51 protein-coding genes (2 of these 51 only partly in view) are annotated in these 55,335 nt (G+C 68.8%); 26 read left to right on the forward strand and 25 right to left on the reverse strand.

Features of this window, described 5'->3' with window-relative positions; translation table 11 throughout:
• The 6 genes in view from ACUTAG_RS04500 to ACUTAG_RS04525 are tightly spaced (at most 43 nt apart) and all read right to left on the reverse strand, a layout consistent with a single transcriptional unit that may run on beyond the window.
• Positions 1-830, reverse strand: the 5' portion of a protein-coding gene (locus ACUTAG_RS04500) for a TonB-dependent receptor (protein WP_148318532.1). It extends 1,336 nt beyond the left edge of the window; 830 of the gene's 2,166 nt are visible here — the first part of the coding sequence; its start codon is at positions 828-830; its stop codon lies beyond the left edge, outside the window.
• A 43-nt stretch (positions 831-873) separates the two neighbouring features.
• Positions 874-1,524 (reverse strand): hypothetical protein, encoded by a 651-nt coding sequence (locus ACUTAG_RS04505; RefSeq protein WP_148318530.1) that lies wholly within the window; start codon positions 1,522-1,524, stop codon positions 874-876.
• On the reverse strand, positions 1,521-2,123 hold the full coding sequence (locus ACUTAG_RS04510) for a hypothetical protein (RefSeq protein WP_148318528.1): 603 nt from the start codon (positions 2,121-2,123) through the stop codon (positions 1,521-1,523). Before ACUTAG_RS04510 ends, ACUTAG_RS04505 begins: the two co-directional genes overlap by 4 nt.
• Before the next feature lie 5 nt (positions 2,124-2,128).
• Positions 2,129-2,863, reverse strand: coding sequence for an ABC transporter ATP-binding protein (locus ACUTAG_RS04515; protein WP_148318526.1), 735 nt, complete (start codon positions 2,861-2,863; stop codon positions 2,129-2,131).
• On the reverse strand, positions 2,856-3,926 hold the full coding sequence (locus ACUTAG_RS04520; RefSeq protein WP_262352266.1) for a FecCD family ABC transporter permease: 1,071 nt from the start codon (positions 3,924-3,926) through the stop codon (positions 2,856-2,858). Before ACUTAG_RS04520 ends, ACUTAG_RS04515 begins: the two co-directional genes overlap by 8 nt.
• Positions 3,910-5,058: an ABC transporter substrate-binding protein gene (locus ACUTAG_RS04525; protein WP_262352265.1), complete on the reverse strand. Its 1,149-nt coding sequence runs from the start codon at positions 5,056-5,058 to the stop codon at positions 3,910-3,912. The genes ACUTAG_RS04520 and ACUTAG_RS04525 overlap by 17 nt, the downstream gene beginning before the upstream one ends.
• A 39-nt stretch (positions 5,059-5,097) precedes the next feature.
• On the opposite strand from ACUTAG_RS04525, the gene ACUTAG_RS04530 reads away from it, so the two are divergent.
• A complete protein-coding gene (locus ACUTAG_RS04530; RefSeq protein WP_054505798.1) occupies positions 5,098-5,796 on the forward strand; it encodes a Crp/Fnr family transcriptional regulator in 699 nt (232 codons plus the stop codon).
• Positions 5,797-5,872: 76 nt separating this feature from the next.
• Here the strand turns inward: ACUTAG_RS04530 and ACUTAG_RS04535 are convergent, their stop codons facing one another.
• The gene (locus ACUTAG_RS04535; protein ID WP_148318524.1) at positions 5,873-6,646 is read right to left on the reverse strand and encodes an alpha/beta fold hydrolase; all 774 of its coding nucleotides are present in this window, start codon (positions 6,644-6,646) and stop codon (positions 5,873-5,875) included.
• Positions 6,647-6,795: 149 nt separating this feature from the next.
• On the opposite strand from ACUTAG_RS04535, the gene ACUTAG_RS04540 reads away from it, so the two are divergent.
• Positions 6,796-8,241, forward strand: coding sequence for an HD domain-containing phosphohydrolase (locus ACUTAG_RS04540; protein WP_148318662.1), 1,446 nt, complete (start codon positions 6,796-6,798; stop codon positions 8,239-8,241).
• A 39-nt stretch (positions 8,242-8,280) separates the two neighbouring features.
• Here ACUTAG_RS04540 and ACUTAG_RS04545 read toward each other — a convergent pair whose 3' ends face one another.
• Positions 8,281-9,468 carry a serine hydrolase domain-containing protein gene (locus ACUTAG_RS04545; RefSeq protein ID WP_262352264.1) on the reverse strand — a complete coding sequence of 396 codons (1,188 nt, stop codon included), beginning with the start codon at positions 9,466-9,468 and terminating at the stop codon, positions 8,281-8,283.
• A gap of 205 nt (positions 9,469-9,673) precedes the next feature.
• Between ACUTAG_RS04545 and ACUTAG_RS04550 the strand changes: the two genes are divergently transcribed.
• The 3 genes from ACUTAG_RS04550 to ACUTAG_RS04560 all read left to right on the forward strand — a co-directional run bounded on the left by ACUTAG_RS04550 (position 9,674) and on the right by ACUTAG_RS04560 (position 13,088).
• Complete coding sequence (locus ACUTAG_RS04550; protein WP_148318520.1) at positions 9,674-10,720, forward strand: alpha/beta hydrolase; 1,047 nt, start codon at positions 9,674-9,676, stop codon at positions 10,718-10,720.
• Between the two features lie 365 nt (positions 10,721-11,085).
• Entirely contained in the window at positions 11,086-11,955 is an 870-nt protein-coding gene (locus tag ACUTAG_RS04555) for an RNA ligase family protein (RefSeq protein WP_148318518.1), read from the forward strand.
• A complete protein-coding gene (locus tag ACUTAG_RS04560) occupies positions 11,952-13,088 on the forward strand; it encodes an AAA family ATPase (protein WP_148318517.1) in 1,137 nt (378 codons plus the stop codon). The genes ACUTAG_RS04555 and ACUTAG_RS04560 overlap by 4 nt, the downstream gene beginning before the upstream one ends.
• 68 nt (positions 13,089-13,156) lie before the next feature.
• Here the strand turns inward: ACUTAG_RS04560 and ACUTAG_RS04565 are convergent, their stop codons facing one another.
• Complete coding sequence (locus ACUTAG_RS04565) at positions 13,157-13,909, reverse strand: GntR family transcriptional regulator (RefSeq protein WP_223308637.1); 753 nt, start codon at positions 13,907-13,909, stop codon at positions 13,157-13,159.
• Between the two features lie 93 nt (positions 13,910-14,002).
• Between ACUTAG_RS04565 and ACUTAG_RS04570 the strand changes: the two genes are divergently transcribed.
• The 3 genes from ACUTAG_RS04570 to ACUTAG_RS04580 are packed head-to-tail and all read left to right on the forward strand — an operon-like array spanning position 14,003 to position 17,904.
• Complete coding sequence (locus ACUTAG_RS04570; RefSeq protein ID WP_049054347.1) at positions 14,003-15,358, forward strand: class-II fumarase/aspartase family protein; 1,356 nt, start codon at positions 14,003-14,005, stop codon at positions 15,356-15,358.
• Between the two features lie 50 nt (positions 15,359-15,408).
• Positions 15,409-16,389 (forward strand): Bug family tripartite tricarboxylate transporter substrate binding protein, encoded by a 981-nt coding sequence (locus ACUTAG_RS04575; protein ID WP_148318515.1) that lies wholly within the window; start codon positions 15,409-15,411, stop codon positions 16,387-16,389.
• A gap of 12 nt (positions 16,390-16,401) precedes the next feature.
• Positions 16,402-17,904, forward strand: coding sequence for a fumarate hydratase (locus ACUTAG_RS04580; protein ID WP_148318513.1), 1,503 nt, complete (start codon positions 16,402-16,404; stop codon positions 17,902-17,904).
• 12 nt (positions 17,905-17,916) lie between these two features.
• Here ACUTAG_RS04580 and ACUTAG_RS04585 read toward each other — a convergent pair whose 3' ends face one another.
• Genes ACUTAG_RS04585 through ACUTAG_RS04595 form a run of 3 tightly spaced genes read right to left on the reverse strand, consistent with a single transcriptional unit; the run spans position 17,917 to position 20,456 of the window.
• Positions 17,917-18,765 carry an IclR family transcriptional regulator gene (locus ACUTAG_RS04585; protein ID WP_053498358.1) on the reverse strand — a complete coding sequence of 283 codons (849 nt, stop codon included), beginning with the start codon at positions 18,763-18,765 and terminating at the stop codon, positions 17,917-17,919.
• 28 nt (positions 18,766-18,793) lie between these two features.
• Positions 18,794-19,648 carry a fumarylacetoacetate hydrolase family protein gene (locus ACUTAG_RS04590; RefSeq protein WP_024069772.1) on the reverse strand — a complete coding sequence of 285 codons (855 nt, stop codon included), beginning with the start codon at positions 19,646-19,648 and terminating at the stop codon, positions 18,794-18,796.
• 37 nt (positions 19,649-19,685) lie between these two features.
• Positions 19,686-20,456 carry an SDR family oxidoreductase gene (locus tag ACUTAG_RS04595; RefSeq protein ID WP_024069773.1) on the reverse strand — a complete coding sequence of 257 codons (771 nt, stop codon included), beginning with the start codon at positions 20,454-20,456 and terminating at the stop codon, positions 19,686-19,688.
• A 249-nt stretch (positions 20,457-20,705) separates the two neighbouring features.
• Here ACUTAG_RS04595 and ACUTAG_RS04600 point away from each other — a divergent pair, with 249 nt between their 5' ends.
• From ACUTAG_RS04600 to ACUTAG_RS04630, 7 genes are read left to right on the forward strand one after another with little or no spacing between them, the layout of a single operon-like run.
• Entirely contained in the window at positions 20,706-21,032 is a 327-nt protein-coding gene (locus ACUTAG_RS04600) for a UxaA family hydrolase (protein ID WP_054439956.1), read from the forward strand.
• Positions 21,033-21,042: 10 nt separating this feature from the next.
• Positions 21,043-22,275: a UxaA family hydrolase gene (locus tag ACUTAG_RS04605; RefSeq protein ID WP_148318511.1), complete on the forward strand. Its 1,233-nt coding sequence runs from the start codon at positions 21,043-21,045 to the stop codon at positions 22,273-22,275.
• Between the two features lie 22 nt (positions 22,276-22,297).
• A complete protein-coding gene (locus tag ACUTAG_RS04610) occupies positions 22,298-22,981 on the forward strand; it encodes an amino acid ABC transporter permease (RefSeq protein WP_006387173.1) in 684 nt (227 codons plus the stop codon).
• Between the two features lie 10 nt (positions 22,982-22,991).
• On the forward strand, positions 22,992-23,651 hold the full coding sequence (locus tag ACUTAG_RS04615; protein ID WP_006387172.1) for an amino acid ABC transporter permease: 660 nt from the start codon (positions 22,992-22,994) through the stop codon (positions 23,649-23,651).
• Positions 23,635-24,366, forward strand: a complete 732-nt coding sequence (locus tag ACUTAG_RS04620; protein ID WP_024069776.1) for an amino acid ABC transporter ATP-binding protein — start codon at positions 23,635-23,637, stop codon at positions 24,364-24,366. The genes ACUTAG_RS04615 and ACUTAG_RS04620 overlap by 17 nt, the downstream gene beginning before the upstream one ends.
• Positions 24,367-24,419: 53 nt before the next feature.
• On the forward strand, positions 24,420-25,238 hold the full coding sequence (locus tag ACUTAG_RS04625) for a transporter substrate-binding domain-containing protein (protein WP_076468351.1): 819 nt from the start codon (positions 24,420-24,422) through the stop codon (positions 25,236-25,238).
• A gap of 13 nt (positions 25,239-25,251) precedes the next feature.
• The gene (locus tag ACUTAG_RS04630; RefSeq protein WP_054505790.1) at positions 25,252-26,355 is read left to right on the forward strand and encodes a mandelate racemase/muconate lactonizing enzyme family protein; all 1,104 of its coding nucleotides are present in this window, start codon (positions 25,252-25,254) and stop codon (positions 26,353-26,355) included.
• Between the two features lie 84 nt (positions 26,356-26,439).
• On the opposite strand, the gene ACUTAG_RS04635 is transcribed toward ACUTAG_RS04630, so the two are convergent.
• Genes ACUTAG_RS04635 through ACUTAG_RS04650 form a run of 4 tightly spaced genes read right to left on the reverse strand, consistent with a single transcriptional unit; the run spans position 26,440 to position 30,726 of the window.
• Positions 26,440-28,038, reverse strand: a complete 1,599-nt coding sequence (locus ACUTAG_RS04635; RefSeq protein WP_148318510.1) for a GMC family oxidoreductase — start codon at positions 28,036-28,038, stop codon at positions 26,440-26,442.
• Between the two features lie 19 nt (positions 28,039-28,057).
• On the reverse strand, positions 28,058-28,867 hold the full coding sequence (locus ACUTAG_RS04640) for a shikimate dehydrogenase family protein (protein ID WP_148318508.1): 810 nt from the start codon (positions 28,865-28,867) through the stop codon (positions 28,058-28,060).
• Between the two features lie 56 nt (positions 28,868-28,923).
• The gene (locus tag ACUTAG_RS04645; protein WP_049073030.1) at positions 28,924-29,910 is read right to left on the reverse strand and encodes a transketolase family protein; all 987 of its coding nucleotides are present in this window, start codon (positions 29,908-29,910) and stop codon (positions 28,924-28,926) included.
• Positions 29,911-30,726: a transketolase gene (locus ACUTAG_RS04650; protein ID WP_102964990.1), complete on the reverse strand. Its 816-nt coding sequence runs from the start codon at positions 30,724-30,726 to the stop codon at positions 29,911-29,913.
• 177 nt (positions 30,727-30,903) lie between these two features.
• On the opposite strand from ACUTAG_RS04650, the gene ACUTAG_RS04655 reads away from it, so the two are divergent.
• Both ACUTAG_RS04655 and ACUTAG_RS04660 read left to right on the forward strand, forming a co-directional pair.
• Positions 30,904-31,608, forward strand: a complete 705-nt coding sequence (locus ACUTAG_RS04655; protein ID WP_006387160.1) for a GntR family transcriptional regulator — start codon at positions 30,904-30,906, stop codon at positions 31,606-31,608.
• A 9-nt stretch (positions 31,609-31,617) separates the two neighbouring features.
• Positions 31,618-32,685 (forward strand): glycerol dehydrogenase, encoded by a 1,068-nt coding sequence (locus ACUTAG_RS04660; protein WP_148318506.1) that lies wholly within the window; start codon positions 31,618-31,620, stop codon positions 32,683-32,685.
• A 138-nt stretch (positions 32,686-32,823) separates the two neighbouring features.
• Here ACUTAG_RS04660 and ACUTAG_RS04665 read toward each other — a convergent pair whose 3' ends face one another.
• From ACUTAG_RS04665 to ACUTAG_RS04675, 3 genes are read right to left on the reverse strand one after another with little or no spacing between them, the layout of a single operon-like run.
• Positions 32,824-33,759 (reverse strand): 3-keto-5-aminohexanoate cleavage protein, encoded by a 936-nt coding sequence (locus ACUTAG_RS04665; protein ID WP_024069782.1) that lies wholly within the window; start codon positions 33,757-33,759, stop codon positions 32,824-32,826.
• Positions 33,752-34,714 carry a 3-hydroxyacyl-CoA dehydrogenase gene (locus tag ACUTAG_RS04670; RefSeq protein WP_148318504.1) on the reverse strand — a complete coding sequence of 321 codons (963 nt, stop codon included), beginning with the start codon at positions 34,712-34,714 and terminating at the stop codon, positions 33,752-33,754. Before ACUTAG_RS04670 ends, ACUTAG_RS04665 begins: the two co-directional genes overlap by 8 nt.
• Positions 34,714-35,496, reverse strand: a complete 783-nt coding sequence (locus ACUTAG_RS04675; protein WP_006387155.1) for an SDR family oxidoreductase — start codon at positions 35,494-35,496, stop codon at positions 34,714-34,716. Before ACUTAG_RS04675 ends, ACUTAG_RS04670 begins: the two co-directional genes overlap by 1 nt.
• Positions 35,497-35,876: 380 nt before the next feature.
• On the opposite strand from ACUTAG_RS04675, the gene ACUTAG_RS04680 reads away from it, so the two are divergent.
• The 6 genes from ACUTAG_RS04680 to ACUTAG_RS04705 all read left to right on the forward strand — a co-directional run bounded on the left by ACUTAG_RS04680 (position 35,877) and on the right by ACUTAG_RS04705 (position 42,324).
• Positions 35,877-37,028, forward strand: a complete 1,152-nt coding sequence (locus tag ACUTAG_RS04680) for an ABC transporter substrate-binding protein (RefSeq protein ID WP_233639203.1) — start codon at positions 35,877-35,879, stop codon at positions 37,026-37,028.
• A 149-nt stretch (positions 37,029-37,177) separates the two neighbouring features.
• The gene (locus tag ACUTAG_RS04685) at positions 37,178-38,044 is read left to right on the forward strand and encodes a branched-chain amino acid ABC transporter permease (protein WP_006387153.1); all 867 of its coding nucleotides are present in this window, start codon (positions 37,178-37,180) and stop codon (positions 38,042-38,044) included.
• Between the two features lie 22 nt (positions 38,045-38,066).
• Positions 38,067-39,848 (forward strand): branched-chain amino acid ABC transporter ATP-binding protein/permease, encoded by a 1,782-nt coding sequence (locus tag ACUTAG_RS04690; RefSeq protein ID WP_148318502.1) that lies wholly within the window; start codon positions 38,067-38,069, stop codon positions 39,846-39,848.
• On the forward strand, positions 39,841-40,545 hold the full coding sequence (locus tag ACUTAG_RS04695; RefSeq protein WP_006387150.1) for an ABC transporter ATP-binding protein: 705 nt from the start codon (positions 39,841-39,843) through the stop codon (positions 40,543-40,545). The genes ACUTAG_RS04690 and ACUTAG_RS04695 overlap by 8 nt, the downstream gene beginning before the upstream one ends.
• A 19-nt stretch (positions 40,546-40,564) precedes the next feature.
• Complete coding sequence (locus tag ACUTAG_RS04700) at positions 40,565-41,560, forward strand: NAD(P)H-quinone oxidoreductase (RefSeq protein WP_148318500.1); 996 nt, start codon at positions 40,565-40,567, stop codon at positions 41,558-41,560.
• Positions 41,557-42,324: an SDR family oxidoreductase gene (locus ACUTAG_RS04705; protein ID WP_026383331.1), complete on the forward strand. Its 768-nt coding sequence runs from the start codon at positions 41,557-41,559 to the stop codon at positions 42,322-42,324. Before ACUTAG_RS04700 ends, ACUTAG_RS04705 begins: the two co-directional genes overlap by 4 nt.
• 61 nt (positions 42,325-42,385) lie before the next feature.
• Here the strand turns inward: ACUTAG_RS04705 and ACUTAG_RS04710 are convergent, their stop codons facing one another.
• Both ACUTAG_RS04710 and ACUTAG_RS04715 read right to left on the reverse strand, forming a co-directional pair.
• Positions 42,386-44,590, reverse strand: coding sequence for a TonB-dependent receptor (locus ACUTAG_RS04710; protein WP_148318498.1), 2,205 nt, complete (start codon positions 44,588-44,590; stop codon positions 42,386-42,388).
• A gap of 284 nt (positions 44,591-44,874) precedes the next feature.
• Positions 44,875-45,849 carry a pirin family protein gene (locus tag ACUTAG_RS04715; protein ID WP_049051246.1) on the reverse strand — a complete coding sequence of 325 codons (975 nt, stop codon included), beginning with the start codon at positions 45,847-45,849 and terminating at the stop codon, positions 44,875-44,877.
• A 118-nt stretch (positions 45,850-45,967) separates the two neighbouring features.
• Here ACUTAG_RS04715 and ACUTAG_RS04720 point away from each other — a divergent pair, with 118 nt between their 5' ends.
• Positions 45,968-46,876, forward strand: coding sequence for a LysR substrate-binding domain-containing protein (locus tag ACUTAG_RS04720; protein WP_148318496.1), 909 nt, complete (start codon positions 45,968-45,970; stop codon positions 46,874-46,876).
• Between the two features lie 10 nt (positions 46,877-46,886).
• Here the strand turns inward: ACUTAG_RS04720 and ACUTAG_RS04725 are convergent, their stop codons facing one another.
• The 3 genes from ACUTAG_RS04725 to ACUTAG_RS04735 form a co-directional block, all read right to left on the reverse strand.
• Positions 46,887-47,864, reverse strand: a complete 978-nt coding sequence (locus tag ACUTAG_RS04725) for a Bug family tripartite tricarboxylate transporter substrate binding protein (protein ID WP_054485913.1) — start codon at positions 47,862-47,864, stop codon at positions 46,887-46,889.
• A 63-nt stretch (positions 47,865-47,927) separates the two neighbouring features.
• Positions 47,928-49,439, reverse strand: coding sequence for an AMP-binding protein (locus ACUTAG_RS04730; protein WP_326938605.1), 1,512 nt, complete (start codon positions 49,437-49,439; stop codon positions 47,928-47,930).
• Positions 49,436-50,323 (reverse strand): SDR family oxidoreductase, encoded by an 888-nt coding sequence (locus tag ACUTAG_RS04735; protein WP_148318660.1) that lies wholly within the window; start codon positions 50,321-50,323, stop codon positions 49,436-49,438. The genes ACUTAG_RS04730 and ACUTAG_RS04735 overlap by 4 nt, the downstream gene beginning before the upstream one ends.
• A 117-nt stretch (positions 50,324-50,440) precedes the next feature.
• Here ACUTAG_RS04735 and ACUTAG_RS04740 point away from each other — a divergent pair, with 117 nt between their 5' ends.
• Together ACUTAG_RS04740 and acnA are read left to right on the forward strand one after the other, a co-directional pair.
• A complete protein-coding gene (locus ACUTAG_RS04740; protein ID WP_148318494.1) occupies positions 50,441-51,370 on the forward strand; it encodes a LysR family transcriptional regulator in 930 nt (309 codons plus the stop codon).
• 306 nt (positions 51,371-51,676) lie between these two features.
• Positions 51,677-54,382, forward strand: a complete 2,706-nt coding sequence (acnA, locus tag ACUTAG_RS04745; protein ID WP_026383339.1) for an aconitate hydratase AcnA — start codon at positions 51,677-51,679, stop codon at positions 54,380-54,382.
• A 165-nt stretch (positions 54,383-54,547) separates the two neighbouring features.
• On the opposite strand, the gene ACUTAG_RS04750 is transcribed toward acnA, so the two are convergent.
• Positions 54,548-55,335, reverse strand: the 3' portion of a protein-coding gene (locus ACUTAG_RS04750; protein ID WP_392388255.1) for an OmpA family protein. Its footprint extends 160 nt past the window's final position; 788 of the gene's 948 nt are visible here — the last part of the coding sequence; its start codon lies beyond the right edge, outside the window; the stop codon is at positions 54,548-54,550.

The raw sequence follows: 55,335 nt of genomic DNA on the forward strand, positions 1-55,335 counted from the left end.
GGCACGGTTCCCGCCCAGCCTTCGTTCACATGCGCGATGCGGCCGCTGATCTCAAAACGTTGGCGCGCGTCCGGCATGTAGCCCAGCACAATGCCCCCGCCCGCGCTGCGAAAATCGCTGTTGGGCACCTTGCCTGCGGCGCTGCGGAAGTTGCCGGCGCGCCGCCCGGTGGCATAGACGCGCAGATCGAAGCCATCGCCGGCCGCCTCCAGCGCCGCGTTGGCCTGCATCCCGTTGCCATTGCTCTGCCAGGTGGCCAACACCTCGCCGCCGCCAAGGGCGAACCCATGCTCCAGGTTGCCGTGGGCGCGCTTGGTGACGAAGTTGATCAGGCCGCCCAGCCCGTCGCTGCCGAAGCGGGCCGAATCCGGCCCTCGCACCACCTCGACCGCCTCCAGTTCGGTTGGACTGATGAGCATGAACTGCAACTTGTTGCGGCCGCGGAAGCGGTCGCCGTCAATGAACACGGGCACCCGCATATCCAGGGTGTCCATGCCCCGCAGGAACAACGTGCCGCCAATGCCGCCGCCAAGATTGATGGTGGCATTGGGAATGCGGCCCAGCAACTCCAGCGTGCTGATGGCGCTGAGCCGGTCGAGGTCCTGGCGGTCGACCACCGACACCGACTGCGTGACCGTGTGGTCCAACATCGCCGGCGGCGGCACGGCGCCGATGGCATGCAGGCGGCCATCGTCGGCGGCCGCGTCATCGGCCGTCACCCGGATGGCGGGAAGTTGCGCGGTGTCGGCGGCCATGGCGGGCGCGCCGAGGCTGGCGGCGGCGAGCAGGACGGCACGGAAGAAAGACGATGGCGGGAAAGAATGAGTCATACGAAAACGCAATGGCGAGGCCGGGAGGCCGGGAAATGCCGCCTCAGGCGGCGGGGGTGGAATCTTTCAGCCACGGCAGGAAGCCGCGCAGGAAGCGGCTGGTGGCCGGCATGAAATAGCTGCCGTGGTGGTACATGGGATCGAGCGAGGTGACGATCAGCCGGCCCGCCGTGCTGCAACGATCCTCGTACAGCACCGATCCGGCGCCGACCTTGTCGACCAGCGAGACCGCGCCCGGCGGCGGCGCATAGGTGCCATGCTGGTGCCAGGTGACATCGGCCAGCGTCAGATACCGGAACAGCGAATGGTCGGGCGCCGCCAGCCGCAGGCCGGGATCGGCCCCCGGCGTCTTCCACCACCAGAAATTCACTTCGCAATCGGTCCAGCGCACGCCATCCAGCCAGCGGTGCGAGCCGGTCTCGCCCATCGCCACCAGCGTCTTGCCGGCGGCCAGGAAGCGGGCCAAGCGCGCCCGCTGCGCCACCAGCAGCTCGGGATTGATGCGGCACGACACGATCAAGGCGTCGCAGCCCTCCAGGGCGGCGTCATCCAATTCCGGCAGGTAGATCACCCGGTCGATGTACGCCGCCAGTTCCGGCGTGTGGAAGGTGCGATGGTGGTAATAGGTGCCGGCGTCCAGCGCGGCGATCACCGGCGCGCGCCGGTTCGAAACGGAATGGGTGTCGTGGATCATGCCGCCTCCCCGCGCAGCCAGTCGACCAGCTGCGGCACGATGCGGCGGGTGCTGTCCGCGCTGCCCGCATACATCCACATGTCGTTGCCGGAATGCGTGAACAGGCGGCCGCCGCCGGGCAAGGACAGCACCCAGTCCACCGGCACCGCGTCCGGCCCCAGCGTGTGCAGCACGCTCGCGCCAGCCGGCGGCGGATTGCCACCGCGAGCGTAGAAGCCGGCCACGCCGCGGCGGAAGGTCAGGTGTTCCGGATCGACGCCATCGAAAACGGGATGCGCCTGGGCGCGGTGCAGCCGCAGTCCCTCGATGCCGCGCGCCGGGCCGGGCACGAACGGCGCCAGCCAGCGCAGGAAGGGATAGGCCACGTGGCCGTTGAACACCATGGTGCCGCCCGCCAGCAGCCAAGCCTCCAGCCGGGCCTGCTGCGACAGCAGGTAGCGCTGGTCGGTATTGGCCGGCACCAGCAGAGCGCGTACCGTCGCCAGTTCCAGGCGGTGCAGGGCGTACAGGGGTTCGGCGATCGCCGGCGGCGCATCGCCGCCGGTCAACGCGGCGGGACCGTCGCCGGTCCAGTGATTCAAATAGACGATGGTGTTCATCGGATTCAATGGAAAAGAGGAATCACGCCCGGCACCTCGCGGCGGTCGGCGGTGACGGTGGTCACCCGTACCGGCAAGCCGTACAGCCGGCTCAGGCGTTCGTCGGTGCACATCTGTCCGGTGGGCCCGGCCTCGCAGGCGTCGGGATGCATCAACAGGGTCTGGTCGGCGATGTGCTGCGCGTGCTGCGGCTGGTGGGTCGAGAACACCACCGTCATGCCCTCGCCGGCCAGCCGCCGCAGCAGCGTCAGGATCACGTCCTGGTTGCGCAGGTCGAGCGCCGCGCTGGGCTCGTCCAGCACGATGATGGGGCTGGCGCTGGCCATGGCCCGCGCGATGCACGCCAGCTGCTGTTCGCCGCCGCTGAGCGCATGGAATGGCCGCGCCGCCAGATGCTCCAGCCGCACGGCGCGCAGGCACGCGCGGGCGATGTCGCGGTCGCCCGGGCCGGGCGAGGCCCACCAGCGCAGATGCCGCACGCGGCCCATGGTCACCATGGCCAGCACGTCGTAGGCGAATAGCGAATCGGTGCGCTGCGGCACATAGGCGGCGTGGCCGCGCAGGCGCACCGCGCCGGCGGCCGGCGGCTGCACCCCCAGCAGCGTCTTGAGCAAGGTGGTCTTGCCCCGGCCGTTCGGCCCCAGCACGGCCAGCACGCCGCCGGCCGGCACGCGCAGCGTCAGGTCGGACAGCAGCAGGCGGCCGCCGGCCTGCACGGCAAGGCGGTTCAGTTCAAGCATGGCCCGCCTCCCTGCCCTGCGTGCGGCGCAACAGCCATGCGAACAGCGGCGCGCCGACCAGCGCGGTGATCACGCCCAGCGGAATCTCGGCGCTGGTGGCGCTGCGGGCCACGGTATCGACCCACACCATGTAGGTGCCGCCGAGCAAGGCGCTGGCGGGCAGCAGCACGCGGTGATCGGGACCGACCAGCATGCGCGCGATGTGCGGCACCACCAGCCCGACCCAGCCCACCGTGCCCGACACCGCCACGCTGGCCGACACCACCAGCGTGGCGCAGCCCAGCAGCATCCAGCGCAGCGGCTCGACCGCCAGCCCCATGGCGCTGGCCTGATCGTCCCCCAGCGACAGCACGTTGATGCGGAACCGCAGCGCGAACAACAACCCCATGCCCGCCGCGATGGGCGCCACCGCCGCCCCCAGCTTGACGTAGGACGCGGTGGCGAAGCTGCCCATCAGCCAGAACACGATCGCCGGCAGGCTGTCGTAGGGATCGGCAAAATAGGTGGCCAGCGAGATCAGCGCGGAAAAGAACGCGCTGGTGACCACGCCCGCCAGCACCAGCATCAGGATGGTGGTGCGCCCCCGCGAGCGGCCCAGCAGGTAGACGATGGCCACCGCCAGCAGGCCGCCCGCGAAAGCGAACCCCAACGTCGCCCACAGCGACGAGAACAGCAGGATCGCGACGCAACCGCCGAACGCGGCGCCCGAGGAAATGCCCAGGATCTGCGGCCCGACCAGGGGGTTGCGGAAGGCGCCCTGCAAGGCCGCGCCGCACAGCGCCAGGCTGGAGCCGGCCAGCAGCGCCAGCAGCACCCGCGGCAGGCGCACCAGCAATACCACCCGGCGCTCGGCGTCGGCGACGGCCGGCAGCCAGGATGCCAGGCCGTCGGGCAGCGCCCATCCGGCCAGCGCGGCGCCCACATGAGAGGCTGGCAAGGCATAACGCCCCACACACAACGCGGCCAGGGCCGACAGCGGCACCGCGGCGATCATCAACCACCAGGGCCCGGCGCGCCGCCGATCGTCGCCCCGGGCGGGATTCCGTTCAGCGCAGGCGGTCATAGCCGGCGGCTCCGTGGTTCAAGCGCATGCGCAGCACCTTGTCGATATCGGCGGCGTCGATGTCAGAGCCGTACAGCCAGGCATAAGCCTGCGCGATGTGCTCGCGCAGCGGCCAGTCGAACCGACCTGGATGCAGCAACTGGCTCAGCCACTGCCAGTACAACGGCGATTCCTGGCTGGGGGGATCCCAGATGTAGCCGCCGGCCGGAATCATGTAGACGCGATGGCTGCGCACGGCCGGAATGTCCGCGAACAGCGGATCGGCATAGATCATGGCGGGCGTCAGGCCCGACTCGAAGTTGTTCAGCAGGATCACGTCGGGCGCCCAGGCCATGATCTGCTCGATGCCGACCGATTGGCCGGTGCCGACCACCGCCGCGGCCACGTTGCGCCCGCCAGTCAATTGGATATCGTCATCGAAACTGCTGCCCGCGCCCGAGGTGCGCAACTGCGGGCGATAACGCGACAGATACAACACCCCGGGACGCTCGTCAGCGCGCAGGCCGCCGGTGACGGCAAGTATCCGTGCGCGCACGTCGTCACGCCAGGCCAGTTGCCGCGCGGCGCGCGCATCCTGCCCGAGCGAATGGCCCATCAGCCGGATCCATTCGCGGGTGCGTACTTCGGTGCCATAGAGCAACGCCGCCACCGGCAACCCGGCATTGCGCAGCGGCGCGATCAGGTCGTCGCCCATGTGGCCCCACTGCCACACCATGTCGGGCTGGATCTGCAGCAGGGTTTCCACGTTCGGCACGAAGCCTGAACGGGTGATGTCCGAACGCACGCCCGCCATGTGCGGGAACAGGCGCGACGGCACCGGGTCCGCCATGCGTGCATAGGAATCCGGGTGCATGCCCGCCAGGTGCCGCGACGAGCCGCCGTCCAGCGACATCAGCAGCGTGCCGCCCGGCATGGGTAGCGAAACCGCCCGCGTCGACGGCGCGGCCTGAGCGACCGGGTTGCCGAGCATGTCGGTGAACTGGAGCGGCGCCTGCGCCAGCACGGCGGACGGCAATGACAGCGCCGCCAGCAGGGCGCTCAAGGCAATGGAATGACTTTTAAGACGGCGCGGTTGCGGCGCGGTCCAGGTCTTGTATTCTTTCACGGTGGCGGCATCTTGAACAGGAATCATTTTCGATTCGGATTCTAGGTAGCCACCCCCGCTCTTCAAATGACTATTGTCAACTCGTCCCGGTCGCTTCTGCTCGCCGCATTGCGGCGCCATCCCTGGTTCGAAGGCATCGCCGACGCTGCGCTCGACGCGCTGGCCGCGCGCGGCCATTGGCTGCGCTTCAAGGCGGGCGACACGCTGTTTTCCGAAGGCCAGGCCGCGACCGCCTGCCTGCTGGTGTGCGAAGGGCTGGTGCAGGGCCTGCGCTATACCGCCGATGGCGACGACAAGGTATTCGGCGAAGTCGGTCCGGGCGGCTGGCTGTCGGTGCTGTCCATGTTCGAGCCGACACCGCGCCATCTTCACCATGCCCGCGCCAGCCGCGACGGCAACGGCTGCCTGCTGCATCATGGCGCGTTCCTGCAACTGTGCCGCGCCGACGGCCGCTTCGCCTGCCGCGTCGCCGCTCACGGCGCCGCGCTGGTGCGGCATCACACCGACCGCATCGACTGGCTCACCTCCAGCTCGGCGCAGGAGCGCGTGGCCGAATACGTGCTGCGCGCCGGCAGGCCGCAGGCCGGCCAGCCACTGGTCCTGCCCCTGAGCCACTCGCAGATCGCCATCAAGCTCGGCATGCGCGCCGAAACGCTCAGCCGCATCTTCGCCAAATGGCGCCGCGAAGGCATCATCGACAGCCGCCGCGGCACGCTCTACGTGCTGCGGCTGGCGCCGCTGGAGCGACTGGCCTCCGGATGCTGAAACGCCGCGCGTCCCGACGGACGCGCGGCGTTCATATGTGCCTGCCCGATGCCACATCACCGGGCTGTCACCGCCCTCACTTCACACTCGCCACCGCATCCAGGATCACCCGCGCCACCGCTTCCGGCTGCGATTGCTGAGGCACGTGGCTGGCCTGCAGTTCCGTGACCTTGGCGCCGATGCGCTTGGCCATCTGGTGTTGCAGCGCCGGCAGGATCATGCGGTCGTGGTTACTGACGACGAACCACGACGGCCTGGTCTTCCACGCGGCGGTCGACACCGCCTCGCCAAAGGCGCTGGCCTTGATCGGGCCCTGCGTGGCCGCCATCACCCGGGCCTGCGCGGCCGGCACGTCCTGGGCGAAATCGCGCGCCAGGCCGACGGGCGACAGGCTCAGCCAGCCGTGGCTGTCGGCGCCGATGCTGTCCGAACCCGGCGCCTTGGGCGTGCCTTCGGTCAGCGTCGCCACCGACTGGCCGGCATCGGGCGCGAAGGCGGCCACGTAGACCAGGCTGGCGACCTTGGGATGGTTGCCGGCCTCGGTGATCACCGTGCCGCCCCACGAGTGGCCGACCAGCACCACCTTGCCGGGCTGGTTGTCGATGGCGCGGTTGGCGGCGGCCACGTCGCCGGCCAGCGACTCCAGCGGGTTCTGCACCGCCTGCACCTGCACGCCCTTGGCCTGCAGCAGGGCGACCACCTTGGCCCAGTCCGAGCCGTCGGCGAAGGCGCCGTGCACGATCACCACGGACGGCCGGGCGGCGGACGGCTCGGCCGCGAACGATTGCGAGACGGGCGCGGCGAACAGGCCGGCGACCAGGAGGGAGGCTGCGATAATATGGCGCTTCATGACGATTCCTTTTTTCGGGATCAAACGCCGACGTGGCGCTTGCTGGATGCCAGTGTCGTTTTCCCGCCGATGGCGCGGTATCGGATGATTGACCGATGCGCCGTCTCCCCGCCCTGCCCGCCGCCCCCTTCATCGCCCCGCCCGTCCCCATGATCGCCGATAGCGCCATAGAACTGACCGACGCCGTGCTGGCCATGGCTTTCATCGGCGACCTCAGCATGGGCCGCGCCACCGACCATTCGCGCCGCACCGCCTGCCTGGCGGGCCTGCTGGCCGCGGCGCAGGGCATGGATGCGGCCGGCCAGGACCACGCCCGCGCGGTGGCGCTGCTGCGCTGGTCCGGCTGCACCGCCAACGCCGGCGGTTTCGCCGAACTGCTGGGCGACGACGTCGCCTCGCGCGAGGCCATGATGGCGCAGACGCTGCCGCCGCTGGACGCGCGCACGCAGTCGCTGATCGTGCCGCTGGCGCTGATCCATTGCGAGATTTCCGGCGACGTGGCCGTCAGCCTGGGCATGCCGCAGGCGGTCGTGACCGGGCTGCGCCACGCCTTCGAGCGCCACGACGGCAAGGGCATGCCGCTGGCGCTGGACGGCGCGGCCGTCTCGCCGCTGGCCTATGTGGTCAACGCCGCCAGCGACCTGGAAATCCTCAGCCGCGCCCATGGCCGCGACAGTGCGCTGGACTTCCTGCGCCAGCAGGCCGGCGCCAAGTATCCGGCCGAGATCGCGGCGTTGGCCATTCGCCATGGTCCGGCCTGGCTCGACCGGATGGACGCCGATCCGCCCGATGGCGCCGCCTGGAATCTCGCTGGCGGCCAGGCCGCCGCGCCCGCCGCGCTGACCCTGCTGGCCGACGTGGCCGAGCTCAAGCTGCCGTGGCTGGCGGGCTATTCACGCCGGGTCGCGGCGCTGGCCGTGGCGACCGCCGCGCGCCTCGACCTGGACGCCGCGACGCAGGCGCGGCTGCAGGCGGCCGCGCTGGTCCACGGCATTGGCCGCGCGGCGCTGCCGAACCGCTTGTGGAACACCGCCGGCAAGCTGACGCCAGACCAATGGGAACAGGTGCGCCTGATGCCCTACTGGACCGCCCGCGCCGCTCGCCAGATCAAGGGCTTGAGCGCGGCGGCCGAACTGGCCTCGTATGCCTACGAGCGGCTCGACGGTAGCGGTTATTTCCGGGGCGCGGCGGGCGCCGCGCTCGACCGCCCGCAACGCGTGCTGGCCACCGCCGTGACACTGCAGGCGCTGCTCGAGGACCGCCCCTGGCGCCGCGCCCTTTCCCTGCGGGACGCGGCCCGCGCGCTGCGCGACGAGGCCGCCGCCGGCCGCTACGACGCCGATGTCGCCGAAGCCGCGATCGCCGCGGCCGGCGGCGAACCGGCAGCCCCGCGCCGCGCGGCCTCGCCGCTATCGCAGCGTGAACTGGAAGTGTTGCGGCAGGTCAGCCTGGGCGCCAGCAACAAGGAGGCCGCGCGCGCCCTGGACATCAGCCCCAGCACCGTGCGCACCCACCTCGAAAGCGTGTTCCGCAAACTCGAGTGCTCCACCCGCGCGGCGGCCACGCTCAAGGCGCTGACCTCGGGGCTGCTGTAGGGCGCCGCCAGGCGCCGCGATGACGGACGCGGGCAGCGCTCAGCGCTGCGCCAGCGCGCGCAATGCGTCGTAGGTTTCGCGCTCGTCCTGGTTCTCGCCGTAATCGCTGAGCTTGACGATCACCACCCGCCTGCCCGGATGGACATACAGGTATTGGCCGTGGATCCCGACCGCCGCGAAGTCGGGACCGCCCGCCGGATCGCGCTGCCACCATTGCGCGGCATAGCCCCAGCCATCCACCGCATGCGGCGCCGGCCGCGCGATGCGCGCCAGCCAGGCGGCGGGCACCACGCCCTGCCCCTGCGCCGCCAACAGCACCTGCTGGCCGATGCGGGCGAAGTCGCGCGCGGTGGCGTTCAGGCAGCAGAATGCCTTCTCGATGCCGCCTGGCCGGTCCAGGTTCCAGGTGGCGGCGGACTCAGCGCCCATCGGATGCCACAGCCGCTCGGCGAGCAGGTCGGCAAGCGGGCGGCCGGTCACCCGCGCCAGCGCCATGCCCAGCAGCTGGGTGTCGATGCTGCGGTAGTCGCCCGCGCTGCCCGGCGTGAAATGCATGCGCCGATGCGCCCGCACAAACCCGGCCAGGTCGCGCGTCAGGTACATGCGCGCGGTGCCGGTGAAGGGCCAGTAGGCGCGGTAGTTCTCCGACACGTCGATGCCCGAGGCCATGTCCAGCAGCTGTCCCACGGTGATGCGGTCGTAGTCGCCGGCGCCGGCCAGCTCGGGCAGCAGCGCGACCAGGCGGTCGTCCTCGCGCAGTTCGCCGCGCGCGATCGCCTGGCCCACCAGCAGCGACACCACCGACTTGGCCATCGACCATGACGACTGCGGGTCCGTCGCGCTCACGCCGGGCCGGTACCACTCGTACACCAGCCGGCCGTCGCGCAGCACCACCAGGGCATTGGTGGCGGTGCTTCGCAGGAACTGGTCGAACGGCATCTCGGCGCCTTTCCACGGCACCGTGGCGGGCGGCGGCCAGGCGCTGGCCGCCAGCGCTGACGGCGTGGCCGAGGCCGGCACCGCCCGCACCGGCAGCAGATCACCGCGGCGCGACGGCGCCGACGCCTCCAGCCGCCACAACGTGTGCGGCGGCGGGATCTCCATTACCGCGGTCGCCGCATAGGCGGCGGCCGTCATCGCGGCCAGCCCCAGGGCCAGCCGCCAAGCGGTCCGGCCCGGGCGGCGGGCGCGCGCGGGCGTCATGCGGGAGGTCGGGTCCGTTGCCATGGCGCGGATCATGCCAAGTCCGCGCCGATTGCACAACAGGCGCCTCGCAATCGCCGCCCGCGCATGGCGCCGGCCGCATCGGCCGGGAGATTCAAGTCCCAATGTATCAACCCGCCCGCTCCGTACATTGCGACACCTCCGACCCCGCGCGCCTGGCTACAACGGCTCCACGCCCTTTCACTCACCTTGACCGGAGTCCCCCGCCATGCCCGATCCCATCGACACCCAACGCCGCCGCCTGCTCGGCACCACCTCGGCCCTGGCCGGCGCCAGCCTGCTGAGCCTGGGCCTGAATGCCCGCGCCATGGCGCAGGCCGCCCCCGCCGCCCCAAGCACAACCACCCCCAGCGCCGCTCCCTTTGCCGGCATCCGCCAGATCCGCGCCGGCGACCTGGACATCGGCTACGTCGACGCCGGCCCGGCCAACGGCCCGGTCGCCATCCTGCTGCACGGCTGGCCCTACGACATCCACAGCTTCATCGACGTCGTGCCGCGCCTGACCGCCGCCGGCTACCGCGTCGTCGTGCCGTACCTGCGCGGCTACGGCTCGACCCGCTTCCTGTCGGCCGATACCGCGCGCAACGGCGAGCAGGCGGTGGTGGCGGTCGACATCATCGCCTTGATGGACGCGCTGAAGATCGGCAAGGCCGTCATCGCCGGCTTCGACTGGGGCGCGCGCACCGCCAACATCATGGCCGCCCTCTGGCCCGAACGCTGCCAGGCGCTGGTGTCGGTCAGCGGCTACCTGATCGGCAGCCAGGAAGGCAACCGCAAACCGCTGCCGCCCCAGGCCGAATTCCAGTGGTGGTACCAGTTCTACTTCGCCACCGAGCGCGGCGCGGCCGGCTACGCCGCCAACGTCGACGCCTTCAACAAGCTGATCTGGCAACTGGCCTCGCCGCAATGGCGCTTCGACGACGCCACCTACGCGCGCAGCGCGCGCGCCTTCGCCAACCCCGACCACGTCGCCATCGTCATCCACAACTACCGCTGGCGCCTCGGGCTGGCCCAGGGCGAGGCGCGCTACGACGACCTGGAGCGGCGCCTGGCCGTCGCGCCGAAGATCGCGGTGCCGACCATCACGCTCGAGAGCGACGCCAACGGCGCGCCGCATCCCGCGCCCGCCGCCTACGCCGGCCAGTTCACCGGCAAGTACCGGCACGTCGACGTCACCGGCGGCATCGGCCACAACCTGCCGCAGGAAGCGCCCGAGGCCTTCGCCGACGCGGTGCTGCAGGTGACGCGGCTGTGACGTGAAGAAAGCACGATTGTGATAGCAATGTGATAGTAAAGTGATAGCGCCGCGTGTCCGCCGGACAACAACCGGCGGACACGGCGTTGACAGCGTCATCATCGTTGCCTTAGGATGCGCCCTTGCTTTTCAACAACCCCTTTCTTTCCGGGTGCCAACGTGTCTGCCATTCGTCAATTCGCCTAAACGCCGACGACTACCTTCCGGTAATCGCGGTCAGCCTGCCCATTCACGCGGCTCGACCTTCCCGGTCTTGAGCGCGACCCGCGGCAGGCGCGGTTCCGGAACGCGCAACACATCCCCCCTCGCTTCCCGTCCCCGCAAGACCGCGTCGTCGGCTTCCCCACTTTTCCTGGAGAAGACCCATGACGCCGGATTTCCGCGCCTGCGCGCAATCCCTTGAACTGTTCCGCTACCCCCGCACCCCGCACCTGGAAGGCTCGCGGCTGCAGGAAGGCGACCACGGCCACGACCACATGCCCTACCGCGAGCTGCGCGGCCTGCGCCTGGTGGTGGAAGAGAAACTCGATGGCGCCAACACCGGCATCAGTTTCAGCCCCGCGGGCGACCTGCTGCTGCAATCGCGCGGCCACTACCTGGTGGGCGGCGGGCGCGAGCGCCAATTCAACTTCATCAAGGCCTGGGCGCAGGCCCACGCCGGCTGGCTGCTGCAACGGCTGGAAGACCGCTACGTGATGTACGGCGAAACGATGTCGAAGAAACACTCGGTGTTCTACGACGCGCTGCCGCACCACTTCTTCGAGTTCGACGTGCTCGACCGCCGCACCGGACAGTTCCTGTCCACCGCGGCGCGTCGCGAACTGCTGGCCGGCGGCCCGGTGCTGTCCGTGCCCGTCCTGTACGACGGCCTGGCGCCCGCGCGCCTGGCCGACCTGAAGGCCCTGCTGCGGCCGTCGCTGGCCAAGACGGCGCGGTGGCGCGACGCGTTCGAGGCCACCGTGCGGCGCGAGGGCCTGGACCTGGCGCTGGCCTGGCGGCAATGCGACAAGTCGGACCTGTCGGAAGGCCTGTACATCAAGGTGGAGGCCGACGGCAGGACGCTGGGCCGATACAAATGGGTGCGCGCCGACTTCGTCCAGGCCATCCTGGCCGCCGACAAGCACCATTCCGAGCAGCCCTACGTGCCCAACCAGCTCGCGCCCGGCGTCGACCTGTACGCCCCGCGTCCGCGGGTCGATTGGGACACGCTGCGCGGCGACAAGGAGGCATCATGAACTACGAACAATTGCGGGCCCTGACGCCCGCCGCCGGCCAGGCGCCGGACTTCGCCGCCTGTCTGGCGGCCTTTCCGGCGCTGGAGCTGGCCAAGACCACGCCGCAGGACCCGCGCTACCACGGCGAAGGCGACGTCTGGACCCACACGCGCATGGTGGTCGAATCGCTGCTGGCGCTGCCCGATTATCAGGCAGCCAGCCGCGCCGATCAGGAGATCGTGTTCCTGGCGGCGCTGCTGCACGACGTCGCCAAGCACGCCACCACGGTGATCGATCCCGTCAGCGGCGCGATTTCGCAACCGGGCCATTCCGCCCGGGGCGCGGTCGACGCGCGCATCGCGCTGTGGGACGCGGGCGTGCCCTTCGCCGTGCGCGAGGCCATCTGCCGCCTGATCGCCGTGCACCAGGTGCCGTTCTTCGCCCTGTCCGGTTCCCGTCGCGGCAAATCGGTGGAATTCATCGTGCGCGAGCTGTCGTGGCAACTGAGCATTCCGCTGCTGGCGATGCTGGCCGAGGCCGACATGCGCGGCCGCATCTGCCGCGACCAGCAGCAGGTGCTGGACAACATCGCGCTGTTCCGCGAGGCCGCGCGCGAGGAAGACTGCTACGGCCAGCCACGGCGCTTCGCCGACGCGCACACCGCCGTCAGCTACTTTCGCGGCGCCGACGTGCATCCGGACTATCCCCTGTTCCAGGAGCCAGGCTCGCGCGTCATCGTCATGGCGGGCCTGCCGGCCAGCGGCAAGAACAGCTGGGTGGCGGCGCATCACCCCGACCTGCCGGTGGTGTCGTTCGACGACGCGCGCGAAGCGCTCGGCCTGGCGCACGGCAAGAACGAAGGCAAGGTGGCGCACCTGGCGATCGACCGGGCCAAGGCCTTGCTGCGCGCGCACCGCCCGTTCGTGTGGAACGCCACCAACCTCAGCCAGTTGATGCGCAAGAAAACGCTGGACCTGCTGTACGCCTACCACGCCGAGGTCGAGCTGGTGTACCTGGAGCAGCCGCGCGCCGAGCTGCTGCGGCGCAATGCCCGGCGCGACACGTCGCTGCCCAACAAGACCCTGCTGGGCATGCTGCACCGCTGGGACCTGCCGCTGCCGACGGAGGCGCACCGGGTGGTGTACGCGGTGTAGGCGCATCGGCGCCGATTGTTGCAGCGTCGGCGCGGGTTTGGCGCGCGCCCGCGTGCCGCGGACGCGGCTCAGTGCTCGCGGATCAGCGTCGTCGAGAACTCGTAGCGTCCGGCCGGATGGTACGAGCACGATGCTTCCACGATCTGCCCGGCCTGGTCCTTGTAGTGACGCAGGATCAGCAGGCCGGGCGACTCGGGCGCCACCTGCAGCTCGCCCGCCACCGCCACCGGCATGGCGCAGGCCGAGATGGTCTGCTCGACCGAGGCAATGCGACGGCCGTAGTGTTCCTCGATCAATTCCGACACCAGCCGGTCGGGGTGCTGCCGCGCCAGCTTGCGCACGCCCTTGTAGTGGGCATCCACGTACAGCTCGGTCCACACCACCGGCGGCTGCCCCGGCGCGCCGCGGGTGGAGGCGAAGCGCAGCCAGCGCGTGCCCGGCCCGACACCCAGGCGCGCGGCCAGGTCCAGGTCGGCCACGATCTCCTGCACCTGCAGGATGGTGCGCGGCGTGCGCGCGGCCAGTTGCACCAGGTCTTCCAGCGAACGCAGCGACTGGCTGAAACCGGCCTTGGGCCGGGCCGCCGTGACCACGGTGCCGCTGCCGCGCCGGCGCGCGATCAACCCCAGGTCCTGCAACTGGCGCAACGCCGCCCGCAGGGTGTGGCGGCTGGCGTCGAACTCCTCGGCCAGGGCGTTCTCGGACGGCAGCACGGCCCCCACGGCATACACGCCGCCGGCGATCCGTCGTGCCAGTTCTTCGGAGATGCGGGTGTACAGCGAGATGGACATGGAACCGGGGGTGTTTGCGACAGGCTCCATTCTATCTGCTGCCGGGCGCGGGTATTCCCCGGCATTGACGGCCGCCGGCGGCCCTGCTTAAATGTACGTACAACTTTTTAAGAGCGTACATTTATGCCAGTCTCGGTCCTCGAATCCGCCCTGTTCAAAGACATGTTCGGCACCGCCGCGATGCGGGCCGTGTTCGACGATGCCGCCACCGTGCGGCGCTATGTGGAAACCGAAGTCGCGCTGGCGCGGGTGCAAGGCCGGCTGGGCGTGATCCCGGCCGAGGCCGCCCGCGCCATCGAGGCGCGCGCCGACGCCGCCGCCCTCGACATGGCGCTGCTGCGCGAGGAAACCGAGATCGTCGGCTATCCGATCCTGCCGCTGGTGCACCAGCTGTCGCGCCAATGCGGTCCGGAAGGCGAATACCTGCACTGGGGCGCGACCACGCAGGACATCATGGACACGGCCACCGTGCTGCAAGTGCGCGAGGCGCTGGATCTGGTGGACGCCGACCTGCAAGCGCTGGATGGCATCCTCGACGGCCTGGCCGGGCAATACCGCGACACGCCCATGGCGGGCCGCACGCACCTGCAGCACGCCCTGCCGATCACGTTCGGCTACAAGGCCGCCGTCTGGCTGCTGATGCTGCGGCGCCATCGCGAACGCCTGGCGCAATTGCGGCCGCGGGTGCTGATCGGGCAATTCGGCGGCGCGGCCGGCACGCTGGCCTCGCTCGGCGAACAGGGCCTGGCGGTGCATGGCGCCCTGATGGACGAACTGGGATTGGGCGCCGCGCCGGTGACCTGGCACGTGGCGCGCGACGGCCTGGCCGAAACGGTGCAGTTCCTGGCGCTGGTGTGCGGCTCGCTGGGCAAGATCGCGGTCGACATCATGCTGATGATGACCAACGAGCTGGGCGAAGCGTTCGAGCCTTTCGTGAAGGGCCGCGGCGCCTCCAGCACCATGCCGCAAAAGCGCAATCCGATCTCGTGCGAACTCATGTGGGCCGCCTCCAAGACGGTGCGCCAGCACGCCGGGCTGGCGCTGGACGCCATGCTGCAGGATTTCGAGCGCGCCACCGGCCCCTGGCACATCGAGTGGTCGGCCGTGCCCGAGGCCTTCGTGCTGACGGCCGGCTCGCTGCGCCAGGCCCGCTTCATGCTCGGCGGCCTGGAAGTGGACGCCGCGCGCATGGCGCGCAACCTGGATCTGTCCGGCGGCCTGATCGTGGCCGAGGCCGTGATGATGGGCCTGGCCCCGCACATCGGCCGCCAGACCGCGCACGACGTGGTCTACGACGCCTGCCGCGAAGCGGCCACGTCGCGCCGCCGCCTGGCCGACGTGCTGCGCGAGGACGCGCGGGTCGCGCAGCGGCTCGGCGCGGACCAGATCGAACGGTTGTGCGATCCGGCCCACTACCTCGGGGCCGCGCCCCGGATGGTGGACCGCATGCGCGCCCATCTCAACCCCGGCGCCGCCTGAACCGCGGCGCCGGCTTTCCCCCGATAAAAAAACACCCACGGAGACAAACCATGAAGAACTGGCTGGCGGCGATCACCGCCACGGCGGCGTTCGCCCTGACACCGGGCGCGCACGCGCAGGACACCTACCCCAACCGCGCCATCACCTGGATCGTACCGTTCGCGGCCGGTGGTCCCACCGACGCGATGGCGCGCAACATCGCCAACCGCGTCGCGCAGGAACTCAAGCAGACCATCCTGATCGAGAACGTGGGCGGCGCGGGCGGCACCATCGGCGCGGCCAAGGCGGCCAAGTCGACGCCCGACGGCTACACCTTCCTGGTCGGCCACATCGGCTACATGGCCGCCGCGCCATCGCTGTACCCGCGGCTGCCGTACGACCCGACCAGGGACTTCCAGGCGGTGTTCCGCTTCCCCGACACGCCGCTGGTGCTGCTGGTGGGCGAAAGCTCGCCGTACAAGTCGGTTTCCGAACTGATCGCCTTCGGCAAGCAACACCCGGGCAAGCTCAACTTCAGCAACGCCGGGGTCGGCTCGACCTCGCACCTGGTGGCCGCCATGTTCGCCAGCCAGGCCGGCATGGAGATCACCCCCATCGCCTACAAGGGCGCCGGGCCGGCGCTGAACGACCTGATGGGCAACCAGGTCGATGCCATGTTCGACCAGACCAACACCGCGCTGCCGCAGACCCGCGGCGGCAAGGTGCGCGCGCTGGGGCTGACCTCCGCCGGCGCCATGGCGCAGTTCCCCAATGTGGCGCCGATGGGCGAGCAGGCCCTGCCGGGCTTCCAGGTATCCACCTGGTACGGCCTGTATGCGCCCAAGGGCACGCCGGATGCGGTGGTGCAGACGCTGTACCAGGCCTGGCAGAAGGCGCTGGCCGACAAGGACTTCACCGGCAAGATGGTGGAACAGGGCATCCAGTTGCTGCCCGAGGGCCAGTACGCGCCCGCCGCCTTCCAGCAGTTCACCGCCGACGAAGGCAAGCGCTGGGCCGGCGTCATCAAGCAGGCCGGCATCACGCTGCAATAGGCCCGGCACATCATGCGCGTCCTGCTCGCTTCCGATATCGAAACCAGCATCGCCCAGGCCCTGCAGGCGGTCAGCCACACGCATCCGCCCGATTTCGTGCGGGCGCTGAAGGCCGCCCACGACCGCGAAACCGCCCCGGCCGCGCGCCACGCGCTGCTGCAATTGCTGGTCAACAGCAAGCTGAGCGCGCGGGCGCGGCGCCCGGTCTGCCAGGACACCGGCGTGGCGCATGTCTATGCCCGGCTCGGCATGGACGCGCGCATCCGCGCCGATGGCCCCGGCCCCACGCCCACGCTGCAGGCCCTGGCCGACCGCGCGGTGGCGCGCGCCTATGGCTGTGCCGCCAATCCGCTGCGGGCATCGATGGTGCGCGACCCGCTGGGCCTGCGCCGCAACACCCGCGACAACACGCCGGCGGTGCTGCACGTGGAACTGGTGGAAGGCGACGGACTGGAGTTGACCGTGGTCGCCAAGGGTGGCGGCGGCGACGTCAAGGCGCGCTATGCCATGCTCAATCCCAGCGACTCGGTGGCCGACTGGGTGGTGGCGCAACTTCCCGGCATGGGCGCCGGCTGGTGCCCGCCGGGCGTGCTGGGGCTGGGCGTGGGCGGTTCGCCGGAACAGGCCATGGCCCTGGCCAAGCGCGCCCTCTTCACGCCGATCGACATGCCCGAGCTGCTGGCGCGCGGCGCGCAAGACCCGATCGAGCGCTTGCGGATCGAGGTCCACCAGCGCGTCAACGCGCTGCGCATCGGCGCCCAGGGCCTGGGCGGCGACACCACCGTGCTCGACGTCAAGGTCGCCACCGCCGCCTCGCACGCGGCGCTGCTGCCGGTGGCGCTGCTGCCCAACTGCGCCGCCACCCGCTTCGTGACGTTCACGATGCCCGACAGCGGGCCGGCGGTACTGCCGCCGCCCGATCCCGCGGCCTGGGACGGCATTCCGAACGCCCTGCCGGACAGCGCCGGCCGCCGGGTCGACCTGGACTCACTGACGCGCGCCGAGGTCGCCTCGTGGCAAGCGGGCGAAACGCTGCTGCTGTCCGGCAGGTTGCTGACTGGCCGCGACGCCGCGCACAAGCGCATGGATGAATTGCTGGCGCGGGGCGAACCGCTGCCGGTGCCGCTGCAAGGGCGCGCGCTGTACTACGTCGGCCCGGTCGATCCGGTGGCCGGCGAAGCGGTGGGCCCGGCCGGCCCCACCACCGCGGCCCGCATGGACAAGTTCATGCCGCGCCTGCTGGCCGACAGCGGCCTGCTGGTGACCATCGGCAAGGCCGAGCGCGGACCGCTGGCGGTGCAGGCGATCCAGGCCCACGGCGGCGCCTACCTGAGCGCGGTGGGCGGCGCGGCCTATCTGGTGTCGCAAGCGGTGCGCGCGGCGCGCGTGGTCGCCTTCGCGGACCTGGGCATGGAGGCGATCTATGAGTTCGAGGTGCGCGACATGCCGGTGACGGTGGCGATCGATGCGCGCGGCCGCTCGGTGCATGCGGTGATCCCGATCCAGGCCGCGTGAGCGCGCCCTCCCTCAGGCCTGCTCCGGCAGATAACCGCTATACCCCATCAGCGTCGACAACCGCTGGGCGACGTTGCCGACGATCTCCTGCACCTGGGCGATGCTGGGCGATTCCTTGCGGTCGATGCGCTCGATGTGCGGCACGTTGATCGCGGCGATGACCTGGTTGCCCACGCCCATCACCGGATAGGCGACGTTGGTGATGCCGCGGATCTGGCGGCTGGGCATGCAGGCGCAGCCGTTCTTGCGCACGTCCGCCAGGATCGGGAACAGCTCGCCCGGATCCGACTCCAGCTCGCCTTCCACCTTGATGTGGGCGGCCAGCATGCGGGTGCGCTCGACCTCGTCGCGGAACGCCAGCAGCACGTGGCCCGAGGACGTGTCGGTCAGGCCCATCATCACGCCCACCTTCAGGCCGAACGACCAGCGCTCGGGACTGTCGACCTGCGCGATCACCACCACCCGGCCGGCCTGGTAGACCGCCAGGTGGCACGACTGGCGCGCGCGGTTGGCCAGTTCGCGCAGCAACGGCAGCGCCACGCTAACCAGCGATTTCAGCGGCTGCTGGCGGTGCGCCAGCTCGAACATCTTCAGCGTCAGCGTGTAGCGGTCGTTGTCGTCGACTTGCACGAAGCCGCGCCGCTGCAGCGTCACCGCCATGCGGAAGATCTCGCTGACGCTGCGGCCGATCTTCTGCGCCAGCTCGGCCAGCGTGTAGCCGGCCGGGCTGGCCGCCAGCGCCTCCAGGATGTCCAGCCCCTTTTCCAGGGCGGGCGCGGCGTAGCGTTGCGCGCCCGGCGAGTCCGCGGCGTCGGCCTCGGGCGTGGCGGGATCGGGAACGGGAATCTTGGATGCGGTCATGGCGGCGGCAAAGGAGTGGAACCCGATTTTATTCGGCGCGGACCCAGGCCTGCAGGGCCTGGCGCTGCTCGCCCAGTCCGGCGATGCCCAGGCGCATCTCGTCGCCCGCCTTCAGGTACACCGGCGGCTTCTGGCCCAGGCCCACGCCCGGCGGCGTGCCGGTGCTGATGATATCGCCCGGCATCAGCGACATGAAGCGGCTGATGTAGCTGACCAGCGTCTTCACGCCGAACACCATGGTGCGGGTGCTACCGTTCTGGAAGCGGTGGCCGTTCACTTCCAGCCACATGTCCAGGTTCTGCGGATCGGCGATCTCGTCGCGCGTCACCAGCCACGGGCCGACCGGCGCGAAGGTGTCGCAGCCCTTGCCCTTGTCCCACTGGCCGCCGCGCTCGATCTGGTATTCGCGCTCGGACACGTCGTTGACCACGGTGTAGCCGGCCACGTAGTCCATGGCCTCGCTTTCTTCCACGTACGAGGCCTTCTTGCCGATGACCACGCCCAGCTCCACTTCCCAGTCGGTCTTGACCGAGCCGCGCGGGATGATCACCGGGTCGTTCGGGCCGCTCAGCGACGAGCTGGGCTTGAGGAACAGCACCGGCTCGGCCGGCACCGGCAGGCCGGACTCGGCGGCGTGGTCGGCGTAGTTCAGGCCGACGCAGACGATCTTGCCGACGCCGTTGACCGGGCAGCCGTAGCGCACCGCGCCGTCCACGCGCGGCAGGCTGGCGGGGTCGAGCTTGGCCAGCCGGGCCAGCTCGGCCGGGGCGATGGCGGCGGTGTCGATGTCGGCGACCACGCCCGACAGGTCGCGCAGCGCGCCCTGGGCGTCGATCAGGCCGGGTTTTTCCTGGCCGGGCTGGCCGTAGCGTACGAGTTTCATGCGGAATCCTTGAAAGGGAACAAAGCGGGACGGCGGCTCAGTTGGACCAGCCGCCGTCGATAACCTGGATGGTACCGGTGGTGAAGCCGGATTCGTCGCTGGCCAGGTAGACCACCAGCGCCGCGACCTCCTCGACCCGGCCGACGCGGCCGATGGGTTGGCGCGCCACGAAGGCGGCGCGCACCGCGGCCTCGTCACTGCCCTGCTGGCGCGCCTGCGCGGCGATGCGCTCGCGCAGCGAGGGCGATTCGACCGTGCCGGGGCAGATGGCGTTGCAGCGGATGCCGCGCGCCACGAAGTCGGCCGCCACCGCCTTGGTCAGCCCGATCACGGCGGCCTTGGAGGCGCCATAGACGAAGCGGTTGGGCACGCCCTTCACGCTGGAGGCGGCCGAGGCCATGTTGATGATCGAGCCGCCGCGCTCGAGCATCAGCGGCAGGTAGGCGCGGATGGTGCGGTACATGGTCTTGACGTTCAGGTCCATGCTGAAGTCCCAGTCGGCCTCGTCGCAGTCCAGCACGGTGCCGGCGTGCACGAAACCCGCGCAATTGAACAGCACGTCCACCGCGCCGGTCTCGCGGGCGCAGTCGGCCACGGCCGCCCCGTCGCGCACGTTCAACACGCGGGTGCGCAATCCGTCCAGGCCGGCCGCGCGGGCCTCCTTGGCCAGGTCGGCCAGCGCGGCCTCGTTGATGTCGGTGGCCCAGACCTGGGCGCCCTCGCGCGCCATGGCCAGGGCGCTGGCGCGGCCGATGCCGTTGCCGGCCGCCGTGACCAGCGCCCGCTTGTCCTGCAAACGTAGGGTCATGTCTCTTCCCGTGGGTGGATAGGCCTGGAGTGCCGGCCGGATGGCCGCCTTCATTTGCCTTATGAAAACTAAATTTCATTCATAAAAACAAATATACGGGATTTATGGCGCACCGCAAGCCGGCGACATGCCGAACAACTCAGTAATTACCCGAATTTCAACCCTTTTTCCTTCACTCAAGGGCAAACGTGTGTTGACCACGAATATGAAACTTGCTTTTATATGCAAAACATCAACACATAAAAAATCATGACGAGACAAGCCACCCTGGACCCTCAGCTCCTGCTGATCTCCCCCGAAGACAACTGCCTGATCGTGCGTCGCGCCCTGCCCGCCGGCGCCCGCGTGCAGCTCGAAGACGGCAGCGCCGTCATCGCCGCGCCGCTGGGCCTGGGCCACAAGCTGGCGCGCCACGCCATGCCGGCCGGCGAAAAGATCCTGAAGTACGGCGCCATCATCGGCAGCCTGACCGCCGCCGTCGCGGCCGGGGACCACATCCACACCCACAACCTCGACAGCGACTACACCCCCACCTACACGTTGGAAGAAGGCCGCGCCTTCACCGACCGGCACTGAGGTTTCCGCCATGACCGATCTGTCCCAGCCCCTGCAGGGCTATCCGCGCGCCGACGGCCGCAAAGGCATCCGCAACGTGGTCGTCGTTGCCTACCTGGTCGAATGCGCCCATCACGTGGCGCGCGAGATCGCGCTGGATTTCCGCGACCTGGCCGGCGACGTGCAGGTGCACCTGGTGGGGTTTCCCGGCTGCTACCCCAACGCCTATGCCGAACGCATGATGACGGCCATCGCCACCCATCCCAACGTCGGCGCCGCGCTACTGGTGTCGCTGGGCTGTGAAAGCATGAACAAGCGCAAGCTGGAAGCGGCCATCGCCGACTCCGGCCGGCCGGTCCAGACCCTCACCATCCAACAGCGCGGCGGCACCCGCAGCACCGTGGCCGAGGGCCGCGCCTGGGTGCGCGCCACCGCCCGGGACCTGGCGCGGCAACAGCGCGTGCCGATGGGCATCGACGAACTCGTGATCGGCACCATCTGCGGCGGCTCGGACGGCACCAGCGGCATCACCGCCAACCCGGCGGTCGGCCGCGCCTTCGACATGCTGATCGCGCAGCACGCCACCTGTATCTTCGAAGAGACCGGCGAACTGGTCGGCTGCGAATTCCACATGCGGCGCCGCGCCGCCACGCCCGAGCTGGGCGAGGAGATCGTGGCCTGCGTCAACAAGGCGGCGCGCTACTACAGCATCATGGGCCACGGCAGTTTCGCCCCGGGCAACGCCGACGGCGGCCTCTCGACCATCGAGGAAAAATCGCTCGGCGCCTACGCCAAGAGCGGCGCCTCGCCCATCGACGGCATCATCAAGCCGGGCGACGTGCCGCCCTTCGGCGGCCTGTACCTGCTGGACGTGGTGCCCGACGGCGAACCGCGCTTCGGCTTTCCCAACATCAGCGACAACGCCGAGATCGTCGAACTGATCGCCTGCGGCTCGCACGTGATCCTGTTCACCACCGGGCGCGGCTCGGTGGTGGGCTCGGCGGTCTCCCCGGTCATCAAGGTCTGCGCCAACCCCGACACCTACCGCGCCCTGGGCGAGGACATGGACGTGGACGCCGGCCGCATCCTGGAGGGCCGCGGCTCGCTGCAGGAAGTGGCCGAGGAAATCCACGCCCAGGTCCGCGCGGTCGCCAACGGCGCGCCCAGCAAATCCGAGGACCTGGGCCACCGCGAATTCATCCTCACCTACAAGGCGTTCGAGCCGATCGGCCCGTCCTGCCTGCCATTGAGCCGCGCGGCCTGACGCGGCCCCTGGGAGCGAGACGGTGAACTACACGTTTGATTTCGCCTCGGTGCTTGAACAGTGGCCCCTGCTCGCGCAGGGCGCGTGGGTCACGGTCAAGCTGTCGTTCTGCGCCACCGTGCTGGGCTTCATCCTCGGCACGCTGTGCGCGCTGGCGCGCAACAGCCGCCTGGGCTGGCTGCGCGCCGTGGCCGGCGGCTATGTGGAACTGATCCGCAACACGCCGCTGCTGATCCAGGCCTATTTCCTCATCTTCGGCCTGTCCAGCGCCGGCCTCACCATGCCGATCATGGCGGGCGCGGTGCTGGCGCTGGTGATCAACATCGGCGCCTACACCTGCGAGATCGTGCGCGCCGGCATCGAATCCATCCCCAAGGACCAGCTCGAGGCCGGCGAATGCCTGGCGCTGTCGCGGCTGCAGGTGTTCTGGCACGTGGTGCTGCGCCCGGCGGTCGAACGCGTCTATCCGTCGCTGACCAGCCAGTTCGTGCTGCTGATGCTGGCCTCCAGCATCATGTCGGCGGTGGGCGCCGAGGAACTGCTGGGCGTGGCCAACCGCATCCAGTCGGACACCTACCGCAACTTCGAGGTCTTCATCGTGCTGTGGGGCGTGTACCTGGCGCTGTCGTGGCTGATGCGGCTGGGGTTCTGGCTGCTGGCCCAGGTCGTGTTCCCGCGCCGGCGCAAGCTCGGCACGCCGCTGTAGGGGACGCGCCATGGCTTTCTTCATTCCCGAACAACACGCCTGGTATCTGGTGGAAGGCGCCTGGGGCACCGTCAAACTGTCGGCCTGGACCTTCGCCGGCGGCGGCCTGGCCGGCCTGCTGCTGGCGTTGGCCCGCGTCTCACCGCGCCGCGCCCTGCGCGCGGCCGCGGCCGGCTACATCCAGGTGATCCAGGGCACGCCGCTGCTGGTGCTGATGGGCCTGTGCTTCTTCGGCCCCAGCCTGTTCGGCCTGGGCGAGCTGTCGGCGCTGGCCGCGGCCGGCCTGGCCATGACCATCTATTCCAGCGCCTTCCTGGGCGAGATCTGGCGCGGCTGCATCCAGGCGGTGCCGAAGAACCAGTGGGAAGCGGCCGAATGCCTGGGCCTGTCGCGGCTGCAGCGCATGGCCAAGGTGGTGCTGCCGCAGGCGCTGCGCATCGCCACCCCGCCCACCGTCGGCTTCCTGGTGCAGATCATCAAGAACACCTCGATCGCCTCGCTGGTGATCGGCTATCCGGAGCTGGCCTACAACGCCAAGATCCTCAACAACTCGACCTTCCAGCCCTTCGTCTATTTCGGCTGCGCCGCCATCCTGTACTTCCTCATGTGCTACCCGCTGTCGCGCTGGAGCCGTTCCTTGGAAAGGAGACTCAATGCATCCCGTCGTTGAACTGGACCAGGTCCACAAGCGCTTCGGCGGCACCCACGTGCTGCGCGGCGTGTCGTTTTCCGTCAATCGCGGCGAGGTCGCGGCCATCATCGGCAAGAGCGGCTCGGGCAAGAGCACCGCGCTGCGCTGCATGGACCGGCTCGAGACCACCGACGCCGGCACCATCCGCGTCTGCGGCCACGCGCTGCATGACCGCGACGGGCTGGACCTGCGCGCGCTGCGCAAGGACGTCGGCATCGTGTTCCAGAGCTACAACCTGTTCCCGCACATGACGGCGCTGCAGAACATCACGCTGGCGCCGCGCTCGGTCAAGGGCGTCAAGCCGGCCCAGGCGCGCGAACAGGCGATGCAGGCGCTGGCGCACGTCGGCCTGGCCGACAAGGCCGACGCCTATCCCGAGCAGTTGTCGGGCGGCCAGCAGCAGCGCGTGGCCATCGCCCGCTCGCTGGCGATGCAGCCCAAGGTGATGCTGTTCGACGAAGTGACCTCGGCGCTCGACCCGGAACTGACCGGCGAAGTGCTCAAGGTGATGGAAAACCTCGCCGCCGACGGCATGACCATGATCCTGGTCACGCACGAGATGGCGTTCGCGCGCGAAGTGGCCGACAAGGTCATCTTCATGCACCAGGGACAGGTCTGGGAGCAGGGGCCGGCCAGCATGCTGTCGGCCCCCGCCACGCCGGAACTGCGGCAGTTCCTGGGCAGCGGACTGTAGGGCCGCCGGCCCCGCCCCCTGCCCCGATGACAACGACAATGGAGACAACCCGCATGAACAAGTCCGTATTCCCGCCGCGGCTGCGCGCCGCTTTCGCCGGCCTGGCCCTGATCGGCGGCCTGGCCGTGTCCGGCGCCGCCCACGCCGACCAGCTCGACGACATCATGAAGGCCGGCAAGCTGCGCGTGGCCATCGACCTGGGCGTGCCGCCCTACGGCATGAAGGACGCCGCGCTCAACCCCACCGGCTCCGACGTCGAGACCGCGCGCCTGCTGGCCAAGGGCCTGGGCGTGACGCTGGAGATCGTGCCCACCACCGGCGCCAACCGCGTGCCGTTCCTGCAGACCGGCAAGGCCGACATCGTCATCTCCAGCATGTCGGTCACGCCCGAACGTCAGAAGGTCATCGACTTTTCCACGCCCTACGCCGCCATCCTGGCGGTGGTCGGCGCGCCCAGGGACATGAAGCTGACCAGCGCGGCCGACCTGTCCAGCAAAAAGGTCATCGCCACCCGCGGCACCACCAACGACACCGAGCTGACCAAGATCGCCCCCAAGGACGCGCAGATCATCCGCTTCGACGACGACGCCACCTCGATCACCGCGGTGGTCAGCGGTCAGGCCGACATCTTCGCCACCGCGCCGGCCCTGCTGCGCACCATCAACGAAAAAGCGCCGGCCAAGCAGATGGAATCGAAATTCGTGATGCGCCTGAACATGCTGGCCATCGGCCTGCGCAAGAACGAGCCCGCGCTCAAGGACAAGCTGGACAATTGGGTACGCGCCAATCTCAAGAGCGGCGAACTGAACACCATCTACAAGCAGTTCCACGGCGTCGACCTGCCGCAGGAAGTCGGCAAGGCCGGCGGCTGACCCAGGAGACCCCATGGCCCGCATCGCTTCCGTCGAGATCCTGCAGGTCGACCTACAGCCCAAGGTCAGGCGCACCGACGCCGTGCAGAGCTTCGAGCGCCAGGAAACGCCGATCGTGCGCATCACCGACGCCGATGGCGTCACCGGCACCGGTTACAGCTACACCATCGGCACCGGCGGCTCGTCCGTGATCCGGCTGCTGGACGACCACCTGGCGCCGCTGCTCCTGGGGCGCGAGGCCGACGACATCGAACAGCTCTGGCGCGACCTGATGTACCGCGTCCACGCCACTACTGTCGGCGCGCTGACCTCGATCGCGCTGGCCGCCATCGACACCGCGCTGTGGGACCTGCGCGCGCGCCGCGCCGGACTGCCGCTGCACCGGCTGGCGGGCGGCGCCAAGGCGGACATCCCGCTCTACACCACCGAGGGCGGCTGGCTGCATCTGGCGCCGTCGCAACTGGTGGAAGAGGCCCTCAAGGCCCGCGAGGCCGGCTTCGGCGGCGCCAAGATCAAGGTCGGCCGGCCGCACGTGGCCGAGGACGTGGCGCGGCTGTCCGCGGTGCGCGCCGCCGTCGGCGCGGACTGGGACATCATGACCGACGCCAACCAGGGTTTCTCGTTGCCCGAGGCGATCCGCCGCGCGCGCTGCTTCGAGCCGCTGGACCTGGCCTGGTTCGAGGAGCCCATCCACGCCGACGACGTGCAGGCCCATCGCCGGCTGAGCCAGTCCACCACCCTGCCCATCGCCGTGGGCGAATCGCTCTACAGCCTGTCGCAGTTCAAGGACTACCTGCAGAGCGAGGCCTGCTCCATCGTGCAGGTGGACGTGGGCCGCATCGGCGGCATCACGCCGTGGCTCAAGGTGGCGCACATGGCCGAAGCCTACAACGTGCCGGTGTGCCCGCACTTCCTGATGGAGATCCACGTGGCGCTGTGCTGCGCGGTGCCCAACAGCCGCTGGCTGGAATACATCCCGCAGCTGGACATGGTGACCGAGCACGGCATGCGCATCGAGAATGGCCGCGCCATTGCGTCCGAAGATCCGGGCCTGGGCATCGCCTGGGACTGGGGTCGCGTCGGCAAGCTGACGCTGCACCGCAGCCGCCACGGCTGAGGGCGTGCGGCGGACGGCGGCCGCCCCGCAAACCGCGCCGGCCCGCGAACCCGGCGCGGACTTCTCCTTCGAGGTCGCCCTCCGTCACGCCGACGCAACATCCTCCAGGATCATCTCGGCGCCGCGCTCGGCCACCATCATCACCGCCGCCTGGGTGTTGCCCGACACCATCTTCGGCATCACCGAGGCGTCCACCACCCGCAGGCCGGCAATGCCGTTGACCCGCAGGCGCGGATCGGTCACCGCGCCGGCATCCGCGCCCATGCGGCAGGTGCCGATCGGGTGATAGATGGTCTGGCCGTTGCGGCGCGCGAAGTCCAGCCATTGCTCGTCGCTGTCCACATCCGCCCCCGGGCTCAGCTCGCGCTCGATATAGCGCTGCATGGCCGGCCGCTGCACGATGCGGCGCGCCACTCGCATGCCACCCACCAGGCTGTCGCGGTCGATCTGCGCCGACAGGAAGTTGGGCCGGATCGACGGCGCGGCCAGCGGATCGGCCGACTTCAGGTGGATCGACCCGACCGACTCCGGGCGCAATTGCGCCACGCCGATGGTCATGCCCGGCTCGCGGTCGAGGATGCGCTCGGCCGCGTTGGCGTAGCTGGCGTGCACGAAGAAATACTGCACGTCGGCCGCCGGCAGGTCCGGCGCGCTCTTGACGAAGCCGTGCGCCAGCCCCGTGCCCAGCGTCAGGATGCCCTTGCGGCGGGTGTAGTAGCGCGCCACCTGTTGCGCCAGGCGCCAGCCGCGCGACATCTCGTTGAGCGTCACGGTGTTCCGGACCCGCCAGTTCATGCGCGTGGCGAAGTGGTCGATGTAGTTCTCGCCAACCTGCGGCTGCGCGTGCACCAGCGGAATACCGAAGGACTGCAGCAGCGCGGGATTGCCCACGCCCGACAGTTCCAGCAGCTGCGGCGACTGCACCGCGCCCAGGCACAGCAATGTCTCGCGCCGCGCCCGCACGGTGAATTCCTGGCCATTCTTGCGATAGGCCACGCCGACGCAGCGCTTGCCTTCGAACAGCAGCCGCGTCACGTGCGCGCCGCACTCCACCGTCAGGTTCTTGCGGCCGGCGGCGGGCCTGAGGTAACCGTCGACCACGCTCCAGCGGCGGCCGTGGCGCTGCGCCACTTGGTAATAGCCGACCCCATCCTGACGGCCGGCGTTGTAGTCCGGGTTGAGCGGCAGGCCGTCCTCCTGCGCCGCGCGCAGGAAGGCGTCGGACAGAGGAAAGCGCTCGGCCACTTCCTCCAGGTGCATCGGCCCGGACTTGCCGCGGGTCTCGCCGCCGGGCTCATAACATTCAATCTTGCGGAACACCCGCTCGGCGGTGCCGCCGCCCCAGCCGGTGGCGCCGGCGGCCTCCCAGCCGTCGTAGTCCTGCGGCCGGCCGCGCACGTAGATCATGCCATTGATCAGCGTCGAGCCGCCCAGGCCCTTGCCACGCGGCACGGCGATGGTGCGGCCGTAGACGTTGTCCTCCGGCTCGGTGGCGAAGCGCCAGTTGTAGTCCGGATTCACCAACAGCTTGGAAAAGCCCGCCGGGATCGAGATCCACATGCTGCGCGCCTCGTGCCCCGCTTCCAGCATCAGCACCCGGTGGCGGCCATCGGCCGTCAGGCGGTTGGCCAGGATGCAGCCGGCGGTGCCGCCGCCCGCGATAATGAAGTCGTAGTCGCCCATCGTCTCGTCCGTCGCCGCCTCAGCCCTGCGCGGCCGGCGCCACGCCCATCATTTCCGCCATCAGCTCGATCTGCCCGGCCAGCATCGGCGCGCCGTAGTGCACCTTGCAGCCGCGCGCCCGCGCCGCCACCAGCAGCGGCGTGTCGGCCGGCTGCATGATGACCTCGCACACCAGTTGGTCCGGCGTCAGCCGCGCCGCGTCCAGCGGCAGCGCGTCGTCCGGTTTCATGCCGAGCGAGGTGCCATTGACCACCAGGTCGTGGCCCGACGGATCGGCCGTGCCGACCGTGATGTCGGCCCCGGGATGCAGCGACAGGATGCGCCCCTTCAGGTCCTCGGCCTTGGCCGGCGTGCGGTTGGCAATCGTCAGCCGCGACACGCCCGCCTGCACCAGCGCGAAGCCGATGGCGTTGGCCGCGCCGCCGGCGCCGGCCAGATAGGCGCGCTTGCCCTCGGGCGCCACGCCGTGCGTGCGCAGGCCGCGCACGAAGCCCTCGCCGTCCAGCATGTGCGCCACCAGGCGGCCGTCGGCCTCGCGTCGCACCACGTTGGCCGCGCCGATCTTGCGCGCCACCGGCGTGGCCTCGTCGGCCAGGGCCAGGATCGCCGCCTTGTGCGGCATGGTGACGATCAGGCCGCCCAGGTTCTCCAGCCGGCGCAGTCCGGCCACCACCTCGGCCAGGTTGTCGGGCCGCGCATGGAACGGCACGCAGACGCCGTCAAAGCCGATGCGGGCGAAATGCTCGTTCATGCGCTGCGGGGTTTTGACGTGATAGATCGGGTCGGCCAGGATGCCGAACAGGCGGGTGTTGCCGCTGATTTCCTTCATTGCTCTGTCTCCTTGTCGGGGCGCCGGCACCCGGCCCCCTTGAATGCTGGCACGCCCTATCGCGCGATGAGTTCGCGCGCCACCGCCTCGATGCCGGCGCCGTCGAGCTGGTAGTGCGCGTACAGCGTGGTGGGCGGGGCGATCAGGCTGTATTCGTCATAGATGCCATGGCGCCGCAGCCGCGTGCCGCTGCCGGCATCGGCCAGCACCTCGGCCACCGCCGAGCCCAGGCCGCCCATCACATTGTGTTCCTCCACCGTCAGCAGCGCGCGCGCCTGGCCGGCCGCCGCCAGCACCGCCTCGCGGTCCAGCGGCTTGATGGTGGGCATGTCGATCACGCCCACCGACAGGCCGTCCTCGCGCATCCGGGCGGCCGCTTCCAGCGCCGCGTGCAGCGTGATGCCGCAAGCGATGATGTTCAGGTCGCTGCCGGTTGAGTGGACGATGGCGCGGCCGAACGCGAACGGCGCGCCGTCCTCGTACACCTGCGGGTCGCGGCCGCGGCCGATGCGGAAATAGATCGGCTCGGGCCAGTCCACCGAGGCCTTGATGGCGGCGGCCAGTTGCGGCCCGTCGGCCGGCGACACCACGGTCAGGCCGGCGATGGCGCGCATGGTCGAGATGTCCTCGGTGGCGTGGTGCGAGGTGCCATAGAAACCCAGGCTGATGCCGGTGTGATGGCCGATCAGCCGCACCGGCAATTTGGTGTAGGCCACGTCCATGCGGATCTGCTCGCAACACAGCAGGCCCAGGAACGAGGCAAAGGTCGCCACGAACGGCATCGCGCCGGTGGTGGCCAGCCCGGCCGCCGCCGACACCATGTTCTGCTCGGAAATGCCGAACTGCACGTAGCGCTCGGGATAGGCCGAGGCGAAGCGGTTCAGGCCGTTGGAATACTGCAGGTCGGCCGAGCCGGCCACCACCGGATGCCCGGCCCGCGCCAAATCGATCAGCGCGTCGGAAAGATACGACAGCCCGGGGTTCACCGCGTTCAGCGCGCGGTACTGCCAGGAATCGGGGGAAAGCGTCTGTGCCTGTGCCATTCAGATCTCGCGGGTCATGATTTCGTCGATGGCGGCCTGCGCGTCCTGCGGCGCCAGGTAGCCCAGATGCCAGCCGGGTTCGGTTTCCATATAGGAAACGCCCTTGCCCTTGATGGTTTTGGCGATGACGCAGGCCGGCCGCGCGCGCGCCTCGTCCGCGCGCAGCCGCCGCAGCAGCGCGGTCAGCGCCGCCAGGTCGTGGCCGTCGACCTCGTGCACCTCCCAGCCGAAGGCCTGCCACTTGTCGCGCAGCGATTCCACGCCGATCACGTCGTCGACCTTGCCGTCGAGCTGGTAGCCGTTGCGGTCGATGATGGCCACCAGGCGCGACAGCTTGTGGTGCGCGGCGAACAACGCGGCCTCCCACACCTGCCCTTCCTGCATCTCGCCATCGCCCAGCATCACGAACACGTTGAAGTCGCGCTGGCTCATGCGGCCGCCCAGCGCCATGCCGGCGCCGTTCGAGAGCGCATGGCCGATGGAGCCGGAACTGAAATCGACGCCTGGCACCTTGGTCATGTCGGGATGGTCGCCCAGCGGGCTGCCCAGGCGGGTGTAGCCGTCCAGCAGTTCATGCGGAATGAAACCGTGGTCGGCCAGCACCGGGAACAGGCCCACGGCCGCGTGGCCCTTGCCCATCAGGAAGCGGTCGCGATCCGGCCAGCCAGGCTCGCCCGGCCGCAGCCGCATCACGTCGTAATACAGGGCGGCAAAGATCTCGGCGCACGAAAAGACCGAGCTGTAATGCCCGACCTTGGCGATCTCGATCAGCCTGATGGTTTCCAACCGGATGTGGCGGGCCTTTTCCCGCAGCATCCGGACCTCGTCTTCGCTTGGGTCTCCCCGGTCCTGGCGCATGGCGTCTCCTTCGCTTATCAGAATATATGATATATAATATACCCATCGCGCTTGAATTGGCCAGGGCGGGATAGAATTCAGCCGGGCGCCGTTTCACGGCCTCCGCCATTCCATCGAACCCAAGCCTCGACCGTCATGCCCAGCCTTAAACCGGTAAAAAAAGAGAACCTCTCCGTCAAGGTCTACAACGAGATCCGTAACGCCCTGATCAACGGGCAGTACGAACCCGGAGAGCGCCTCATCATTGGCGAGCTGGCCCAGGAAATGGGCGTCTCGATCACGCCCGTGCGCGAGGCCATCTTCCGCCTCATCAGCGAACAGGGCCTGGAAATGCAGGCCGCCACCGCGGTCTACGTGCCCTACGTCAATTCGGAAAAGCTGCGCGAGATCCAGCAGATCCGCTTCCACCTGGAAGGCATGGGCGCGGCCGAGGCCGCCAGGAACATCACGCGCAAGCAACTGGACAACCTGATCGCGCTGCAGAAGGACTTCATCTCCTGCACCTCGACCGATCCCAAGCGCGCCAGCTACCTGAACCGCAAGTTCCACTTCGGCATCCTGGAAGCCAGCAACAAACCCATCCTGCGCAACACCGTGGAATCGTTCTGGGTCATCACCGGCCCGATCCTCAAGGTGTTCCACATCAAGACGGCCGGGCTGGACTACTCCCAGGATGAACACCGCCACGAGGCCGTGCTGGCCGCGCTGGAGGCGCGCGACCCCGAAGCCGCCACCAAGGCGATCCAGGCCGACCTGGTGTGGGGCGGCAAGATCATGATCGACTGGCTGGTCGAACGCGAAAAAGAACTCGACTACCGCCCGCCCGGGCCTCGCAAATAGGAAGACTCGATGCTGAAGATTTTCGGCGCTCCCGGCCGCTACATCCAGGGAGCCGGCGCGCTCGACGCGCTGGGCGGATACGCCGCCCTGTTCGGCCGCCGCGCCGCCCTGGTCATCGACCGCTACGTGCAGGGCGTGCTGGGCCCGAGAATCGAGGCATTGTGCGGTGCCCACGGCGTGGCGCTGACGGCCCTGCCGGTCGAAGGCGACATCACGCCCGAATCGATCGCGGCGCTGCGCGCGCAGGCCGCGGCCGCCGGCATCGACATGGTGATCGCGGTGGGCGGCGGCAAGGCGCTGGACGCCGGCAAGGCGGTGGCCAAGGCCGAGCACTGCCACCTGGTCACGGTGCCGACGGTGGCCTCCAACGACGCCCCCACCAGCAAGAACTACGTGCTGTACGACGCCCATCACAACCTCCTGGCGGTCGAGCACATGCTGTTCAACCCGACCATCGTGCTGGTCGACACCGCCGTCATCGCCACCGCGCCCGCGGCGTTCTTCCGCGCCGGCCTGGGTGACGCCATCTCCAAGAAATTCGAGGCCGAGCAATGCGCCCGCAACGGCGGACGCAACATGTACGACGGCGTCCCGCCGCTGACCGCCCAGTTGATCGCCGACGGTTGCCTGCGCACGCTGCTGGCCGACGGCGCCGACGCGCTGGCCGTGGCCGGCAGCGGCCAGCCCACGCCCGCCTTCGAACGGGTGGTGGAAGCCATGATCCTGATGAGCGGCCTGGGCTTCGAGAGCGGCGGCCTGTCGATCGCCCACGCCCTGACGCGCGGCCTGCCGAAGATCGCCGGGCTGGCCAGCGCGCCGCATGGCCTGCAGGTGGCCGTCGGCCTGCTGGTGCAGCTCGACCTGGAGGCGCGCCAGGACGGCATGCTGGCCACCCTGACGCAGTGGTATGAACAGGTGGGGTTGCCCACCACGCTGCAAGCGCTGGGCGCGGCCGCGCCGTCCGACGCCGAACTGGCGCGGGCGGCCGAGTTGACGCTGGCCGCGCGCCATGCCGCCAATTTCGATCGTCCCCTGGACATCAAGACCCTCGTCGCCGCCCTGCGCCGCCACGCCTGACGCCCCGCCGCTCGCGCTGGCGGCGTCCCGCGGGCGGCGCCCGCGAGCGCCGCGACCCGCATCCGGCGGGCCGCGCGCCTCCCCATCGGCGGGGGCATCAATCCGGCGGCGGCGCGCACGCCCTTGCCCGGCCTGGCGTCAGAACGCCACGTTGTCGCCGCCCTTCAGGCCCAGCTTGGCGCGGGTATCGGCGGGCGTGGCCACTTCCAGGTTGAGCGCCTCCAGGATGGTGCGGATGCGCTCGACCTGCGAGCGGTTCGACTCGGCCAGCTGGCCCGGCCCGATCCACAGCGAATCCTCCAGCCCCACCCGCACGTTCGAGCCCATGGCCGCGCCGATGGTGGCCAGCGGCATCTGGTTGCGGCCGGCGCCCAGGATCGACCATTCGTATTCATTGCCGAACAGGCGGTCGGCGGTGCGCTTCATGTGCATCAGGTCTTCGGGGTGCGGCCCAATGCCGCCCAGGATGCCGAACACCGACTGGATGAACGGCGGCGACTTCACCAGGCCGCGGTCCACAAAATGCGCCAGGTTGTACAGGTGGCTGATGTCGTAGCACTCGAACTCGAAACGGGTGCCGTTGGCGTTGCCCAGCTCCAGGATCGATTCGATGTCCTGGTAGGTGTTGCGGAAGATCAGCGAGCGGCTGTTCTCCAGGTGCTCGCGCTCCCACTCGTGCTTGAAGTCCTGGAAGCGGCCCAGCATCGGGAACAGGCCGAAATTCATCGAGCCCATGTTCAGCGACGCCAGCTCCGGCTTGAAGGTGGTGGCCGGCCGCATGCGCTCCTGCACCGTCATGTGCGGGCTGCCGCCGGTGGTGATGTTGATGATGGCGTCGGTCTCGGCCTTGATGCGCTTGAGGAACGGCTCGAACAGCGCCGGGTCCTGCGACGGCTTGCCGGTCTGCGGGTCGCGCGCATGCAGGTGCAGCACGGCGGCGCCGGCGCGGGCCGCGCCGATGGCGGCCTCGGCGATCTCGTCGGCCGTCACCGGCAGGTGCGGCGACATGCTGGGCGTGTGGATGGCGCCCGTCACGGCGCAGGTGATCACGACTTTCTGCTTGGCTTTAGCCATTTTCGTCTCCGTTGTCTTGCTGTTGCTTGTGGCGCATCAGGCGCATCAGTTGTTCGTCGCGCCAGTAGCGGCGCGCCGTCAGGTCATCGGCCGGCAGCAGGCCGCGCCGCTCGGACGCCAGGGCCTCGACCAGCGCGCCGTCCCAGGGCACGGGTTCGCGCTGGCTGGCGCCGATGGATTGGTACAGCCCGCCGTAGCGCGCGCAGTAGTCGGCAAGGCCGCCGGGCGCGTTCAGGTCGATGGTCTCGAACGGCCCCATGAACGACCAGCGCAGGCCCAGGCCATCCTTGACCGTGGTGTCGATGTCCTCGGCGCTGGCGATACCGGCGGCGGCCAGGCGGAAGGCCTCGTGCAGCAGCGCGCCCTGCAGGCGGTTGAGGAGGAAGCCCTCGATCTCGCGCCGCATCGTCACCGGCTTCTGGCCGATGTCCAGCATGATGTCGCGCGCCGCCTGCATGGCGGCCTCGCTGGTCCAGGGCGCCGGGCACAGCTCCACCACCGGGATCAGGTACGGCGGATTGACCGGATGCGCCACCAGGCAGCGGTGGCGGCCGGGCAGGCCTTCGGTGAATTCGCTGGCGGGAATGCTGGAAGTGGAACTGCCGATGATGGCGTCGGGATCGGCCGCCGCGTCCAGTTGCGCGAACAGATCGCGCTTCAGAGCCAGCCGCTCGGGCGAGTTCTCCTGGATGTAGCGGGCGCCGGCCAGCGCCTCGGGCAGGCTGGCGGCCACCTCGATGCGGGCGGCGGCGGCCGCCGCGTCGCGCAGCAGGCCGTGCGCCTGCAGTTCATCCAGCTGGCGCCGGATCAGCGCGCCGGCCTCGGCCAGCATGGCGGCGTTGACGTCGTACAGCCGCACCTGCCAGCCCTGGCGCGCGAACACGATGGCCCAGGCCTGGCCGATCAGGCCGGTGCCAATGATGGCGGCGTGGCGCCGCCGCGGATCGGCCGCCATCAGTAGAGCTTCTGCGTGAAGCCGTCCACCACGATGGCCTGCCCCGTGACGCTGCGGGCGGCCTCGCTGGCGTTGAACAGCACCATGTTGGCGATGTCGCGCGCCGTGACCATGCGGCCCAGCGCCGCCTGGTTCTCGTAGAGCGCGGCGATTTCCTCGATCGGCTTGTCCAGCGTCCTGGCCTTGGCCTCGATCACGGCGCGGATGCGCGGGCCTTCGACCGCGCCCGGCAGGATGGCGTTGACGCGGATGCCGTGGCCGCCCAGCTCGATCGCCAGCGACTTGGTGAAGCCGATCACCGCCCACTTGGACGCCGAATAGACCGAGCGCCCGGCAAAGCCCAGGTGCCCGGCGGCCGACGACAGGTTGATCATGACGCCGGCGCGCGACAGCTTGAGCAGCGGGATGGCCTGGCGCGCGCACAGGAACTGGCCGGTGATGTTGACCGCCAGGGTGCGATCCCAGTCGGCCTTGGAGAGCGTCTCGACGAAACCGGTGGGGCCGGCCACGCCGGCGTTGTTGACCAGGATGTCCAGGCCGCCCAGCTGCTGGCGCACGGCGTCGAACAGGGCGGCCACGCTGTCTTCATCCGACACGTCGGCATGCACCGCGCGCACGCCGGGCAATTCGGCCGGCAGCGCGGCCAGCCGCTCGCGGTTGACGTCGCACACCAGCACCGACGCCCCCGCGCGGTGGAACACCTGCGCCATTTCCAGGCCCAGCCCATCGGCGCCGGCGGTGATCAGTACCTTTTTTCCGGCGAAATCCACTTCCTCGAACATGCTCTTTGTCTCCTGGATTCTTATGCTCAAACGCCTTTTGATCATATAGGATATATGATTCAAAGGGGAATTTTCTTGCCAGCGGGGCAGCCATGAAAAGGTCTGTGAAACAGCCCCCGGACAGCGAAATCCGACCTGGCGCGCAGAGGAAAACCGCCCGCAAACGCTTTATTCATGCGGCTTGAGGGAAATCCCCGATTCAGCCGGCCAAGTCCGGCACTAGAATCCAGGACGAGGTTCTCACACCCCGCCGGCGCATATATCATATATTCAAAAACAGACGGACGACTCAGACAACAGTCCGCATCCAAACCCACAAAGGAGCGTAGACAGTGTTCAAGATCAAACAATTCGCCATCGCGCTGGGCCTGTGCGGCGCCATGGCCAGCGGCACCGCGGCGGCCGACATGAAAGTGGGCGCGCTCTTCCCGTTCAGCGGCGCGCTGGCGTTGCTGGGACAGGAGAGCTATCGCGGCCTGGAACTGGCCGTCAACGAAATCAATGCCGCCGGCGGCATCAACGGCGAGAAGATCCAGATCATCAAGGCCGACGCGGTCGACCCGACCCAGGCGGTGTCCGAGACCAAGCGATTGATCTCATCGAACGTGGTCGGCGTGTTCGGCAGCTACGCCTCGGGCATCTCATACGCGGCCTCGCCCGTGACCGAACTGGCCGGCGTGCCCTACTTCGAGCTGGGCGCCACCGCCCACAAGATCACCACGCGCGGCTACAAGTACCTGTTCCGCAGCAACCCCAACACCGCGCTGTACGGCGTGTCGGTGGTCAACGCGCTGCACGACATCATCGGGCCGGGCATGGGCCTGAACCCGAAGGAAGTGCGCATCGGCATCATCCACGAGGACGGCCCCTACGGCACCGACGTGGCCGCCACCGAGAAAAAGCGCGCCCAGGAACTCGGCTACACCGTGGCCGAGGTGCTGCCCTATTCGGCCAAGACGGTCGACCTGTCCTCGCTGATCCTGCGCCTGAAGGGCGCCAAGGTCGACGTGGTGCTGCAGACCGCCTACCAGAACGACGCCATCCTGTACTTCAGCCAGGCGCGCGCCGCCGGCTTCAAGCCCAAGGTGGTGATCGGCGCCGGCGGCGGCTATTCGCTGGCCGACACCGCCAAGGCCGTGGGCGCCGACATGAACGGCGTGTTCGACCTGGACTTCCCGCAGGCGTCCATCAATCCGGCCGGCGCGCCCGGTCTGGACAAGTTCCTGGAAGCCTACAAGACCACCTACAAGAGCGACCCGCAGTCCGGCCACAGCCTGACCAATTACGTCGGCGCCAAGGCCTTCTTCGAAGCCATCGCCAACGCCAAGTCGACCGACAAGGACAAGATCCGCGCGGCCGTGCTGGCGTACAAGAAGCCGGCCGGCCAGACCGCCAACGGCTGGGCCTTCGACTTCGGCGAGGACGGCCAGAACAACGCCTCGACCTTCTACGTGATGCAGTGGCAGGATGGCAAGCTGGTCACCATCGCGCCTGACAACCTCGCGCTGGGCAAGCCCGTCTTCAAGAAATAGAACGCCGGGGCCGCCACCCGGCAGGCCCGGCACGGCAAACCAGCAAACCGGACGCTCGGGGGCGTCCGGCGTTTCACTGGGGCCAGCGGCCCCGGCCCCGCCGGCGACGGCGCGCGGCCGGGACGCGCCCCGTTCCAAGAGGTTGCACCATGGATATCTTCATTCAACTGGTCATCAATGGCCTGTTGCTGGGCGGCGCCTACACCATCATCAGCCTGGGGCTGACGCTGATCTTCGGCGTGGTCCGCGTCGTCAACTTCGCGCATGGCGAATTCCTGATGATCGGCATGTACGCGGTCTACCTGATCGCGGCGCAGTTCGGCGTGCACCCGTACATCGGCCTGGTGCCGGTGGCGGTCATCCTGTTCGCGCTGGGCGCGCTGACGCAGAAAGGCATCATCCAGCCGCTGCTCAACGCCGACCAGCACATCCAGATCTTCGCCACGGTGGGCGTGTCCACCATCCTGCTGAACCTGGCGCTGGTGATCTTCGGCGCCAACGTGTTCCGCGCCCCGGTGCAACTGGGCACCAGCACCCTCGACGTCGGCAACTACTCCATGGTCACCGGCCAGTTGGTGACCTTCGTGGTCGGCCTGAGCCTGGCCGTGCTGCTGCACCTGTTCATGCACCGCACCTACCTGGGCCGCGCGCTGCGGGCGGTGGCGCAGCACCGCTACGCCGCCACGCTGATGGGGGTGAACGTCAACAACGTCTACGCCATCGCCTTCGGCCTGGGCACCGCCTTCGTCGGCATCGCGGCGGGCCTCCTGGCGCCGCAGTATCCGGTGTTCCCGACGGTGGGCACGTACTTCGTGCTGACCGCCTTCGTGATCGTGGTGCTGGGCGGCCTGGGCAGCCTGTACGGCGCGGTGGCCGGGTCGATGATCATCGGCATCGTCGATACGCTGGCCGGCTATTACATCGCCCCCGACCTCAAAGAGGTCGTCTATTTCGGGATCTTCCTCTTGATCCTTGTCCTGCGTCCGACCGGCCTGTTCGGCGTCGGCACAGAGTGATCAGAGCCACAAGGAGCGAGACGTGTTTCCCGACTTTCGAAGCCCCAAAGCCTACGTCAGCCTGATTCTGCTGATCGTCATGTTCATCGTGCCCGTCGTCACGGGCACGCCGTTCTGGACCAACCTGTTCGTCCTGCTGTTCGTCTTTTCCGCGCTGTCGGTGGCCTGGAACATCGTCGGCGGCTACGCCGGCCAGTTGTCGCTGGGCCACGCGGTGTTCTACGGCATCGGCGGCTACACCGCCACCCTGCTGACGCAGAACTTCGGCATCTCGCCGTGGTTCGGCATGCTGGCGGGCGCGGCCATCTCGGCGGCCGTGGCCATCATCATCAGCTATCCCACGCTGCGGCTGCGCGGGCCGTTCTTCGCGCTGGCCACCATCGCCATCCTCGAAGTGGTGCGGCTGCTGGTGATCCACGAGGAAAGCTGGACCGGCGGCTCCAGCGGCATCAGCCTGCCGCTGAACATCGGCTGGGGCTGGATCGTGTTCCGCGAGAAGATCAACTACGTGATCATCGCCTTCGGCCTGTTCCTGCTGGTGACCTGGGTGTCGTGGTACATCCGCAAGTCGCGCATCGGCCATTACCTGATCGCCATCCGCGAACGCGAGGACGCGGCGCTGGCCGTGGGCATCCACACGGTGCGCGTCAAGATCATCGCCGCGGTGGTGTCGGCCATGCTGACCAGCATCATCGGCACCTTCCACATCACCTACCTGACGTTCGTCGATCCCAGCTCGGCCTTCTCGCTGGAACTGTCGATCCAGGTGGCGATGTTCGCGCTGATCGGCGGCCTGGGCACGGTGGCCGGCCCCATCGCCGGCACCTTCCTGGTGCTGCCGATCGCCGAGCTGGCGCGCGGCTGGCTGTCCAGCGTGGGCAACGGCATGCACGGGCTGATCTACGGCCTGATCCTGGTGGCGGTGGTGCTGACCATCCCGCGCGGCCTGGCCGGCGCCTTCGGTCCGGCCATCGAGCGCGCCCTGGCGCGCCTGCCCTACCTGGGCACGCCGCGCGCCCGGCGCCAACTGGTCGAACCAGCCCGTCCGACCGACGCGGCGCGGCGCGAGCAGCCGGTGCTCAGGGCCGAGAACCTGTTCAAGAGCTTTGGCGGCCTGCGCGCCACCAACGACGTGTCGCTGACGCTGAACCAGTACGAGATCCTGGGCATGATCGGCCCCAACGGCGCCGGCAAGACCACGGTGTTCAACCTGCTGTCCGGCTTCCTGTCGCCCGACAAGGGCGCGGTGTCGATGGTCGACGCCAAGGGCAACTGGGTCTCGTGCAGCACGCCGGACGAGTTCGCGCATCAGGGCCTGGGCCGCACCTTCCAGATCGCCAAGCCGTTCACCGGCCTGACGGTATTGGAGAACATCATGCTGGGCGCCTTCATCCGCACCGCCGACCGCGAAGAGGCCGAGCAGATCGCGCTCAAGGTGGCCGAGGAAACCGACCTGCTCAAGTACCTGAACACCGAGGCCCGCAGCCTGACGGTGGGCGGCATGAAGCGGCTGGAGATCGCCCGCGCCCTGGCGATCCGGCCGCGCATCCTGCTGCTGGACGAGGTGATGGCGGGGCTGAACCCCACCGACATCGAGAAGTCGATCAAGATGATCCGCCGCATCCGCGATTCGGGCGTGTCGGTGCTGCTGATCGAGCACATGATGCAGGCCACCATGGCGCTGTCTGACCGCATCATCGTGCTGAACGAAGGCGCGGTGCTGGTGAGCGGCGCGCCGAAGGACGTGGTCGAGAACCCCGCCGTCATCGAGGCCTATTTGGGCAAGGAGTACCAGGATGCTTAAGGTTTCGGATCTGTCGTCGGGCTACGGCAAGAGCCAGGTGCTCAACGGCCTGAACTTCGAGGTCAATGCCGGCGAGATCGTGACGCTGATCGGCGCCAACGGCGCCGGCAAGACCACCACCCTGAAGACGCTGTGCGGCGTGGTTCCCGCCACCGCCGGCCGGGTCGAGTTCGAGGGCCGCGACCTGACCAACCGCACGCCCTACGACATCGTCGACGCCGGGATCACCATGATTCCCGAAGGCCGCCAGCTGTTCCCGCACTTCACGGTGCGCGACAACCTGCTGATGGGCTCGTACAAGCGCGCCGCCCGCCCCATCGTGCAGCGCAAGCTGGAGGAAGTGCTGCAGATCTTCCCGCGGGTGCGCGAGCGCCTGGGCCAGTACGCCGGCTCGCTGTCCGGCGGCGAGCAGCAGATGGTGGCGATCGCGCGCGGCATGATGGCCGATCCCAAGCTGCTGGTGTTCGACGAGCCTTCGCTGGGCCTGTCGCCGCTGCTGGTGCAGCAGATGTTCGACATCATCCGCGACGTCACCTCCCACGGCGTCACGGTGCTGCTGGTGGAGCAGAACGTGTTCCGCACGCTGCGCCTGGCCGACCGCGGCTACGTGCTGGAGAACGGCGCCATCGTGCGCACGGGCACCGGCGCCGAGCTGCTGGCCGATCCCCATGTCAAGAAGGCCTATCTGGGCCACTGAAATCCGAAGGACCGCATTCATGTCTCTACGCTGCACATTCATCGACCACGGCACCGGCGGCGCGCCCGATTGCCTGCGCCTGGCCGAGCGCGAGATGGCCGCGCCCGCTGGCCGCCAGGTGCTGATCGAGGTGGCCTACGCCGGCGTCAACCGCCCCGACGTGCTGCAACGCTCGGGCTCGTATCCGCCGCCGCCCGGCGCCTCGCCCTACCTGGGGCTGGAGGTCGCGGGCACCGTCATCGCCGTCGGTCCCGACGCCACGCGCTGGCAGGTCGGCGACCGGGTCTGCGCGCTGACGCCCGGCGGCGGCTACGCCCAGTACTGCCTGGCCGACGAGCGCCATTGCCTGCCGGTGCCGCGCGGCCTGGACCTGCTGTCGGCCGCCGCCATCCCGGAAAACTATTTCACCGTCTGGACCAACGTGTTCGAGCGCGCCCGCCTCGCGGCCGGCGAGAAGTTCCTGGTGCATGGCGGCTCCAGCGGCATCGGCCTGACCGCGATCCAGCTGGCGCGCGCCTTCGGCGCCGAGGTCTGGACCACGGTGGGCAACCAGGAGAAGGCCGAGGCCTGCCTGAAGGCCGGCGCGCACCACGCCGTGATCTACCGCGACACCGACTTCGAGGCCGACATCCGCCAGGCCACCGGCGGCCAGGGCGTGGACGTGATCCTCGACATGGTTGGCGGCGCCTACATCAACAAGAATCTCCGCCTGCTGGCGGTGAATGGCCGGCTGGTGCAGATCGCCTTCCTGGAAGGCAGCAAGGCCGAGATCGACGCCCTGCCCGTCATGACCAAGCGGCTGTCGTTCACCGGTTCCACCCTGCGTCCGCGTTCCGACGAAGACAAGGGCGCCATCGCCCAGGCGCTGGCCGACAAGGTGCTGCCGCTGATGGAACAGGGGCGCTGCCTGCCGCTGATCCACCAGGTGTTCCCGCTGGAACAGGCGGCGCAGGCCCATGCGCTGATGGAAAGCAGCCGGCACATCGGCAAGATCATGTTGAAGGTGCGGGCATGAGCGCGCGCTTCCAGGATCAGGTCATCATCGTCACCGGCGCCGTCGGCGGCATCGGTTCGGCCATCGTCGAGGGCTTCCTGGCCGAAGGCGGCAAGGTCGGGCTGATCGACTTCAATTCGCAGGGCGGCCAGGCCTACGAGAAGGAACTGAAGAAGCGCGGCCACGCCGTGAGCTTCGTGCACGCCGATGTCTCGCACTTCGACCAGTGCCAGGCTGCGTATGACCGCATCACCCGCGACCTCGGCCCCGCCACCATCCTGGTCAACAACGTCGGCATCTCGCCCAAGACCGACGGCCGCGCGCTGAAGGTGTGGGAGATGACGCCGGGCGAATGGGACAAGGTGGTCGCGGTCAACCTGAACAGCGTGTTCTACATGACCCACCTGGCCACGCCGCACATGGTGCGCCAGCGCCAGGGGCGCGTGATCAACATGTCGTCGGTGGCGGGCAAGGCCTATTGCGACATCGTCGCCGCGCACTACGCCGCCACCAAGGCGGCGCTGCTGGGCCTGACGCGCCACTGGGCCGCGGAACTGGGCGAGCACGATGTCACCGTCAATGGCCTGGCGCCGGGGCGCATCAGCACGCCGCTGCTGAAAAGCGTGCCCAAGGAGATCAACGACGCCGTGGCCGAGGTCACCGCGCTGCGCCGGCTCGGCACCCCCGAGGAAGTGGCCGACGCCTGCCTGTTCTTCGCCTCGGACCAGGCGCGGTTCGTGACCGGGCAGGTGCTGGACGTGGCCGGCGGCTGGTTGATGACCTAGACCGCCCGGGCGTTGCCTTTCCTGGCCTGCGCGGCGCCCGCCTGGCGGCGGGCATCCGCGCTCAGAAGTCCATGCTGGCGCTCAGCGAGAACGTGCGCGGGCCGCCCAACACCAGGTAGCCGTTGCCCGGGTAGCCGCCCACCGACGACCAGTAGTTGCGGTTGGCGATGTTCTCGACGCGGGCGCGCAGCGTCACCACGTGGCCGTCGACGTCCATCATGTAGCGCAGGCCGGCGTCGAAGCGGGTCCAGCCGGGCACCTTGAGGGTGTTGGCGTCATCCGCATAGGAGGCGCCGGTGTAGACCACGCGCCCATCCACCGTCAGGCCCTGCACGCCGGGAATGTCCCATTCCGCGCCCAGGTTGGCCTGGAAGCGTGGCACGCCGATGACCCGGTTGCCGTCGATGGCGCTGTTGCCGGTGGAGCGCTGCTTGGCGTCCAGGAAGGTCATGCCGCCCAGCACGCGCACGCGGTTGACGGGTTCGCCGAACACCGTCAGTTCGATGCCCTGGTGGCGGTCCTTGCCGGAGGCGGTGAACCGATTGGACGCGTCGTAGGCCGCGCGCGGCTTGTCGGTGGAGAACAGCGCCAGGCCGGCGCCCAGGCCGCCGCCGTCGTACTTGACGCCGATTTCCTTCTGCTTGGACACGTAAGGCTGTAGGCTCTCGCCGGCGTTGGGCACGGGCTTGTCGTTGGCCCTAAGCGGAGCGGTACCGCCGGCCACCAGGGCTTCGATGTAGTTGGCATACAGCGACACGCTCGGCGCCACCTTGAAGACAATGCCGGCGGCCGGCGAGTTGTGGCTGGCGTCGTAGGCGCCCTGCTCCTTGCCGGTGTTGTAGGCATAGCTGCGCGAGGACAGGCGCTGGTGGCGGATGCCCAGCGTCAGCAGCACCTTGTCGTCCAGGAATGACAACGTGTCGCCGAGTGCATAGCTGCTGAGCCGCGTACGCGCCTGAAGAGCGGGATCGTCAATATCATTGCCCCGCGACGCTCCCGCGCTGAAAACCGGCTTGTCATATGACTGTGGATCGTAGATATTGGTCGGAAACTTGTTCCCTGAATCCATGATGTAGGCATTCTTCGTTTTCAAGTCGAAGAAGGACGCCGACATCACGAACTCGTGCCCCACAGGCCCCGTTCGAACCTTGGCACGCAGCCCCAACTCACCCGTATTGACGCTGTCCTTGCGGGTATTGTCGAAGCGATAGAAATTGCTGGCGCCCGAATAGGCATTGGTCAGATTGATGTTGCCCAGCGAATTCGCCTCATCGCTACGGCGCATACCAAAGGCGGCCCAGCCGGTAAGCTTGTCGCTGAAATCATGCTCTGCTCGAATTGTCCCGAAGACATCGCGCTCATTGGAGTACGACCAAGGTTGCGCGTAATTGGAACTGGCATCAGGCGCATCGGGCACATGGTCCTTCAGGCCCACAACACTAACGTTCGGCCGCGCGCGCTTGAGCTTGTTCTCCTGCCAGCCGATATCCGCCGACAACCGCGTGTCGGCCGAGCGCCAGTCCAGGCCCAGCGACACCAGGCTGGTGCGGGAATGTTCGTCATCGATGCCGGTGTCGCCGCTGCGGTTGGCCACGTTCAGGCGGATGCCGGTGCTGTCGTCCGGCCCGAAATGGCGCGCGATGTCGGTCGACACGGAGAACTGGCCGCCGCTGGACACGCCGGTGGTGAAGCGGGTGAGCGGCTCGTTGGGCGCGCGCTTGGGCACCAGGTTGATGACGCCGCCGATGCCGCCGCCACCCGGCGCCGCCCCCGTCAGGAAGGCCGACGCCCCGCGCAGCACTTCGACGCGCTCGAACAGTTCGGTGGCGATGTACTGGCGCGGCAGCAGGCTGTACAGGCCGTTGTAGGCCACGTCATCGGAACCAAGGATGAAGCCGCGGATGAAGTACGACTCCTGGAAGTTGCCGAAGCCCCGCGCCACGCGCACGCCGGCATCGTTCTGCAACACGTCGCCGACGCTGCGCGCCTGCTTGTCCTGGATCAGCTCGTTGGTGTAGCTGGTGACGCTGAACGGCGTGCTCATGATGTCTTGCGTGCCCAGCACGCCGACGCGGCCGCCGCGGGCCACCTGGCCGCCGGCATAGGGCTGGGCCAGGCCGCCGGCCGAGGCGTCGGCGCTGGCCTCGACTTTGATCGCTTCCATCGAGACGACGGAACCGTCGGCGGCGGGCGCGGCGGACTGGGCGTGGACGATGGCGGTGTACGGCAGGGCCGCAACCACGCACGCAAGAGTTCGTATTTTCATATCGGGAGTCAGTAGGCGGGCGCTTCGCGAGAAGCTGGGAATCGCAAAAATCCCGATGGGGGGTCACGCGGGTAACGGCTTGCCACTCGAACTGCGGCAGGGCCGGTCGTGCCGGCCTTGTCGAGCCCGTTCACCATGGGAGGGATTGAGATCGTGCGTTTTGAATTCTATATAAAGAGAAATCATTCTCATTGCGTCCCTTATATAGAAAGCCATTTTGTTGCCATCACACAACAGATCTGTCCCCTATCCTGACAGCCCGCTGTCACCGGGCGGCGCCTTGCTCAGCCGGGCACGCCGCTCTCCTGGCGCAGCTGGCCGAAGTCGCCCGCTTCGTAGGCCGCGACGGCCTGCGCCAGGGCGCGCGCGTCCGTCATGACGAAGGGGCCGCGCTGGATCACCGGCTCGTCGATGGCCGCTCCGGCCACCAGGATGAAGTGCGCCGGCGCGCCCGCCGCCAGGAGTTGAAGAAAGCCGTCGCGGTCCGCCGTGGCGGTCAGCGCCGCGCCCGGGGGCAGGACGGCGAAATCGGGATCGGCCGCGCGCCGACCGGTCGTCGCCGCGCGCCCGGCGGGGCGGAACCGTGCCGCCGGAATGACCGGCGCCGCTTCTACCGGCGGTCGCGGCGGCGGCGTGGTCTCATGCCGTGCCCGCACGCCCAGTTCCCCCTGCGCCGCGTACAACCAGGCGTTCCAGCCCGCCGGCAGCGGCACCAGGCGCGACGCTCCCGGCCGCAGCCAGCCGTCCAGGATGAGCAGCGGCTCGGGCGTCGCCAGCGGCGCGTCCCAGCCGTCGTAGCGGCCCGACACCACCCGCACCCGGCCCGCATCGCTTTGCAGCACCGGCATTTCCCAGCCCCGCACCAGCGTTGCCGATGGTGGCATCGATTTCAGTCGCGCCGGCAGGTTGACGTACAACCGCAGGCCATTGAGCCGCGCCGCGCCCACCAAGTCGTGGCCGTGCACGATGCCGCGACCGGCCACTGTCCAGTGCAGGTCGCCCGCCCGGGCTTCGTGTTCGTTGTCCAGGCTGTCGCGGATGCGCAGGCCGCCTTGGGTGTCTTCCAGCAGCAGCGTCACCGTCGATATGCCGGCGTGAGGGTGCGGCGCGACCGCCGGCCCGGTCATGATGAAGTGGTCCACCAGCACCAGCGGCGACATGCCCTGGGGGAAATCGGAATGCCGAAAATGCCGGTACGAACAGATGTCGCCCTCGGGTTCGAACGGGCGGGCGACGGGCGGGCTGAGGCGGATGGTCAAGGATGTATGGCCTGATGACAAATTGGCGCAGAGCTTATGGGTTCCGCCACCGGCACAGTAGAGCCAAATTTCAGGAATAATTGTCCTGCCCCACAGGACAATCACGCGCGCAACCCCCATGCATTCCTATATCCATCACCTCGACGATCTGCTGCTTTTCACCGAGGTGGTGGAAAAAGGCGGCTTTTCCGCCGCCGCCCGCGTGCTCAACATGCAGCGCTCCAAGCTCAGCCGGCGCGTGGCCGAGCTGGAGGCGCGCCTGGGCCTGCGGCTGCTCCAGCGCAACACGCGGCGGGTCTCGCTCACGCCCATGGGTGAACAGATCTACGTGCATGCGCTGGCGATGGCGCGCGAGGCCCGCAGCGCCTTCGACCTGGCGGCCGCCATGGGCGACACGCCCAGCGGCCTGCTGCGCATGACGGCGCCCTCGGCGCTGGCGGTGACGCTGCTGGGCGAACTGGTGGCTCGCTTTTGCCTGCAGCATCCCGGCGTGCGGGTGCTGCTGGACACCCGCGACCAGGTCATCGACCTGGTGGGCGAAGGCTACGACCTGGCCTTCCGCGCCCAGGGCGCCTCGCTCACCGACTCGCGGCTGGTGGCGCGCGAACTGGCGCCGGTGCCGCTGATCCTGGTCGCAGCCCCCGCCATGGCCCGGGCCGCGCCGCGCCATCCGCGCGACCTGAACGCGCTGCCGCTGCTGGCCCATGCGACCCAGGACAGCCCGCAGAGCTGGCACTTCGTCGGCCCGGCGGGCGAGGCCGAATCGATCGAATTCCGCCCCCGCTGCCTCAGCAGCAACCTGGCGGCGCTGCGCGAAATGGCGCGCGCCGGACTGGGGGTGGCGCTGCTGCCGAACTACCTGTGCGCCGGCTCCCTGGCCAAAGGCGACCTGGCGCAATTGCTGCCCGCCTGGCGCGCCGCGCCGGCACGCATCTACGCCGTCATGCCCGCCCGCCGCGGCGCGCCCTTGGCCTTGCGGCGCTTCCTGGATTTCGCGGCCGCCGAAATGCCGGCGTTGCTGGCCTGACGCGCGCCTCTCAATCCAGGCGGATATGGTTGGCCTGGATCACCCCATTCCAGCGCTCGCGATCCTCGGCCAGATAGGCGTCGACCTCGGCCTGGCCGCGCGGCGCCTGGATCACCAGGCCTTGCGCCTGGAAGCGGTCGCGGAAATCCGCCTGGCGCATCACCGCGGCCACGGCCTCGCGCAGCCTGTCCGCCTCGGCCGGCGGCGTGCCGCGCGGCACGGCCACGCCGAACCAGGTCGCGGCGCGAAAGCCGGCGAACCCGCTCTCGGCCACGGTGGGCACGTCAGGCAGCACCGGCAGCCGCTGGGCGCCGGTCACGGCCAGGGCCTTGATCTTGTTCTCGCGAACCAGCGGCAATGACGTGCTGATGACGTCCACCATCAGCTGGGTGTCGTTGGCCATCAGCGAACTCAATGCCGGCGCGCTGCCGTTGTAGGGAACATGCGCCACGTCGATGCCGGTGCGCGACTTCAGCAGTTCGGTCGCCAGTTGCAGCGGATTGCCGATACCCACGGAGGCATAGTTCAACTTGCCCGGGCGGGCGCGGGCGTAGTCGACGAATTGCGCCAGCGTCGAGGCCGGCACGCTGTTGTTGGCGACCACCACCAGCGGCAATTCCGCCACCACCGACAGCACCCGGAAGTCCCGCTGCGCGTCGTACGAGATCTTGCGATAGAGCATGGGGTTGAGCACCATGCTGGCATTGCTGGCCAGGAACAGCGTGTAGCCATCGGGCTGCGCCCGCGCCACTTGCGTGGCCGCGATCATCGTGTTGGCGCCCGGCTTATTTTCCACCACCACCGGTTGCGCCAGTTCCTGCGACAGCCTTTCGGCCAGCACCCGCGACAACAGGTCGGCCGCGCCGCCCGGCGTATACGGCACGACCAGCTTGACCGGCCGCTCCGGAAACGCCGCCTGGGCGGGCGATGCGGCGGCCATGCACAACAGCAGCGCGGCCGCGGCGCGGCCTATCCCAGAATTCTTCATGAACATGCTTGTCTCCCCTGTGGTGATGGCGTACGGCCCGGGATGCGCGCCGCCTTGGTATTCCTAGACCTTCCTGTCGCGCTCGGCCCAGAACGCGTCGCGCAGGCGGCGCTTGGCGATCTTGCCGTTGTCATCGCGCGGCAGGGTCTGCCGCAACCGCAATTCGCGCGGCACCTTGTAGCGCGCCACCCTCGTGGACAGCCAGCGCAGCACTTCCTCGGGCGCCAGCGCGGTGTCCGCCGCCGGCTGAACCAGTGCCAGCAAGCGCTCGCCGAACTCGTCGTCAGGCACGCCGAACACCGCGCAATCGGCCACGCCCGGGTACTGCGTCAGGTGGTGTTCGATTTCCGCGGGATAGATGTTCACGCCGCCGGAGATCACCATGTCCGATTCGCGGTCGCACACGAACAGGTAGCCGTCGTCGTCCAGGTAGCCCAGGTCGCCGAGGCCGATCAATCCATCGCGTTCGATCCGGCTGCGCGCTTCCGGGTTATTGCGGTAGGTGAAGTCGGCGTAGGCCGGCTGGCGCACATGGATGCGGCCGATCTGGCCGGGCGCGCAGAGCGCGCCGTCGTCGCCGTAGATCCGAATCTGCGCGCCGCCGATCGGCCGGCCGGCGCTGCCCGGCCGGGCCAGCGCTTCGTGCGAATCGATGACCGTCACCATGCCGGCCTCGCTGGAGGCATAGGTCTCGTGGATCACCGGCCCCAGCCAATCGATCATGGCGCGCTTGAGCGCCGGCGCGCAGGGGGCCCCGGTCGAGGCCACGAAGCGCAGCGAAGACAGGTCGAAGGCGGCGCGCTGGGCCGGATCCAGCTTGAGCAGGCGCACGTACATGATGGGCACCAGGTAGACCGTGTCGATGCGATGGCGCTCGATCAGGCGCAACACCTCCAGCGGATCGAACCGCGGCGCCAGCACCAGGGTCTCGCAGACCCGCAGCGCCACCTGGGCGAACACGCTGGGCGCGCTATGGTAGACCGGCGCGGGCAGCAATGCGCGGCAGCCGGGCCGCAAACCGTACGCCTGCTCCACCACCGCCTCGACCGCCGCCAGCCGCTGCGCCAACTGGTCCAGCGGAAACGGCGCGCGCACCACGCCCTTTGGCCGGCCGGTGGTGCCGGAGGTATAGGCCATGTGGCCGCGCGGCGCGACCACCGGGCCGTCGTAGGGCGCCTGCGCCTCGCGCCAGCTGGCGTAATCCTCGGACACGGCAGCCGCGCCCACGCGACGCGACGGCAGGTCCGCCGGCAGCGCCGCCCTGGCGGCCTGCCACAAGTCTTCCTCGGCGATCAGCAGGCGCGCGCCGCTGTCGCGCACCAGGTAGGCAACCTCGTCGGGCGTGTAATGCCAGTTGATCGGGCAGTAATAGCAGCCCAGGCGCTTGCAGGCCTGGATGATCTCCAGGTAAGGCATGCCGTTGCGCAGCAGCACCGCCACCACGTCGCCCTCCCCGATCCCCATGGCCGCCAGGCCCGCCGCGACCTGCTCGCCGCGGCGCATCAGGGCCGCGCGGTCCAGCTGGCAGTCGCCGGCGATGATGCGGCCGGCCCCTTGCGTGACGGATGCGCTCATGCCTGGCCCGCCGAGCGTTGCGCCTTGTCGGCGGCGGTGCGCGCCTCGATGGCGGCGCGCGCGGCGGCCCAATCTTCGTCCGACCAATCGAAATACTGCTTGAAGTACGCGCCATTGGCCAGGTAGTCGCCCCCGTCCAGGGCGATGGTCTGGCCGTTGATCCAATCGTTGCCCGGCGCCAGCAGGAACGCGGCCAGTTCGCCGATATCCTGGCCCTGCCCCAGCCGCTGCATCGGATTCTGCTTGACCAGCGCGTCGGTGCCGCTGTCGTTGGGCCGCAGCCGCGCCGATGCGCCCTCGGTCGGGATGACGCCCGGCGCAATGGCATTCAGGCGGACGCCGTGCCGGCCCCATTCGACGGCCAGCGATTTGGTCATGGCGTCGATGCCGGCCTTGGACATGGCGGACGGCACCACGAACGGCGAGCCGGTCCAGACCCAGGTCACGACAATGGACACCACCGCCCCGGACGCGCCGCTGCCGATCCAGCGCTTGCCCACGGCCTGGGTCATGTAGAACGTGCCACGAAAGACCGTGTCGGCGATGGCATTGAAGCCCCGTTCGGACAGTTTTTCGGTGGGGCTGATGAAATTGCCGGCGGCATTGTTCACCAGCGCATCCAGCCCGCCATGCTGGTCCCAGATGCGCGCCACCATCGCGTCCACCGCGCCGGCGTCGCGAATGTCGACCGGATGGACGTGGACCTGGCCGCCGGCCTCGCCCCGCAGCGCCTGGGCGGCCTGCTCCAGCACCGCCAGGCGGCGTCCGCACAGATGCACGGTGGCGCCCAGCGCCGCCAGTTGGCGGGCCATGGCATAGCCCAGGCCGGTGCCGCCGCCGGTGATCAGGATGCGCTGGCCCTGGAACAGGTCGGCGCGGAACATGGTTTGCCGCATGGGGTGTCTCCTTGGTTTTTTTCAGAATATCCACGAACCCTTGCCGCGACAATCCTTCAGGATGGGTAAACTCTGTTTCCTCACAGGCAACAATGAAGGCTGCCCATGATCACCCCGCCCGCGCTCGACCTGAACCTGATCCAGCTGTTCGTGACGATCGTCGAGGCCGGCACGCTGAGCGAGGCGGCGCTGCGCCAGGGCGTGACGCGCTCGCATGTGAGCCGCAACCTTCAAAAGCTGGAGCGGGCCTTCGGCGCACAGTTGATCCGCCGCACCACCCGGCGGCTGGAACTGACGCACGAAGGCAGCGTCCTGTACGACCATGGCGCCCGCATGGCGCGCGAGGTCGAATCCGCGCGCCATGCGCTGCAGAAGCTGGGCGCCGAACCCACCGGCCACGTGCGGCTGAGCCTGCCCACCGGCCTGGGCGAACTGGACATGCTGCGGCCCCTGCTGGTGCGCTTCGCCCTGGAACACCCCAGCCTGAGCCTGCGGGTGCTGTTCTCGAACCGCGTCAGCGACCTGATTTCTTCGGAGATCGACGTGGCGCTGCGGGCCATCTCGGTGCCGCCGCAAGACTATGTGGCGCGCGAACTCGGCCGCATCAAGTGGCACCTGTGCGCCGCGCCCGAGTACCTGGCGCGCATGGGCATGCCGGCCCATCCCCGCGACCTGGGCCGCTTCGATTTCCTCGGGCCGCCCGGCCCCCGCCCGCAGGCCACGCTGCGCCTGCGCGGCAAGGGCCAACCGCACGAAGTCAAGCTGGCCACTCGCCTGCAATCCGAGTATTTCCCGTTCCTCGCCCAGGCCGCCCGCGAAGGCGCGGGCGTGGCGCTGTTGCCGGCCTACATCGTGCGTCCCGACCTGGAGGCCGGGCGCCTGCTGCAGGTGCTGCCCGCCTACCAGGCCGAAGGCCCCGGCGACAAGCTCTATATCCTGACCTCGCCAACCCCCTATCCCTCAAGCGCCCAACGCGCTCTGGTCGATTTCCTGAAACGGGAACTGGAACCCCTGCTGCGCACCTTCCTGGCCTGAGCGGGGGGGCTGCCACCCGGTGGCGCGCATGGCGGCGGCCCCCCGGTCCCCCCGCCATGCGCTTGTAGGACTTCTTTGTTAAAAAACGGGGGACTTGCAGGGATGGCTCGGCTGCCGCACAGTAGGGGTTTGCGCGGCCGCCGCGCAACCCGCAGGCCGGCGCGGGCGGGAACTTTGACGCGCCCCTCAAGTCTTATATAAGATATAAGACATAGACCGAACCCGCGCCGCTGTCGCCCGGAATGACAAACGCGCCGAAACGCCTGAAAATGCCGGCTTTACGCGGGCAAAACCACGGAGTCCATCATGCCGCACAACACCCTCGATACACTCAAGAATTTCAAGATCGGCAACAAGTCCTGTCAGTACTATTCGCTGCCGGCGCTGGGCAAGGCGCTGGGCGTGGACGTGCAGCGGCTGCCGGTCTCCATCCGCATCGTGCTGGAATCCGTGCTGCGCAATTGCGATGGCAAGAAGGTGACCGAGGAACACGTGCGCCAGCTCGCCAACTGGCAGGCCAACGCCAAGCGCGAGGATGAAATCCCGTTCGTGGTGGCGCGCGTGGTGCTGCAGGACTTCACCGGCGTGCCGCTGCTGGCGGACATCGCCGCCATGCGCTCGGTGGCCGACAAGATGGGCAAGAGCCCCAAGAGCATCGAACCGCTGGTGCCGGTGGACCTGGTGGTGGACCACTCGGTCATGATCGACTACTTCGGCACCAAGAATGCGCTGGACCTGAACATGAAGCTGGAATTCAAGCGCAACCAGGAGCGCTACCAGTTCATGAAGTGGGGCATGCAGGCCTTCGACACCTTCGGCGTGGTGCCCCCGGGCTTCGGCATCGTCCACCAGGTCAACCTGGAATACCTGGCGCGCGGCGTGCACCAGGACAAGAAGAACAACGTCTACTACCCGGATTCGCTGGTGGGCACCGACAGCCACACCACCATGATCAACGGCATCGGCGTGGTCGGCTGGGGCGTGGGCGGCATCGAGGCCGAGGCCGGCATGCTGGGCCAGCCGGTGTACTTCCTGACCCCCGACGTGGTCGGCGTGGAACTCAAGGGCAAGCTGCGCGGCGGCGTCACCGCCACCGACCTGGTGCTGACCATCACCGAAATGCTGCGCCGTGAAAAAGTGGTCGGCAAGTTTGTCGAGTTCTGTGGCGAAGGCACGGCCAGCCTGTCGGTGGCCGAACGCGCCACCATCGGCAACATGGCGCCCGAGTACGGCGCCACCATGGGCTTCTTCCCGGTCGACGGCCGCACCATCGACTACTTCCGCGGCACCGGCCGCACCGAAGACGAAATCGCCGCGTTCGAGGCCTATTTCAAGGCCCAGGACATGTTCGGCGTGCCCGCCGCCCAGGACATCAACTACACCAAGCTGCTGACGCTGGACCTGTCCACCGTGGCGCCGTCCCTGGCCGGCCCCAAGCGCCCGCAGGACCGCATCGAGATCGGCAACGTCAAGAGCACCTTCATCGACCTGTTCTCCAAGCCGGTCGCCGAGAACGGCTTCAACCAGCCGGCCGAGAAGCTGCAGCAGACCTTCACCACCAGCACCGGCACCAAGGTCAAGAACGGCGACATCCTGATCGCCGCCATCACCTCGTGCACCAACACGTCCAACCCCAGCGTGCTGCTGGCGGCGGGCCTGCTGGCCAAGAAGGCCGTCGAAGCCGGCCTGAAGGTGCCCAAGCACATCAAGACCTCGCTGGCCCCCGGATCGCGCGTGGTCACCGAATACCTGACCAAGACCGGCCTGCTGCCCTACCTGGAGAAGCTGGGCTTCGACGTGGCCGCCTACGGCTGCACCACCTGCATCGGCAACGCCGGCGACCTGACGCCCGACCTGAACGAGGTCATCACCAGCAACGACCTGGTGTGCTCGGCGGTGCTGTCCGGCAACCGCAACTTCGAGGCGCGCATCCACCCGAACATCAAGGCCAACTTCCTGGCCTCGCCGCCGCTGGTGGTGGCCTACGCCCTGGCCGGCACCGTGACGCGCGACCTGATGACCGAACCGGTCGGCCGCGGCAAGAACGGCGACATCTGGCTGGGCGACATCTGGCCGACCACCGAGGAAGTCGAGGCGCTGCTCAAGTACGCGCTGGACCCCAAGGCGTTCGAGGCCAACTACGGCCAGGTCAAGAGCAACCCCGGCAAGCTGTGGGAGAACATCAAGGGCGTCACGGGCGAGACCTACAACTGGCCCGATTCCACCTACATCGCCGAGCCGCCGTTCTTCGAGGGCTTCGGCATGACCCCGGGCGCGATGCCGACCGTCAAGAACGCCCGCGCGCTGGGCGTGTTCGGCGACTCGGTCACCACCGACCACATCTCGCCGGCGGGCTCCATCAAGGAGACCTCGCCCGCGGGCAAGTGGCTCAAGGAAAACGGCGTCATGAAGGCCGATTTCAACAGCTACGGCTCGCGCCGCGGCAACCATGAAATCATGATGCGCGGCACCTTCGCCAACGTGCGCATCAAGAACCTGATGATCCCGGCGCGCCCCGACGGCAGCCGCTTCGAGGGCGGCGAAACCCTGTTCCAGCCCACCGGCGAACAGATGTCGATCTACGACGCGGCCATGAAGTACGTGGCGGCGGGCACCCCCACCGTGGTGTTCGGCGGCGAAGAATACGGCACCGGCTCGTCGCGCGACTGGGCCGCCAAGGGCACCCAGCTGCTGGGCGTCAAGGCCGTCATCACGCGCAGCTTCGAGCGCATCCACCGCAGCAACCTGGTGGGCATGGGCGTGCTGCCGCTGCAGTTCAAGGGCAGCGACAGCGTGCAGTCGCTGGGCATCACCGGCGAGGAAACCTACGACATCTCGGGCCTGGAGAACGGCATCAAGCCGATGCAGGACGTGACGCTGACGATCACCCGCAAGGATGGTTCGAAGCAGGACGTGACGCTGCTGCTGCGCATCGACACCCCGATCGAGGTCGACTACTACCAGCACGGCGGCATCCTGCCCTTCGTGCTGCGCCAGCTGCTGGCCGCGTAACGCCCGGGCCGCAAAGGCAAAGCCCCTGGAACCGCGAGGTTCCAGGGGCTTTTTCATCGTAGAGCCGCCTCAAGATGAAAAGCCCCCTCGGGGGGCAGCAAGCCGAAGGCGCGGCGTGGGGGCATTCTTTCATCGCCTGGCGCGGCATGCGCCAGGCATGCCGCATCATTGCGCGACCAGTTCGACCCGCCGGTTCTTGGCGCGGCCCGCCTCGGCGTCATTGGCGGCCACCGGCGCCAGCGACGCCACGCCCCGTGCCGACAGGCGCGCGGCCGGGATCTTGTAGCCCGCTTCCAGCGCCTTGACCACGGCGTCGGCGCGCTTTTGCGACAGCTCCAGGTTGCCGGCCAGCGTGCCCTGGTTGTCGGTGTGGCCGACCACGTAGACCTTCAGCTTGGGGTTGGCGTTGAGCAGCTTGCCCATCTCGTCCAGCGCCGCCTTGGATTCGGGCTTGACCTCGGCCTTGTCGGTATCGAAGTACACGCCGTAGACCGCGACTCGGCCCGATTCGGCCAGCGATTTCTGCATGGCGGCCATGTCCAGCACCTTGACCTGGCCGGTCTGCATGGGCTTGGTCTCGATCACCTGCTGGAACACCGGCGTGATGTTGTTGGAGCTGTCTTCCATCACGTCCAGGAACACGTAGATGTCGCCAGTGGGCGCCTCTTTCTTTGCCAGCACGACGTAGTACTTGCCGCCGAACGCGGCGTCGCCCTGGCCGGGCTGGCTGACCTTGCCGCTGTTCAGGACGAACGACTGGAAGTCGCCGCCGCACTGCTCGTCGCCCTTGCATTCGAACACGGTCTTGAAGCCGCCGGCCTGCAGCGCGCCCTGGTAGTTGCGGTAGACCTCCAGCGCCGACTTCTTGCCGTCGATGCGATAGGCGATGCGCGTCAGCTTGCCTTCCAGCGTCAGGCCCTTGGCCTCGGATTCCCGCGCGACGGGCCGGTCGG

The organism is Achromobacter sp. CSND-B12, assembly GCF_052906545.1.

What these genes read in the sequence shown, in the direction of transcription:
- ACUTAG_RS04730 (WP_326938605.1), bottom strand. Translation starts at nt 49,439, where the DNA reads ATGAGCGCATCCGTCACGCAAGGGGCCGGCCGCATCATCGCCGGCGAC.
- ACUTAG_RS04605 (WP_148318511.1), top strand. Translation starts at nt 21,043, where the DNA reads ATGACCGATCTGTCCCAGCCCCTGCAGGGCTATCCGCGCGCCGACGGC.
- ACUTAG_RS04640 (WP_148318508.1), bottom strand. Translation starts at nt 28,867, where the DNA reads ATGAAGGAAATCAGCGGCAACACCCGCCTGTTCGGCATCCTGGCCGAC.
- ACUTAG_RS04575 (WP_148318515.1), top strand. Translation starts at nt 15,409, where the DNA reads ATGAAGAACTGGCTGGCGGCGATCACCGCCACGGCGGCGTTCGCCCTG.
- ACUTAG_RS04740 (WP_148318494.1), top strand. Translation starts at nt 50,441, where the DNA reads ATGATCACCCCGCCCGCGCTCGACCTGAACCTGATCCAGCTGTTCGTG.
- ACUTAG_RS04680 (WP_233639203.1), top strand. Translation starts at nt 35,877, where the DNA reads ATGGCCAGCGGCACCGCGGCGGCCGACATGAAAGTGGGCGCGCTCTTC.
- ACUTAG_RS04560 (WP_148318517.1), top strand. Translation starts at nt 11,952, where the DNA reads ATGAACTACGAACAATTGCGGGCCCTGACGCCCGCCGCCGGCCAGGCG.
- ACUTAG_RS04660 (WP_148318506.1), top strand. Translation starts at nt 31,618, where the DNA reads ATGCTGAAGATTTTCGGCGCTCCCGGCCGCTACATCCAGGGAGCCGGC.
- ACUTAG_RS04545 (WP_262352264.1), bottom strand. Translation starts at nt 9,468, where the DNA reads ATGGCAACGGACCCGACCTCCCGCATGACGCCCGCGCGCGCCCGCCGC.
- ACUTAG_RS04630 (WP_054505790.1), top strand. Translation starts at nt 25,252, where the DNA reads ATGGCCCGCATCGCTTCCGTCGAGATCCTGCAGGTCGACCTACAGCCC.
- ACUTAG_RS04590 (WP_024069772.1), bottom strand. Translation starts at nt 19,648, where the DNA reads ATGAAACTCGTACGCTACGGCCAGCCCGGCCAGGAAAAACCCGGCCTG.
- ACUTAG_RS04595 (WP_024069773.1), bottom strand. Translation starts at nt 20,456, where the DNA reads ATGACCCTACGTTTGCAGGACAAGCGGGCGCTGGTCACGGCGGCCGGC.
- ACUTAG_RS04565 (WP_223308637.1), bottom strand. Translation starts at nt 13,909, where the DNA reads ATGGAGCCTGTCGCAAACACCCCCGGTTCCATGTCCATCTCGCTGTAC.
- ACUTAG_RS04735 (WP_148318660.1), bottom strand. Translation starts at nt 50,323, where the DNA reads ATGTTCCGCGCCGACCTGTTCCAGGGCCAGCGCATCCTGATCACCGGC.
- ACUTAG_RS04700 (WP_148318500.1), top strand. Translation starts at nt 40,565, where the DNA reads ATGTCTCTACGCTGCACATTCATCGACCACGGCACCGGCGGCGCGCCC.
- ACUTAG_RS04515 (WP_148318526.1), bottom strand. Translation starts at nt 2,863, where the DNA reads ATGCTTGAACTGAACCGCCTTGCCGTGCAGGCCGGCGGCCGCCTGCTG.
- ACUTAG_RS04585 (WP_053498358.1), bottom strand. Translation starts at nt 18,765, where the DNA reads ATGACCGCATCCAAGATTCCCGTTCCCGATCCCGCCACGCCCGAGGCC.
- ACUTAG_RS04540 (WP_148318662.1), top strand. Translation starts at nt 6,796, where the DNA reads ATGATCGCCGATAGCGCCATAGAACTGACCGACGCCGTGCTGGCCATG.
- ACUTAG_RS04570 (WP_049054347.1), top strand. Translation starts at nt 14,003, where the DNA reads ATGCCAGTCTCGGTCCTCGAATCCGCCCTGTTCAAAGACATGTTCGGC.
- ACUTAG_RS04635 (WP_148318510.1), bottom strand. Translation starts at nt 28,038, where the DNA reads ATGGGCGACTACGACTTCATTATCGCGGGCGGCGGCACCGCCGGCTGC.
- ACUTAG_RS04620 (WP_024069776.1), top strand. Translation starts at nt 23,635, where the DNA reads ATGCATCCCGTCGTTGAACTGGACCAGGTCCACAAGCGCTTCGGCGGC.
- ACUTAG_RS04720 (WP_148318496.1), top strand. Translation starts at nt 45,968, where the DNA reads ATGCATTCCTATATCCATCACCTCGACGATCTGCTGCTTTTCACCGAG.
- ACUTAG_RS04535 (WP_148318524.1), bottom strand. Translation starts at nt 6,646, where the DNA reads ATGAAGCGCCATATTATCGCAGCCTCCCTCCTGGTCGCCGGCCTGTTC.
- ACUTAG_RS04505 (WP_148318530.1), bottom strand. Translation starts at nt 1,524, where the DNA reads ATGATCCACGACACCCATTCCGTTTCGAACCGGCGCGCGCCGGTGATC.
- ACUTAG_RS04645 (WP_049073030.1), bottom strand. Translation starts at nt 29,910, where the DNA reads ATGGCACAGGCACAGACGCTTTCCCCCGATTCCTGGCAGTACCGCGCG.
- ACUTAG_RS04600 (WP_054439956.1), top strand. Translation starts at nt 20,706, where the DNA reads ATGACGAGACAAGCCACCCTGGACCCTCAGCTCCTGCTGATCTCCCCC.
- ACUTAG_RS04685 (WP_006387153.1), top strand. Translation starts at nt 37,178, where the DNA reads ATGGATATCTTCATTCAACTGGTCATCAATGGCCTGTTGCTGGGCGGC.
- ACUTAG_RS04670 (WP_148318504.1), bottom strand. Translation starts at nt 34,714, where the DNA reads ATGGCGGCCGATCCGCGGCGGCGCCACGCCGCCATCATTGGCACCGGC.
- ACUTAG_RS04615 (WP_006387172.1), top strand. Translation starts at nt 22,992, where the DNA reads ATGGCTTTCTTCATTCCCGAACAACACGCCTGGTATCTGGTGGAAGGC.
- ACUTAG_RS04525 (WP_262352265.1), bottom strand. Translation starts at nt 5,058, where the DNA reads ATGATTCCTGTTCAAGATGCCGCCACCGTGAAAGAATACAAGACCTGG.
- ACUTAG_RS04550 (WP_148318520.1), top strand. Translation starts at nt 9,674, where the DNA reads ATGCCCGATCCCATCGACACCCAACGCCGCCGCCTGCTCGGCACCACC.
- ACUTAG_RS04710 (WP_148318498.1), bottom strand. Translation starts at nt 44,590, where the DNA reads ATGAAAATACGAACTCTTGCGTGCGTGGTTGCGGCCCTGCCGTACACC.
- acnA (WP_026383339.1), top strand. Translation starts at nt 51,677, where the DNA reads ATGCCGCACAACACCCTCGATACACTCAAGAATTTCAAGATCGGCAAC.
- ACUTAG_RS04520 (WP_262352266.1), bottom strand. Translation starts at nt 3,926, where the DNA reads ATGACCGCCTGCGCTGAACGGAATCCCGCCCGGGGCGACGATCGGCGG.
- ACUTAG_RS04650 (WP_102964990.1), bottom strand. Translation starts at nt 30,726, where the DNA reads ATGCTGCGGGAAAAGGCCCGCCACATCCGGTTGGAAACCATCAGGCTG.
- ACUTAG_RS04530 (WP_054505798.1), top strand. Translation starts at nt 5,098, where the DNA reads ATGACTATTGTCAACTCGTCCCGGTCGCTTCTGCTCGCCGCATTGCGG.
- ACUTAG_RS04675 (WP_006387155.1), bottom strand. Translation starts at nt 35,496, where the DNA reads ATGTTCGAGGAAGTGGATTTCGCCGGAAAAAAGGTACTGATCACCGCC.
- ACUTAG_RS04695 (WP_006387150.1), top strand. Translation starts at nt 39,841, where the DNA reads ATGCTTAAGGTTTCGGATCTGTCGTCGGGCTACGGCAAGAGCCAGGTG.
- ACUTAG_RS04555 (WP_148318518.1), top strand. Translation starts at nt 11,086, where the DNA reads ATGACGCCGGATTTCCGCGCCTGCGCGCAATCCCTTGAACTGTTCCGC.
- ACUTAG_RS04510 (WP_148318528.1), bottom strand. Translation starts at nt 2,123, where the DNA reads ATGAACACCATCGTCTATTTGAATCACTGGACCGGCGACGGTCCCGCC.
- ACUTAG_RS04580 (WP_148318513.1), top strand. Translation starts at nt 16,402, where the DNA reads ATGCGCGTCCTGCTCGCTTCCGATATCGAAACCAGCATCGCCCAGGCC.
- ACUTAG_RS04705 (WP_026383331.1), top strand. Translation starts at nt 41,557, where the DNA reads ATGAGCGCGCGCTTCCAGGATCAGGTCATCATCGTCACCGGCGCCGTC.
- ACUTAG_RS04625 (WP_076468351.1), top strand. Translation starts at nt 24,420, where the DNA reads ATGAACAAGTCCGTATTCCCGCCGCGGCTGCGCGCCGCTTTCGCCGGC.
- ACUTAG_RS04665 (WP_024069782.1), bottom strand. Translation starts at nt 33,759, where the DNA reads ATGGCTAAAGCCAAGCAGAAAGTCGTGATCACCTGCGCCGTGACGGGC.
- ACUTAG_RS04725 (WP_054485913.1), bottom strand. Translation starts at nt 47,864, where the DNA reads ATGAAGAATTCTGGGATAGGCCGCGCCGCGGCCGCGCTGCTGTTGTGC.
- ACUTAG_RS04655 (WP_006387160.1), top strand. Translation starts at nt 30,904, where the DNA reads ATGCCCAGCCTTAAACCGGTAAAAAAAGAGAACCTCTCCGTCAAGGTC.